Raw genomic sequence first — 52421 nt, 5'->3', positions numbered from 1 at the left:
TGCGAGGCCGAGATAGTTGTTGGCGCAGAAATTCAGCACCTTGTCGCCGCCAACCTCGATCTCGGCCGATTGAGTCGAGGTGATCACCCGCTCGGATTTGTAGAGCCCCGCCGCTTTCAGCCCTTGAAGCTCGCTGTCGATATGGGAGAGGAATGCCGCGCTCATGATCAGGCCCTGTTGAGATCGATGAGGACTGTCGCCCCGCGCTGGCGAAAAATCCATCGCAAAAGCGACGCCTCGATGGCGCGATGGCCAGTGGCCAGAATGCAGCCCCAGAATGCAGCCGATGTCGGATGTTCAAATGCAGACATGCCGCGAAAGAACGCGATAACCATTTCGGGAGCCTTCCAGCGCTGGCGCTGTTACCGGTCTCTTGATTTCCAATCCTGTTAACATTTTCAGGCCAATGGTTTTCGCACCCAGGAATCTGTCGGCGAGAGGGCCGCCCCAGAAAATGTCGCAGCAGTCGGTGCAAACCGTTTCGAGCAGGCTTATCTTGCTGATCAAGGCCGGCTATTGGCTGGCGCTGCTGATCATTGCCACCATGGTGATGGCCTCCTTCATCCTTCTCCAGCAGATGATGGCTGCGCAGCGCCACAACGATTCGCTGCTCGACATCGTCAGCACGCAAAAGGCGTTGTCGCAGCGCATCGTCTTCCTTGCCAGCGCAGCGGGTGCTGCTTCGCGCGACCAACAACCGGCTCTAATCACTGCATTCAAACAAGCGACGGCGGAGTTCGAGACGAACTACGATCTTTTGCTCGAGCGGGTCGCCGCCGATCCGGCGTCACCGGCACGATTCGATCCAAAATCGGTCCAGAACGTGCTTTTCGCCAAGCCGTTTCACCTTGATTATTTCTCAGTCGGGCTAATCGCCAACGGCGAACGCCTGGTATCGGCGTTTGAATCCCAACTCGGCATGGCCAATGACGGTGGCTACAAGGGTGGCAGCGAACGCGTCAAACTCGACGCTTCCGTCGCCAACGCGACCCTGTCGGGTTACGCCGCACTTGGCCAGCGCATCAGCGCCGATGCCGATGCGCGGTCGGGCACGCTTCTCAATCTTCATCGCACGCTGTTCTACGCCACAATCGGCGTCATCGTGCTGGTGGCGCTTTTCATCTTCAGGCCGATGTCGAATGCCATTCTGCGCAAGACGCATGAGCTCATGGATGCACGCAATTCCATGGCCTTCATCGCCGTCCATGACGGCCTCACCGGACTCTACAACCGCACCTTCCTGACCGACCATTTCGACACGCTGATCAAGAGCGCGCAGCGCCGGCGCGAACGGCTTGCGGCGGTCCAGCTCGACCTCGACCGGTTCAAGCAGATCAACGACACGCTTGGCCACGCAGCCGGCGACTATGTGCTCGTGGTGACGGCGCAGCGCATGCGCGATGCCTGCCGGGCGTCGGATCTCTGCGTGCGCCTGGGCGGCGATGAGTTCGTGATGATCCTCAACGGCGCCGGCGCCACCGAGGACATCAACATGACCGCCAAGCGCATCCTGACGCAGATCAACGAGCCGATCATCTTCCAGGGCGCGACCATCCTGCCGGACGCCAGCGCCGGTATCGCCGTCTACCCTGTCGATGCCGACAACGCGCAGGATCTGCTCGTCCATGCCGATCTCGCGCTCTATTCCGCCAAGAAGCAGGGCGGCGGCAGTTTCTCGTTCTTCTCCGAGGAGTTGCGGCGCGAGCTCGATTACCGCAAGCAGCTCGAGCATGACATCAGGATCGCCATCGCGGGGAAGAAGTTCCAGGTCTATTTCCAGCCGCAGGTTTCGTTGTCGAGCGGCACGATCGGCGGCATCGAGGCGCTGGTGCGCTGGAGACATGCCGAGCGCGGCATGATCGCACCCGGCGAGTTCATTCCCGTCGCCGAGAAATGCGGCCTCATGCCCGAGATCGGCCGCATCGTCATCGCCAAGGCGATCAACGAAGCGGCCGGGTGGAACCGTGACGGCATTGCCTTCGGCCGGCTCGCCGTCAACGTGTCCGGCTCCGAGCTGCGTGAGCCCGATTTCGATGCCTTCCTCTTCGACACGCTGGAAAAGGCCGGCCTGCCGCCGGAAAAACTGTCGCTGGAAATCGTCGAATCCGTCATTCTCGACGACGAGAAGACTGGTATCGCGGCAAAGCTGCGGCACATTCGCGCGGCCGGCGTCCACCTCGAACTCGACGATTTCGGCACGGGCTATGCCTCGCTCAGCCATGTCAACCCGAACGAGATCGACCGGCTGAAGATCGACCGCCGGTTTGTCCAGAACATCAACGAGAACGGCGATAACACCAAGATCGTGCGCGCCATCACCGAACTCGCCCGCGGCCTCGGCATCTCGATCGTCGCCGAGGGCGCCGAAACAGAGGCCGAGCTCGATTCGCTGATGGCGATCGGCTGCGATCAGGTGCAGGGCTATTCCATCGCCTTCCCGATGCCGCAGGAAAAGGCGCGCGAATGGCTGATCGCGCGGGCGCCCAGGAAGGCCAGGCTGACGGTGCTGCAGGGAAGCCTGGCGTAAGGCGCCAACCTTGACAAGCCTGCCCGGAAATGGCGGCCTGTCGCGATCGGACATGGATATTCCGGATGCTGACGCCGTTTCGCCTTGCCGTGCTGGTCGTGTTGTTTCTGGCTTTTCCCGCGGCCGCCGCGGATCGCACCATCTATCTCACCTTTGACGACGGCCCGTTGACCGGCACCAGCAACATCCTCGATGTGCTCGAGGCCGAGCAGGTTCCGGCCACCATGTTCATGGTCGGCATGCATGCGCAGGCAAGCGCGTCCAACAGGGCGCTGGTGCAGCGCGCCAGGAACATGCCGCTGGTGACGATCGGCAACCACAGCTACAGCCACGCCTACAACCACTACCAGCATTTCTATTCGGACACCGAAGGCGTCGTCGCCGACATGCTGCGGGCAAACGCGGTGCTGGGGCTGAAACCGGAGGTGCATGCGCGGCTGCCGGGGCGCGATGTATTCCGACTGCCCTCGATGTCAAAGGACGACAACTCGCTCGGACTGGCCGAGGAGGGCCGCGAGGATCCCGACTACGAGTTCGTCGCCGCGTCCGGCTTCTATCTCTACGGCTGGGATCATGAATGGGTTCACGAAAACAGCGGCAAGCCGGTGCAGAGCGTCGATCATCTGGTCAGCGAGATCGACCACCTGTTCGGCTACGGCCATTTCGTCAAGCCCGGCAAGCTGATCCTGCTGATGCATGACGAGATGTTCCAGGACGTCTTCAACGGCAAGGCGAACCTGACGGCGCTGATCACCGCCCTGAAGCTGCGCCGCTACACTTTCGGCGCGATCGCCGGCTATGACGGCTGAGCTGTTTATGATTTGACGTTTCGAGCCGGTTTGCGGGAACGTGGTGGGACATCGTTCTTGTCACCGGGAAAAGCCGTCAGCAATCGCCCGAAGCTGGGCGCATCAACATTCGCCCGCAGCACGGCTAGCACTTCGGCGAACTCGGCCAGCCTTTCGTCCGGCAATCCGGCCCGCAACCGCTTGTCGAAGGCGAGTGCAGCGGTGCGCAATTTCTCGAACATCGCTTCTCCCGCATCGGTCAGCGCGACCTGATGCACCCGGCGGTTCTCCGGATTACGGCGCCGCGTCAGCAACCCTTGCGACTCCATCGCGTTGAGATGATGGGTGAGCGTCGCGCCCTGGATGCCGATCATGCCAGCGAGTTCGCGCTGGTTGGCGAGTTCACGCGACTTGACCGAGAGCAGGGTCAGCCAAACGGGCAACGTGCCGCCGGCCTCGACCAGAGCAGCGTCGAAAGCCTGCGCGACCAGCTTGGCGCTGCGGGCGAGATTCATGCCGACTGGCGGGCGGTCAAAGGGCGTCATGATTCGACACTAAAGCAACAATCGGATCGGTGGAACTTGACTCCATACATTGACATCTAATCATTTGATATCTAACTTTATCGACGGCGGGCACAGGAGGAAAAGCGATCATGCAATATGTCTACATCGTCGTCCTCGGCCTTCACGTCATGGCGGGCGTGTTCTGGGCCGGCACCACCATCGCGGTTGGCCGCGATCCGGAGATAAGAGCGGAGCGGTTCTTCCGGCCCCAAATGGGCGCGGCCGGCCTGGTTTTCCTCACCGGCATACTGCTCTGGTATTTTTTCCATCAAGGCGTTTTCGGCTCGATGGAGAAAGTGCTGGCGCTGGGCATCGTGACGGCCCTGATTGCCGCCGGCGTGCAGGGCGCACTGGTGGGCTCCGCCAGCAGGCAGCTGGCTGGCGCTAACCAGGCGACGGAAAGCCAGTTGCGCGCGAAGATGACAAGAGGCGAGCGCATAGCCGGCGGGCTGCTGGTCATTACCGTGCTCTGCATGGCTACCGCCAGGATGTTTTGAGCGGCCTTCCGCAATCACCGTTTACAGGATCGCACGATGCTGGCCGTAGGCCGGCGGCGTGCGCGGCGCGCACCGGACTTAAATGGCAGGTGGCTCTCCTACGAAGGTTTCGGCTGCGCGCCACCAATCATCCCGGCCGCTCGTCAGATCCGCAAGCCGAAGCGGATGCCGTCATAGATGGCGGCGTGGATGTTGCGCGAGGCGACCGCGTCGCCGATGCGGAACAGCACGAAAGGCCCTTGCGCATTGCGCTGTGGAAAGATGTCGCCGCCACCGACCAACCGTTCGTAGTCGACCGCGCCACCATTCTTCGACAGTGGCTTCAGCGCCAGATACAGGTCATCAAGCGGCGCCGTGCCGTGCTCGACCACCACCTGATCGACCCGCCGCTCGCCACGCCAGCCATCGGCGAAGTCGGAAGCCAACTCGGCGATCAGTTGGTTGCCTTCGCGCCGCACCGAGCGCAGCCGCGTGTTGATGGTGATGGTGACGCCCTTTTCCTGGAAGGCGCGCATATAGGGTACATGGTTCATGCCGCCCATTTCAGGCGCAAAGAAGCGCTCCGGTGAAACCAGCTCCAGCTTCGAACCGGCGGTCGCGATCAGCTCTGCAGCACCCATGCCCTGGTGGCCGCCATTGTCGTCATAGAGCAGCACGTTCTCGGCCGGCTTGGCGCTGCCGGCCATGATGTCCCAGCTCGAAGTGACGAGATTGTCGCCGGCCGCCAGCGGCGGGTTCTGCGGCAGGCCGCCGGTAGCGACCACCACCACGTCGGGCGACAGCGCCAGAACGTCGTCCTTCTCGGCCCAGGTGTCGTAGCGGATCTCGACGCCAAGCCGGTCGAGCTCGGCCAAGCGCCAGTCGATGATGCCGATCAATTCCTTGCGGCGCGGATTCTGCGTTGCCAGCCGAATTTGGCCGCCGGCCTGGCCCGACGCCTCCAGCACCGTCACCTCGTGCCCGCGCTCGGCCGCGACGCGCGCCGCCTCAAGCCCGCCGGCGCCGGCGCCGACGATCACCACCTTGCGCTTCGGGCCTGCGGTTTTGACGATGATATGCGGGATCTCGGCCTCGCGGCCGGTCGCCGCATTGTGGATGCACAGTGCCTCGCCTCCTTCATAGATGCGGTCGAGGCAATAGGTGGCGCCGACGCAAGGGCGGATCTCGTGCTCGCGGCCTTCCATCACTTTTCTCACGATATGCGGGTCGGCGATATGGGCGCGGGTCATGCCGACCATGTCGAGCTTGCCGGTGGCAATGGCGTGGCGCGCCGTGGCGACATCGGAAATGCGCGCCGCATGGAAGGTCGGGAATTTTGTCGCCGCCCTCACCTCGCCGGCAAAGTCGAGATGCGGCGAGGAGCGCATGCCGGTCACCGGAATGACCTTGGTCAGCGCCGCGTCGGTCTCGATCGAGCCGCGGATGATGTTGAGGAAATCGACCTTGCCGGAACCGGCCAGGCGTCTCGCGATCTCGACGCCCTCCTCCTTGGACAGGCCCTTTTCGAAATCCTCGTCGGCGACCATGCGGATGCCGACGACGAATTTCTCGCCGACCGCCGCGCGCACCGCATCGAGCACCATGTTGGTGAAGCGCAAGCGGTTATCGAGCGAACCGCCGAATTCATCGTCGCGCTGGTTGGTGGCCGGTGACCAGAAGCCGTCCATCAGATGGCCGTAGGACTCAAACTCGATGCCGTCGAGACCGGCGACCTGGCAACGCTGGGCGGCGGCCGCATAATCGGCAACGATGCGCTCGATATCCCAGTCCTCGATGGTCTTGGGAAAAGCGCGGTGCGCCGGCTCGCGAACGGGTGAAGCAGACAGCACCGGCAGCCAGTCGGCCTTGTTCCAGCCGGTGCGGCGGCCGAGATGGGTGATCTGGATCATCACCTTGCAGTCATGCTCGTGGCAGGCGTCGGCCAGTTCGCCAAGCCACGGCACGATCCGATCGTCATAGACATGCAGATTGCCGAAGGCGGCCGGGCTGTCGCGTGAGACGATGGCCGAACCGGCGGTCATGGTCAGCGCCATGCCGCCCTTGGCCTTCTCGGCATGGTAGAGCCGGTAACGCTCCTTCGGCATGCCGTCCTCGGAATAGGCCGGCTCATGGCTGGTCGACATGACCCGGTTCTTCAGCGTCAGGTGCTTGAGCTGGTAGGGCTGGAGGAGCGGATCGTTACTGGCCATCGTCTTCCTGCTGTTTCAAATTGTGCTGGAGCAGCGTGCACTGCCCCAGCTTCTATTTAAGCATCGTATTTATCCGAAAACCGCTGCGCACTTTTCGGTCCGATGCTAATGAGCGGCAAAATCCTAGGAACCCGCTCATGATCGATACCAAAACCCTCACCCAACTCGGCGCCCACGTCGAGACGCCACGGAGCCCCGAACAGGCGGTTCTGGAAACCGTGCCGTTTGCGCGCGGCGACGGCCCGCCGGCCATCGTGCGCTTCACCTGCCCGGAATTCACCTCGCTCTGTCCGGTCACCGGCCAGCCGGATTTTGCCCATATCGTCATCGACTACGCACCCGATGCGCTGCTGGTGGAATCGAAGTCGCTCAAGCTGTTTATGACCTCGTTCCGCAATCATGGCGCCTTCCATGAAGAGTGCACCGTCATGATCGGCCGCTGCATTGTGGCCGCGACCAAGCCCCTGTGGTTGCGCATCGGCGGCTACTGGTATCCACGCGGCGGCATCCCCATCGACGTGTTCTGGCAGACCGGGGCGCCGCCTGAAGGCGCCTGGCTGCCCGACACCGGCGTGGCGCCCTATCGCGGACGGGGTTGAGCCGGGTCGGTCGCGCAAGCCCATGGCGTCAGTTCAGGGGCAGCCGGCGGTAGCGGCCGGGATTGTTCGGATCGCTGAAATGGTGCATCGGCCCGTGTTCGGCGAAGTGCGCTGACCAGCGTTTCATTGCCGCCGGGTCGAGTTCGACGCCGAGACCACTGCCTTCCGGCACGCGCACCGTGTTGTCTTTCTGCCGAAACGGACCGTCCTTGACGACGTCGCCGATCTGCCAGGCAAACAGCGATTGCGATGCCTCGGTGATCCATGGGGTGGCGGCCACGACATGCAGATAGGCCGCCGTCATGATGCCGAGATCGTTGGAGTAGCACCAGAAACCCTTGCCCATCGCCTCGCAGGCGGCGATGAACTTCAGGGTTTTCGACAGGCCGCCAAGGGCAGCGAAATTGCAGACGAAATAGTCCGGCGCGCCAAGCGCCACGGCGCGCCGGAGATCCGGCACATGGGTCGAGAACGGAATGCGCGAGTGCTGGCGAAGTGCGGCCATCTCCTCGAAGGTGGCGACTGGGTCCTCATAGTTGCGGATGTTGAACGGCTCGATCTCGCGCAGCACCCAGCGCGCCGTGGTCAGCGACCACTGCATGTTGGAATCGAGCTTGATCTGTGCCTTGTCGCCGAGCGCTTCGCGCAGCATGCGCACGGTCCTGATCTCGAGCTCGGGGTCGCCCATGATCAGCTTGCCCTCGAAGATCGTCGAGCCATGCTCCTCGCGCATCCTGAGGCAATAGTCGATGATCGCTTCGGGCGTCATCTCGCCACCCGCCCCGCCCTGCGCGGCGGCGCGAAAGGAGAAATATTCCGAAAACGGAATGTCCTTGCGCACCGCGCCGCCAAGGACCTTGTAGAGCGGCATGCCGAACACCTTGCCCCTGATGTCCCACAGCGCCAGCTCAACCGCGCCGAAGGCGACGGAAGCAGCGTTCTCGCCGGTGTTGGCGGTGATCTGCCAGGGCGGCACGCAGCGCGCCTCGCAGTCGGCGATATCGAGCGGATCCGCGCCGATCAGCGCCGGCGCGATCTCGGCCTTGATCACCTCGCCAAAGTGCCACCACGGCGCCTCGCCCAACCCGATGACGCCTTCGTCGGTCTCGACCTCGATGATCGACTTCGAGGCGCCGCCATAGAGACCGGCGGTCCACCAGAACGGCGCGTCGAGCGGAACATTGACGTGGGTGACGCGGATATTGGTGATCTTCATCGGTTCCCTATTCGCACTGATACTGGCTGAGCGCCCATTCGCCGGTCACCGACAGAAGGTCGGTGACGTTCCAGCCGCCGCCGACTTTCCTAAGTTTCCATTCCAGCCGGTGCGGATTGCCTTCGACGACGAAGGCGACGACCACCTTGGCCTCGTCGCCATTGACCGCTTCGGTGGTCTTCAGGCTCTTGTCGATCGCGAGCTTGTCATAGTCGGCATTGTCGAGCGCCATGTTTGGATCGAGGCATTCGCCCTGCCCAGATTTTCGCAGCGCATCGCTCTTGTCGAGAACGGTCTTGGCCGGGTCGATGAAATTCTTGCGCTCGGCCGGGTCGAGCTCCAGCCCGAGATGCTCGTAGAACGGTTTTACCACGGCCGTCGGCGACCCAGGCAGCACGGGCGCCGCTGGTTCCGGTGCCGGCGCCGATGTCGCCGGTGGCGGCGATGTGTCGGCCGGCGCATTGCCGGCATCGCCGGAAGGCGCGTTCGGCGGCGGCGCGCCGAACAGACCTTGCGCCAAGGCGCCGCCGTTCAGCCCGGCAGCCAGCATCGAGACCAACGAGAATGCCAGGACAAGGCGACGAAGCACTGCATTACTCCGCCGTCGAACCGGGCATGCATTCCAGCGCGCTGAGCGTCCAGCCGCTGGATTTGGAAGCGATGTCGGTGACCTTCCATTTGCCATCGATCTTCTTCAGCGACCAGACCATTTCGCGTTTTGAATCATCGCCTTCCGGGAAGAGGTTGAAGGTCACTGTGACGTTGGCGCTGTCGCCATCCACCGCTTCCGACAGCTTGAGCGTCTTGGCGACCGTCTTCTCGTCATAGTCCTGCGCATCGAGACCGGGAGCGAAGTCGATGCAAGGCACCTCGTCCGGCTTGTTCTTCTGCGCCTGGTCGTTGAGGTCGAACAGCTTGGTCACCGGCTCGGTGAAACGGTCGCGGTACTTCGCGTCGGCCTCGAACTTGACCTCGGGCACATAGAAAAACTTCACCGCGTTGGCTGCCGGCCCGGCCAAGGCGGTCGCGGGTACTGCGATCGAGAGGGCGGCGGCAAGCACAGTCAGTCTCATCCAACAATCTCCAGGCTTTCGTGGTGGAAACCGTTCAATACCACGAATCCTGCATCTCGGCTTTTTTGCGGTCCATGAAATCCCTCAGCGCCTCGTCTACCGGCAGAGGTTCTTACCCGGTCAGGCATCCAGCCAGACATTCTGGAGATCCATCTCGAAGGTCTGGTGGACTGCGTAGTTCTTCACCTTCTTGTTCATGTGGCTGTAGAGCTTCTGCCAGAACGGCTGGATGATGACGCCCGAATCCTGCAGGATCTGCTCGACGTCCTTCATGACTTCGCGCCGCTTCTCCACGTCGATGAGCGAGAGAGCCTGCTTGAGCTTGGCGTCGAAATCGGGATTCGAATACGCCGTTTCGTTCCAGGCTTCGCCGGTGCGATAACCGAGCGCCAACACCTGAACGCCGAGCGGGCGCATGTACCAGATGGTCATGGAATAGGGATACTTCGTCCAGTCGTTCCAGAAGGTCGAACCCGGCAGCACGGTGCGCTTTACCTTGATGCCTGCATCGCGCAGCTGGCCGGCAATCGCGTCGCCGGTGTTCTTTTGCCAATCATCTTCGACGGTGATCAGTTCGTGCTCGAAGTCGGCCTGTCCGGCCTCGGCCATCAGCTTCTTGGCACCAGCGGCGTCGCGTGTCTTCTTGGGCAGTGCGTAGTATTCCGGATGGATGGGGCTGACATGGTGGTTTTCACCAGGGGTCCCTCGCCCGGCATAACCAAGTTCGAGCACGGCATTGTTGTCGACCGCCATCTGGAGCGCATTGCGCACTCGTTGGTCGTCATAGGGTTTGTGTGTGATGTTGGTGCGAGCAACGAGCGTCGTTGCTGTTGCGACCTCGGATTTTTCCAGCCCCATCTTGTCGAGGATGTCGATGAAGTCGGCGGGGCTCTCGAAGTTGAGGTCGATCTCGCCGGAGTCGAAGGCATTCACAGAGGCGTTGAAGTCGGTGCCGTAGTCGATGAATTCGACGCTGTCGAGCGGCGCTTCGCCGCCCCACCATTTGCCGTTCTCGCGACGCTTGACGACCGCTTTCTGGCCGACATCGTAAGAAACCAGTTCGAAGGGTCCGGTGCCGATCGGCTTTTTGATCGGATCCGCACCATCGGCATCGAAATTGCGGTGGACGACCAGTGCTGGATAGTCGGTGAAGTTGGGGATCAGCGAAATGTCAGGCTCGTTCAGCTTCAGCTTGACGGTGCCGTCGTCGACCTTGGTGATCGCGCCATCCCTGGCCTTGCCGGTTTTCTCGTCGATCAGGGCACCGACGCGTGCGGCCATGGAATTGCCGGCGGCAGCTTTCTCGCACCAACGCGTCAGATTGTAGACCACGTCGTCGGCGTTGAAAGCATCGCCATTGTTCCAGGTGATGCCCTTGCGGACATGCAGGACGTATTCGGTGGCGTCGTCATTGACGTCCCAACTCTCGAGCAGGACCGGCTCGAAGGTGAATTGGTGGGTGTAGCGGACAAGCGGCTCCAGCCAGCTACGGGTGATGTTCGCCATCTCCACCCAGTCGTAGGTGCGCGGATCCTTCTGCGCCTTCACCGACATCGAGACGCGCAGCGTTCCGCCCTTCTTCGGCTCCTCGGCCAAAGCCTGTTCCGGCACGGCAAGACCGATCATGCCGTAGGCAAGGCCAGTCGATGCGCCGAAGGCGCTTGCCAGCGCCAGAAACTCACGCCGGTCCATATTACCCGCACGCGTCTCTTTTGCCATCGCCTCAATGGCGGCCGGCACACGATCGCCATTGCTTCTGAAGAATGTCATTTTTTCCTCCCTTAAAGTTCCGTCAGGTCTTCGCCTGTCCCATCAACTAACGCTGTCTGGCAGCTTCTCCTCGCGCAGCGCGATCAAATCCTTGAGACCGTCGGCGATGCCCTCATCGAGCTTTGGCTCCTCATAATCGGCAAGCATGTTGCGCGCTTTCTCGCGGCCGCGCGTGTCGTGGTCCTTTGCCCCTTCCGCCTTCCACTGTTCGAACGAATTGAAGTCCATGATGCTCGGTATGAAGAAGGCGGACTCGAAATGGTCGAGCGTGTGCTGGGTACCGAGGAAATGGCCCTGCGGCCCGACCTCGCGGACCGCCGCCATGGCCTCCTTGAAATCGTCGAATGGCAGCCCGCCGGCATATTTGTACCAGCCAACGAGCTGCTCGCAGTCGGTGGCGAACTTTGAATAGCCGCAGGTCAGGCCGGCTTCGAGCCAGCCGGCGGCGTGCCAGATGTAGTTGGCGCCGGCAAGGATGGCGGCATGCATCAGCATGTTCGCCTCGTAGCCGGCCTGGGCGTCGTTCAGCTTCGAGCCGACATGGAAGCCGGACGTGCGCCACGGCAGCCGGTATTTCCGCGCGAGTGCCCCCATCAGATACATCATCTGGGCCGCTTCCGGCGTGCCGCCCATCGGAGCGCCGGTCTTCATGTCGACCGTCACCATGAACTGTCCGTAGATCTGTGGCGAACCCGGACGCAGGAGCTGCGTGAACGCGACGCCCGCCAGCGCTTCCGCATTGACCTGCGCGACCGCACCGACGGCGGAGGCCGAAGTCGAGGCGCCGCACAGCGCGAAGGGTGCGAGGATCAGCGGCTGGTTGTGGCGCGCATAGACCTTCATCGCGTCCAGCATGGTGGCATCCCAGACCAGCGGCGAATTGCAGTTGGTGATCGCCACCAGCACCGGGTTGTCGCGGACATAGTCCTCGCCGAACACGATGCCTGCCATCGCCATCGTGTCTTCGGCTCGTTCCCTGGAGGTCACGATGCCCATGAACGGCTTGTCTGAGTGCTTCAGCGCCGAATGGATGATGTGAAGATGACGCTTCGGCACCGCAATTTCCATCGGCTCGCAGATGATCGAGCTCGACGAATGCAGCGCCGGCGCCATGTAGGCGAGCTTGTGAAAATTGTTGAGGTCGGCGAGCGTGCCATAGCGTCTGTTGTTGTCGAGGTCGCGCACATAAGGCGCGCCATACATCGGCACGAAGACGGAATTGTTTCCGCCGACGCGCACCGAACGCTCGGGGTTGCGCGCATTGAGCGTGAATTCCGGCGGCACCTTCGAGACGAGTTCCATTAGAAGAGCGCGGTCGATGCGGACGCGTGTCTCGGAGATATCGGCCCCCGCCGCCGTCCACATCGCGATCGCCTCGTCGTCGCGGAACTCGCATCCCACTTCTTCAAGGATGGAGAGCGACTCCTGGTGGATCAGCTCCACCGCCTCGTCCGGAACCATCTGATAGACGGGAATCTGGCGGACCAGAGTCGGAAACGACGCTATCGGTGCGCCCCGTAGCGCCTTGCGCCCGAGGCGGCCGCCGCTGCGGCGGTTGGTGTGTTCGGTCACTTCAACGGCCGGTGCGTTCATGGCAACTCCATCCTCCCAGAGCAGTCAACTTAGCGAGACGAAATATGACTGTGACGCTGGAAAATCCTGATCTCTTGTATAAGCTCTGCTTATGCGAAGCCTGCGCCACCTCCTGCCCTCGGCCGGCAGCCTGATCGTCTTCGAAGCCGCCGGGCGGCTGTCGAGCTTTACCGCCGCCGGTCGCGAGCTCGGGATGACGCAGGCCGCCGTCTCCTATGCGGTGAGAGGGCTGGAGGAAAAGCTCGGCGCCAAACTGTTCCAGCGGCGCCACCGCCAGGTCAGTCTGACCGAGGCCGGCGAGCGCTTCCACGCCGACGTCTCGCTCGGCCTCTCGCACATCCGCAAATCAGCCGAGGACCTGCGCCAGCAGGCGAGCGGCGGCCATGTGACGCTTGCCGCCTCGACTGCCTTCGGCTCGTTCTGGATGATGCCGCGCCTGCAGCAATTCCGCGACGAATTGCCGGGCGTCGACCTGCGCATCCAGACCGCGGACCGTGATCTCGACATTATCGCAGAGGGCATTCCGCTCGGCGTGCGCGGCGGCGATCCCAGGGAATGGCCGGACTATCATTGCCTGCCGCTGGCCGACGAGGAGATCTTTCCCGTCGCAGGCGCCAGCTATGTCGCGAAGTTCGGCCTGCCGCAGACCGTCGAGGAATTGGCGTCGCACCGCCTCATCCATCTCGAGGAGCCGTTTCGCGAGGCGGCGAGTTGGGAGGAGTGGTTCCACTCCGCCGGGGCCAGCCTGAAGGAGGCCGATGCCGGGCGCGGCTTACGCATCAACGACTACGCGCTGGTGATCCAGGCGGTCATGGAGGGGCAAGGCATCGCGCTCGGCTGGCGGCACCTTGCCGAGCGGCTCTTGGCATCGGGCCTGCTGGTGAGCGCCACCAGCCATGTGATGAGAACCGGCACGCGTTTCCACATCATCTGGCCGAAGAACCGCGAACTCAGCGACAACGCCCGCAAGGTAAGGGATTGGCTGGCGGCGCAGGCGTGAGGCGGTTGGATGTAGCACGGCAAGCGAAGATCGCAGCGATCCTTCCCACCCCCCTCTGGCCTGCCGGCCATCTCCCCCGCAAGGGGGGAGATCGGATGTCGCCTCGGCCTTTGCCAATCTCCAACGTCTAAAGGTTGGCGAAGCGCCGAAGCTGCCAATCTCCCTCCTTGCGGGGGAGATGGCCGGCAGGCCAGAGGGGGGTGCTGTCCCTCCGTCATATCCATTATTCCGCCGTATCGAAAACTTCCGCACCGCCCACGAATCCGCCTATAGTGTTCCCATGCCCATCCGCCAGCTTTCCGAAACGATGATCAACCAGATCGCCGCCGGCGAAGTCATCGAGCGTCCGGCAAGCGTGGTCAAGGAACTGGTCGAGAACGCGCTCGATGCGGGTGCTGCCCGGGTCGAGATCGTCACCGCAGGCGGCGGGCTGAACCTGATCCGCGTCACCGACGACGGCTCCGGCATTCCGGAAAAGGAGCTGGCGCTGGCGATCGCGCGCCATTGTACGTCGAAGCTTGCCGAGGACATTCACGACATCCGCTCGCTCGGCTTTCGCGGCGAGGCCTTGCCGTCGATCGGTTCGGTGGCGCGGCTGTCGATCCGCTCGCGTACCGCATCGGGCGACAGCGCCGCCGAGATCGGCATCGAGGGCGGCCGCGTGTCCGCCGTCAAGCCGGCGGCGGCCAATCGCGGCACCACGGTCGAGGTGCGCGACCTGTTCTTCGCCACGCCGGCGCGGCTCAAATTCATGAAGGGCGAGCGCGCCGAAAGCTCGGCGACCAGCGACGTGATCAAGCGCATTGCGATTGCCTTCCCCGCCGTGCGCTTCACGCTGGCCGGCTCCGACCGCTCTACGCTGGAGCTGCCGGCGACCGGCGATAAGCCCGAGGGCCGGCTCAGCCGTGTCGCGCAGGTGATGGGCGCCGACTTTCCGGAGAATGCCATTGCCATCGATGCGATGCGCGACGGCGTGCATCTTTCCGGCCATGTCTCGATCCCGTCCTTCAGCCGCGCCAACGCGCTGCAGCAATATGCCTATGTCAACGGCCGACCGGTGCGCGACAAGCTGATCGCCGGCGCCATTCGCGGCGCTTTTGCCGATGTCCTGCCGCGCGACCGCCATGCGGTGACCGTGTTGTTCCTGACCCTCGATCCGGCCATCGTCGACGTCAACGTCCACCCGGCCAAGGCCGATGTCCGCTTCCGCGATCCCGGACTGGTGCGCGGGCTGGTTGTCGGCGCCATTCGTCAAGCGCTTGGCGATTCCGGCATCCGCGCCGCCACCACGGGGGCTGCCGGCATGATGGGGGCGTTCCGGCCGGGCGCGGCCTCCCATGCGCATCCTGGACCGGCCAACGGCCATCGCAGCTACGAGGCTGCTTCCCGTGCCTCCGGCTTCACCGGTTTCGATCGCTCGCCGCAACGGCCACTCGATATGGGGTTTGACGGCACCGGAAATGGCGGGCTCCGCGAGAACGATCAGGCGGCCTTCGATGCCGGGCCGTTACAGAACGCCGACACGCGGGCCGGGCTCGATGAAGCAGCGGAGACGCTGCTTGGCACGGCGCTGGGTGCTGCCCGCGCGCAGGTGCATGAGAACTACATCGTCGCGCAGACCAGGGATTCGCTGGTCATCGTCGACCAGCATGCCGCGCATGAGCGGCTGGTCTATGAGGCCTTGAAGAACGCGCTCCATTCGCGCGCCGTGCCGTCACAGATGCTGCTTTTGCCGGAGATCGTCGACTTGCCCGAAGAGGATGCCGAGCGGCTCGCCATGCATTCCGAAACGCTTTCCCGTTTCGGCCTCGGCATCGAGCGCTTCGGCCCGGGTGCCGTCGCCGTGCGCGAGACGCCGTCAATGCTCGGCGAAACCAATGTCCAGCAGCTGGTGCGCGACCTTGCCGACGAGATCGCCGACAACGACACCGTCGAGACCCTGAAAGGCCGGCTGGACAGGATCGCCGCAACGATGGCCTGCCACGGCTCGGTGCGTTCCGGGCGCCTGCTCAAGGCCGAGGAGATGAACGCGTTGCTGCGCCAGATGGAGGCGACGCCGGGGTCCGGCACATGCAACCATGGCCGCCCGACCTATATCGAGCTCAAGCTTGCCGATATCGAGCGGCTGTTTGGCCGGCGGTAAGGCTGCGGCTTACGAGGTCCGCTGGCGCAGACCCCCACCCGGACCTTCGGTCCGACCTCCCCACAAGGGGGAGGTAGGGAGCCTGGCCGCGGACGCCTCGCGAGAAGCTTACCCTCCCCCTTGTGGGGAGGGTCGCTGCGAAGCAGCGGGGTGGGGGTACGAAAAGGGCCGCTTTTCAGCGGCCCTTTTCGATTCAAGTGAACATTTCAACCCTCTGATTCATCTCTTCAAATTCACCACGATGACGCCGCCCAGCGCCAAGGCGCCGCCGATGATGCCAAGCAATGTGGGCACTTCGCCCAGCCAGAAGAAGCCGATCAGCGTCGCCACCGGCGAGACCAGATAGAGGAAGTTCGAGGCGCGGGCGGCAGGCAGGCGCGACAGGGCGGTGGCCCAGGCGGCGTAGGCGATCAGGCTCGGCACGATGCCGAGAAAGACGACGGCGCCGAGGCCCGCGGTGTCGGCGACCGCTGCCTGCGAGAGTGCGTTCGGCAGGAAGGGCGCCAGGCAGAGCGCGCCGAGCACCATGTTGGAGGCGGCGATGGTCAGCGGGTGATGGCGGGCAAAAAGCGGCTTCTGGACGATGGTGTTGACGGCCGAGCACAGCGCCGAACCCAGCACGAGGAGAGCGCCGGTGTTGAAGTGCAGGCCCTGCCCCTCGCCCATGGCAATGATGCCGATGCCGGCGAAGGAGATGGCCGTGCCGGCCCAGGCCATGGTTGAGAAGCGTTCGCCGAGCAGCGCCATGGCCATGATGGCGGTGAAGATCGGGCTGACATTGATGATGAAGCCGGCCGCACCCGCGGAGACGGTCAGCTCGCCGAAATTGAGCATTGCCGTGTAGAGCGCGACAAAGATGGCGCCACCGAAAGCAAAGCGCCACAATTCGTCGACCCTTGGCAAAGCCGGGCGCTTGACGGCAAGGAAGATCGCGGCCGGCACGGCGGCGATGGCAAAGCGCAGCGCGCCGAGTTCCAGCGGACCGAAGGCGGCGAGACCGGCGCGGATGGCCGGGAAAGCGGAGGCCCAGCCGACCACCGTAAGCGCCACCGCGATGGCCGCCGTGCTGTCCATGCGCTGTGTCTGATTCAACGTGCCCATATAAGCGCTCATCTCACTGTCCTCGTGATTCAATGCTCTGAAATGCAGAGAACGCTACTGAGCGCCGGTTGACAAACGACCAAATCGAGAGCCAGCTGTGAGTGTGGATCACAGCTCAGAACCGATGCTGCCGCTCGAGACCTTGCGCGCCTTCGACGCCGCGGCGCGCACCGGGAGTTTTTCGGCGGCCGCCGAAAAGCTCAACCTCACCCATGGCGCCGTCAGCCGGCAGATCGCCAAGCTCGAGGACTGGCTCGGGCTGAAGGTGTTCGACCGTGGCGCGCGCGGGGTCTCACTCACCATCGAGGGAACCCGCCTGCATCTGCGCACCACCGAAGCCTTCGCGCTGATCGCAAGCAATTCGGACCGTTGGATCGAGCCGCGCGGCACCGCGGTGGTGCGGCTGGCCTCGATCCCCTCGGTCAGCGGCCTGTGGCTGATGCCGCGCATGGCCGCGCTTGAGAACAACCCCGGCAAGCTGCGCATCGTGCTCGGCGTCGACAACCGCCAGGCCGATCTTGCCGACGAGGGCATCGATCTTTCGATCCGCTGCGGACGCGGCCGCATTCCGGGCCGCGTCTCGGTGCAGCTCTTCGAGGAACATGTTTTCCCCGTCGCCTCGCCGGAGCTCGCAAGCGAGATCGGCCGCGGCGACCCGGCCCGGCTGCTCAAATTTCCGCTGATCAACGATTCCGACGCTTCGGCCTGGCGCGCCTGGTTTGCCGCGCAGGACATGGACTACCGCCCGCGCCCGCAGGATCGCCGCTTCGAGGACTATAATCTGGTGCTCGATGCGGCAGCCCACGGGCTTGGCATCGCGCTGGCACGGCCGCCGATGACAGTGGATCAGTTGAAGTCGGGCCGCATTGTCGCAGTCGACGAACGCAGCGTGCTGAGCCCAATATCCTACTGGCTCGACCGGCCGCTGGGGCGGCCCCGCGCCGCCGCCGCCGAGCTAGCGCGACGCATTGCAAGCCAGGCTGGGCTTTCTGCTGAAAAGATCGAGGATTTTATCGTAGCCGAAGGATAAGACATCCATTTGCCGGCTTGCCCGACCTGGCGCTCCCGCGAAACGGACGTGACCAAAGCTGATCTCACCTCGCTCCAAGCTTGACCTTGCCGGGATTTATGGCGATGACATCGTCATGAATTTCGGCACCAGCCCATGATGAACCGTTTCGAAGGCCCCGGCGGCAAGGAAGCGCGTATCCGCTACCTCGACGGCGATTTCCAGGTGACCAGTCCTGGCGTCTTCGTGCGTTGTGCGGTGACCGGCGAGAGCATTCCGCTGGACGAGCTCAAATATTGGAGCGTCGCCAGGCAGGAACCCTATGTGAGCGCTGCCGCTTCGCTGCGCCGCGAAATCGAGGCGCATCCGGAATTGCGCATCCGGCGGTAGTCGCGGCGCAAGTGAGAGCAGTAGCGATCCTTCCCACCCCCCTCTGTCCTGCCGGACATCTCCCCCCGCAAGGGGGGAGATTGGCCGCCACCACTGCTTTCGCCAACCAGCGACGGTGCGGAGTAAGCGGAGGCGCTGAAACCGTCGATCTCCCCCCTTGCGGGGGAGATGGCCGGCAGGCCAGAGGGGGGTGCTGTCCCTCCAACATCTCCACAAAGGGTTCGATTGCCGCAGCGCTCGAAGGCCCCTAGACTACCCCTTCAGCTTGCGCTGCCGCCAGGCATCCAACGTCTCGTCGATGATGCGCTCGGGCACATGCTCGGGTTCGAACACGGTGTCGATCTCCAGCACGTCGAGCTGCCCGAGGAAATCGGCTGACGCGGCGTCGTGGCGCAGCCGGGCGGCGTCCTTGGCGGTGGTGATGAGTCCGAGCCCCTCGCGGCGCGCCGTCGCCGCCAGTTCGGCCAGTTCGTCCCCGCCATAAAAATGATGATCCGGAAACGGCCGGGCCAGCGCCACCTCGCCGCCGGCTTCACGGACCGTATCGAAGAACTTGTCGGGATGACCGATGCCGGCAAAGGCCAGAAACCGCTTGCCGGCCAGCCCCGCCTTGCGGCTTGGCCTCGTATACGCCTCGAAGATCGGCCGGCCGGCGCGCGCCGCCTGGCGCACGACCGTATCGGCCCCGGTGCCCTCGCCCATCTTGAGGAGCGCGCTGGTGAAGACCAGCTGGTCGACGATGTTTGCCCGCAGCGGCCCGCCCGGAATGACGTGGCCATTGCCGACGCCATGGCGCGCGTCGACGACGACCAGCGCATAGTCGATATGGATGCGAGCGCTCTGGAACCCGTCATCCATGATCAGGAAGTCGCAGCCATGCTTTTCCAGCAAAAGCCTGGCGCCGGCAGCGCGGTTCGGCGTCACCGCGACCGGCGCGTGCTCGGCCAGAAGCAGCGGCTCGTCGCCGACATGCCTGGCGGCATCGTGATGCGGATCGACGACATGCGGCTGCGCAAAGGAGCCGCCATGGCCGCGCGACAGGAAACCCGGATTGAGCCGCATGCGCCTGGCCTGTCTTGCCAGCGCGATCGCCACCGGCGTCTTGCCGGTGCCGCCGACGGTGAAGTTGCCGACGCACAGCACCGGCGCCTCGACCTTTTCACGCGCGGCGTGCCGCATGCGGCGGCCCGCGACGAGCGCATAGATCGCCGACAGCGGCGACAGCGCCAGCACCCGCCAGTCCGGTTCCTCCCACCAGAAGGGCGGTGCTTCCGAGGTCATGTGGATAGTTCCACGACCTACCTCCCGTCGGCGCCCTTCAGGCGCGACTTGACGACCAGCGGCTGGATGTAGGGTTCGAGCGATCTCAGCGTGTGCGCCAGCGCGCCGCGCATCTCGTCGACGGTCGCCGCACCCGCCGCCATCATCTCGTGGCGCGCCGCCTCGTTGGTCAAAAGGAAGTTGACGGCGCCGGCCAGCATGTCGCGATCGCGCACCAGCTTGGCGCCGCCGCTGTCGAGCAGGCGCTGATAGGCCTCGCGAAAATTCTGGACATTGCGGCCGGCCAGCACGGCCGTCTCGAGCATGGCCGGCTCCAACGGGTTCTGGCCGCCCTCGGAGGTAAGCGAACGGCCGACGAAGGCGATTTCCGTCAACCTGAGATAGAGACCCATCTCGCCAATCGTGTCGCCAAGCAGAATATCGGTGTCGGCGGTGATCTTGTCACCCTTGGAGCGGCGGACGAGCTTCAGGCCCATGCCGGAAATCTGCGCGGCAAGGGCCTCGGCGCGATCGGGATGACGCGGAACGATGATCGTCAAAAGACCGCGGTGACGCCTGTGCAGCATCGCGTGGACCTCGGCGGCCACCACCTCCTCGCCGTCATGGGTCGATATCGCGGCCCAGGTCGGGCGGGCGCCTATCTGGCGCTTCAGCGCGTACAGCGTCTTTTCATCGGCCGGCGGCGGCGTGGTGTCGACCTTGAGATTGCCGGATACCGTGACCGGCCGGGCGCCAAGCGAAAGAAAGCGCTCGCCATCGACATCCGACTGGGCGACGACATGGGCGAGGTTCTCGAACAGCGCCTCGGCGATGTTGGCGCGCTTCTTCCAGGATTTGAACGAACGGTCCGACAGCCTGCCATTGACCAGCACCTGCGGCACACGGCGCGCGCCGAGTTCAAGGATGGTCATCGGCCAGATCTCCGATTCGGCGATGATCGCCAGGTCCGGCCGCCAATGATCCAGGAAGCGGCTGACCGCCGGCTTGAGGTCGAGCGGCACATATTGATGGATGATACGGTCGCCGAGCCGCTCATCGGCAACCTGTGCCGAGGTGACCGTGCCAGTCGTCAGCACGATGTTGACGCCGTAGTCGAGAATACTCTTGACCAGCGGTATGACGGCGAGGGTCTCGCCGACACTAGCCGCATGGATCCAGATTACCGGCCCGTCGGGGCGCTCGCGTCCGGCGATGCCGTAGCGCTCGCGCCGTCGAACGCGGTCTTCCTTGCCCATGGAGGTACGCCAGGCGACGTAAGGCCCGATCAGCGGATAGGCGGCGGCCCCTGCAAAACGATACGCCGTCAGGAAGGCGCGCGCCCAGCGCTCGCTCATTTCGGACCGTCCACGAGACGGTAGGCCTCGGCGGTCGCGGCATTGAGCGAAGTCGTGACCTCCTGGCGCTTGCGTTCCATTTCGGCCTCGTCGGCATCGGCCGGAACGAACACAGGCGCGCCGACGATGATCGAGGAGCGGCCGAAGGGCAGGTTGATCGTGGTCTTGTCCCAGCTTTTCTCCAGCACCTTGCGGCGGCTGGTGGCGATGGCGGCGGGCAGGATCGGCCGGCCCGAAAGCCGCGCCAGGAGAACAATGCCGAGCCCCGCGTCGCGCGGCGTGCCGTGGGGGATGTCAGCAATCATGGCGACGTTCTTGCCGGCGGTGAGCGACTTTTTCAGGGCAATGAGCGCCTTGGCGCCGCCCTTGTCGAGATGCTTCGAGCTTTCGCGCCCGCCGGAGCCGCGCACCGCCTCGATGCCGAATTTCTCGATCATCAGCGCGTTGAGCTCGGCATCTGCGCTGCGCGACACCATGGCGACCAGCGGCCGTCCCTTGGGATAGTAGGCCGGGGTCAGGAGGTGCTGGCCGTGCCACAGCGCGATGATGCCGGGTTCGAACTCAGCATAGGAGCCGCCCGAAAACTGCGACGAGCCTTCGACCACACGATTGGTCAGCCGGACCAGGCGCACGAACTGGGCGAGCAGGCCGACAATGACGTTCTTGACGAATCGCGACTGCGCCAGCGGTTCTCGGATCTTGCGCCAGAACGTCTTTGACGCGCTGGTGCCGCCCCTGCCGCCGACGGCGGATCCGGTGGCCGGGCCTTTCACCGCCTCATGCTCCATCGATTTCAACCGGCGGCCTTGTTGTCGGGGTCGAGCAACCGGTGCAGGTGAACGACGAAGTAACGCATATGGGCATTGTCCACGCTGGCTTGCGCCTTGGCTTTCCAGGCCGTCTGCGCGGATTGATAGTCCGGGTAGATGCCGACGATGTCGAGCGCGTCGAGATCGCGGAATTCGGTCCCGCCCAGCTTCTTCAGTTCGCCGCCGAACACCAGGTGCAAAAGCTGCTTCTTTCCGTCTTCCGCGGTCATGTCGGTCCTTCACATATCGTGAGTTTGTGACAGGTCTAGACCAAAGCCGCCGACTTTGGAACCATTGATGTCCGCTCAACCGTCAAGCCCGGCAATCACGCCGGCCAGCACGGCAAGGAGTTCGCCGCTGCCGGCGGCCAGCGCGCCATGGCGGATCACCTCGCCGGCATAGCGCGGCGCGCGACCGTTCTGGTCGAGCAAGGCGCCGCCGGCCTCGCGCAGGATGAGATCGGCAGCGGCAATATCCCAGTCATGCGCGCTGGGTTTGACGAAGGTCGCGTCGAGTGTGCCGTTGGCGACCATCGCCAGCCGGTAGGCGAGCGAAGGAATGTAGGGCACGCGGTTCAGCCGGCCTTGCCATTCCGGCGGCATCAGGTCGATCATCGGCTTCGGTCCGCCGATTTCCACGGTGTCTGCCGGCTGACGCACGCGGATCGGGTCGCCATTGCGGAAAGCGCCTGTGCCGGGCAACGCCCAATACGTTTCTTCCCTGGCCGGGCATTCGAGCACGCCGGCCAGCGTGCGGCCGTCCTCGACGACGGCGACGCTGACGCACCAGGAGCGAAGGCCTTCGAGGAAGCCGCGCGTGCCGTCGATCGGGTCGACGACGAAGGTGCGGCGCGCGGCAAGCCTTGCCGGATCATCGGCCGTTTCCTCCGACAGCCAGCCATAGTCCGGCCGTGCCGCCAAAAGGGTCTCGCGCAGATAGGCGTCGGCGGCATGGTCGGCCTCGCTCACCGGCGAGGTGCCGCCCTTCATCCACACTTGCGGATTCTTGCCGAAATAGCGCATGGCGATGACGCCCGCCTCGCGGGCGGCGTCGCGCAGCAGCGGCAGATCCTCGCTGGCCCCGGCTGCTGTGACCGGATCAAGCTCCGGCAAGGGTCATTCCTTCGATCAGCAGCGTCGGCGCCGCGGTGCCGAAATTGCGGTCGAGATCGCTGGCGGGAACCATGGTGAGGAACATGGTCTTCAGGTTCGAGGCGATGGTCACTTCCGCGACGGGATAGGCGAGCTCGCCATTCTCGATCCAGAAGCCGGACGCGCCGCGGCTGTATTCGCCGGTCACCATGTCGACGCCCTGGCCGAACACTTCGGTGACGTAGAAGCCGCTCTTGAGCGACTTGATCAGGTCTTCCGGCGTTCTTTCGCCCGGCTCGATGGCGAGATTGGTCGAGGACGGCGAGACGGAGGAGCCGCCGCGCGAGCCGCGCCCATTGGTGATAAGGCCAAGTTCGCGCGCGGCCGAGGTCGACAGGAACCAGTGGTTCAGGACGCCCTTCTCGACCATGAACAGCTTTTCGCCCTCGATGCCCTCGCCGTCGAACGGACGCGACGCCTGGCCACGGCGCCGCAGCGGCTCGTCGGTGACGGTGATCGCGGCCGCAGCCACCTGCTTGCCCATCATGTCGCGCAGGAACGAGGTCTTGCGCGCCACGGACGCGCCATTGATGGCGCCGGCGAGATGGCCGGCAATGCCGCGCGCGACGCGCGGGTCGAACACCACGTCGACCGGCCCGGTCGCCGCCTTGCGCGCGCCGATGCGACGCGCGGCGCGTTCGCCGGCCTTGCGGCCGATATCCGCCGGTGCGTCGAGGTCGGAAAAATGCTGGCGCGAGGAGAATTCATAGTCGCGCTCCATGCCGGTGCTCTCGCCGGCGATGACGCTGGTCGAGCGCGAAAAGCGCGACGCCACATACTGGCCGACGAAGCCGTGCGAGGTGGCAAGCACCAGCCCACCCAGGCCCGCGCTGGCGCCGCTGCCGGCCGAATTGGTGACGCCCTTGACGGCCAGCGCCGCGGCTTCCGCGGCGAGCGCTGCTTCCTTCAACTGGTCGGCGGAGACTTCCGTGGCGTCGAACAGATCGAGGTCGCGCGGCTTTTTGACGAGAAGCGCCGGATCGGCGAGGCCCTGATAGGGATCTTCCGGCGAGACCTTCGCCATCGCCACGGCGCGCTCGGCGAGCACCTTCGGGTCCGACGCCGCCGTCGCCGAGACGCTCGCCACCCGCTTGCCGACGAAGACGCGCAGCGAGACATCCTCGCTCTCGGACGCCTCGGTGGCCTCGACCTTGCCAAGCCGCACCGACACGCCTGTCGAACGGCCGCGCACGGCCACCGCGTCGGCGGCATCGGCGCCGGCGCGCTTGGCCGCCTCGACCAGGGCGGCGACGCGGTCGGTCAATTTCGCTGCGTCGAGCGTATTGGTCATAGTAATGATCCTGCTTTTTCAGCCGGGGCGGCCATTGCAGCACCATCTATTGTTCCAATGCCGCTTCTGCAATGGGCGAAGTGGCATGTGCGCCACTCCGACCACCGACTGGTGGCCGGCTCTGCCCTTGGACAGTGAGCGCAGGGCACAGCCCAATGCAAGCCCGTCAACATGAGCAGATGCATTGCGTTCTGCGACCGCACGCTGGATAGTTTCGGCAATGTTGCAGGCCCTAGCGACCCACTGGCCCCAGATCCTCGCGATCATTTCAGGGGTGATGGCGACAGTCGGCATCGTCCATGCCGTCATGACGAAGGAAGACGTGCGCGCCGCCACCGGGTGGGTGGGCGTGATGCTGCTTTCGCCATTCCTTGGCGCAATCATCTATGCCATCGCCGGCATCAATCGAATCCGACGCGCAACGATCAGCGCCATGCGGCCCTTTCCCAGCGAGGCGGCTTCGGCAAAGCACGACCGCGACATCGCCACGGAGGCATTGATCACAGCACAATACGGCCAGCGGTTTACTGGACTAAAGACATTGGGCGACAGGGTGGCGCGGCGCCCTTTCACTTATGGAAACACGATCTCGGTCCTGAAGACGGGCGATGAGGCCTATACGGCTATGTGCCGGGCGATCGACGGCGCCGCGCGCAGTGTCCTTCTCGAAACCTACATCTTCGACAATGACGCCGTCGGGCGGCTTTTCGTCGAATCGCTCACCAGCGCTGTCCGCCGCGGCGTGACCGTGCGCGTGCTGATCGACGCCGTAGGCGTGCGCTACTCGGTGCCCAGCATCCTTAAGCAGCTCAAGGAGGCGAGCGTCACTGTCGATCTTTTCAACGGCAATATCGTCATGGGCCTGAGACTTCCCTATGCCAATTTGAGAACCCACAGGAAAATCCTGGTCATCGATGGCATGGTTGCGTTCACGGGAGGCATGAACATCCGCAAGGGCTTTTCAGCCGAATTCGCGGGCTCCGACAGCTCCAGGGACACGCATTTCCAGGTCACCGGGCCGGTGGTCGCCGACCTTTTCTCGGTTGCGGCCGAGGACTGGCGTTTCGCCGGCAACGAGACACTGAAAGGCGACACCTGGCAGATAGAAGACCTCTCGCCGCCGCCCGGCCAGCCGATGCTGGTGCGCGCCGTGGCAACGGGGCCGGATGCCGGCAACGAAACGAATCACAAATTGCTGATCGGGGCATTTTCCGTTGCCCGCAAATCGATCCGCATCATGTCGCCCTATTTCCTGCCGGACCGGGAACTGATCAGCGCGCTGACGACAGCCGGCCGGCGCGGTGTCGAAATCGATATTGTCGTGCCAGCCGTGAACAACCTTTTCCTCGTCGACCGCGCGATGACGGCCCAGCTCGACCAGGTGCTGAAGCACTATTGCCGCGTGTGGCGCCACCAGGGCTCGTTCGACCATTCAAAGTTGATGTCGATCGATGGCGTGTGGGCCTATGTCGGATCGTCCAATCTCGATGCCCGGTCGCTCAGGCTGAATTTCGAGATCGATATGGAGGTTCTCGACACGGGCTTTGCCTCGGAGGTCGAGGAGAGGATCGGTTCGGCTCTCGCCTCCGCCGTGCCCGTAACGCTCGAAGCCCTGCGAGCACGACCCTTCATCGTTCGCCTGTTCGACCGTGTGCTGTGGTTGGGATCGCCCTATCTCTAGAAGCAAGGAAACAATAGCAGACACATGCAAAAAAACGGACGCAGCCTTCAGGAGACCGTGCTCGTATCGATCCGCGGCAGAAAGGCGCGAAAGGCAAAATCCGAGCAGCGCAAGCGGATTGACGACACCGAAATGGTGGTCGCCTCCTATAACGTCCACAAATGCATCGGCGTCGACCGGAAATTCGATCCCGAACGCACCGCTCGCGTCATCCGGGAAATCAGCCCGGATGTCATCGCGCTGCAGGAAGCCGACAACCGATTCGGTGATCGTGCGGGGCTGCTCGACCTTGCCCGCCTCGAAATGGAAACGGGGCTGGTGCCGGTGCCGATTACCGGAAACGGCAAGGGACATGGCTGGCGCGGCAATTTGCTTTTGTTCAAGCGCGGTACCGTGCGCGACGTGCACCAGATCAAGCTGCCGGGGCTCGAGCCACGCGGGGCGATCGTTGCCGAGATCGATCTCGACCAGAAACCGACGCTGCGCGTCATCGCGGCCCATCTCGGCCTGCTGCGCCACTCGCGCTCCGAGCAGGCCCGTGCCGTGCTCGATATCATGAGCAGCGCCGACGAAAGGCCGACGCTGCTGCTCGGCGATCTGAACGAATGGCGGCTCGGAAACCGCTCCGCGCTGAACACGCTGCACACGACTTTTGGCCCGTTGCCGCCGGCGGTTCCCACCTTTCCATCGAGCCTTCCGCTGCTGGCGCTCGACCGGATCATGGCCAATCGGCACGGCATGATCTCGACCGTGGAAGCTCATGACACGCCGCTGTCGCGGGTTGCCTCCGATCATCTGCCGCTTACGGCTTTCGTGCACCTGTAGCAGCCAGCCACCTGTGGGTGGGCACTCGAATTCAAAAGCTCACAGCTAGAGCGGTTCATCGTTTCACAGAAACGCCGAACCACTCTATCTCTTTGTTTTGACGCAATTCCGGACGGAAAACCGTTTCACACTTTTCCTGGAATTGCTCTAGGAGCTCGGAAGGCCTGCTCTCGACAGCATTTCGAGCAACCGGGAGTGGCGATGGTCCTTCACATAGCGTGGCAAAAAGCCAGGGCAGACATTGCTCAGAAGGCTTGAGGCGGGGCGCCGATGACGGCCAATCTCCCCCCTCGAGGGGGGAGATTAGCAGCTCACCCCACCCTCTTCCCGCGCCTGCCCTTCACAGCCACCCCCGCCCTCGCCTCCATCACCAGCTCGATCTCCCGCTTCAGCTCGTCCTTGATATCGACCGTTTCGTTCATCAGGGCGTCGATCTTCATGAAGTCGAGCACGCGGTATTTCGACACCGCCGGGCGCACCAGAATGTCGGGGCGGCACTGTTTCAGCTTGTTGGCGATGATCGACTGCATCATCAACTGCGTGGCGCCGAACATCAGGTCGACGGAGGTCGGGTGCTTGCGCTCGGCCTCGGTGGGCGCGCCGACGACGTCGACGGCGATGATGATGTCGGCGTCCTTTTCAATCAGATCGAAAGGCACGGGGTTGTAGATGCCGCCGTCGATCAGCAGGCGGCCGTCGCGCATCACCGGGCGGAACACGGCGGGAATGGCCGCCGAGGCGGCAAGTGCGGAATGCAACTCGCCGTCGCTGATCACTTTCAGCCTGTGGCCGTAGTAGTCGGTCGCCGTCACCTTCAGCGGGATCTTCAATTCGGCGAAGCTTTCGGGGATGGCGTCGGGCAGGAATGCCCTGAGGATGCGCTCGACATTGAACTGGCTGACGCGCAGGCCGCCCTGCAGCGCCTCGGCGAAGGTGCCAGGCCTGGCGCGCCACATGCGGGTGGCCACCTCGACCCGGCGCGAGAGGACCGAGCGCGTATAGTCCTGCATGTCCTTGCCGGTCATGCCCGCGGCCATGCCGGCGCCCATGATGGCGCCGATCGAGGAGCCCGATATCGCCACCGGCCTGATGCCGAGCTCGTCCAGCGCCTCGATGACATGGATATGCGCCAGCCCGCGCGCGCCGCCGCCGCCAAAGGCGATGCCGAAGGTGGGGCTCATCCCTTGCCCCCCAGGGCCGGGCCGACGACCATGATGGAAGGCTCGGGCGACAGCAGCTTTTTCGCCACCGCCTTGACCTGGTCCAGCGTCACGCCGTCGATCAGGGCGGCGCGGCGCTGGATATAGTCGATGCCGAGCTTGTCCAGCTGCAGTTCGAGCAGCGTCGCGGCGATGGAGCTCGAGGAATCCAGATTGCTGATGGCATAGGCGCCGACCATGTATTTCTTGGTCGCCTCGAGTTCGGCTTCGGTCGGGCCCTGCTCGGCCATCTCCTTGATCACCTTGCGCACCAGCGCCAGCGTCTCGGCCGCGCGGTCGGAACGCGTCGCGGTAGTGACGACCAGGGCATTGGCATGCCGGTGGTCGACCAGGCCGGAGCTGACGCTGTAGGCCAGGCCGCGCTTTTCGCGCACTTCTTCGTAGAGGCGCGAGGTGAAGGCCGAGCCGCCGAGGATCTCATTCATCAGCGCGGCGGCGAAGAAATCCGGCGCCTCGCGGTTGACGCCGGGATAAGCGAGCTGCAGCGAGGTCTGCGGCAGGTCGTAATCGACCTCGACAAGCTCCCCGAGCTTTGGATCGACATCGGCGACGGGGGCGAGCGCTTGGCTTTGCGGCAGGTCGCCGAAGACGGCGTCGAGCTTCTGCTTCAGCGTCTCGGCGTCGATGGCGCCGACCACCGCGACATGCAGGCCGCCGCGGGCGAAATTCGCCTTGTGGAAGACGGCGAGATCGGCCGGCATGATGGTGGCGATGCTCTGCCTGGTGCCCTCGTCCGGCCTGGAATAGGGATGCGTGCCGTAGATCGCCCGCAGCCATTTGGTCTGGGCGATGGTGTTGGGGTCGCGCTCGTTGGCGATGATGCCGGACAGGACCTGGGAACGGATGCGGTCGATCGGCGCCTGGTCGAAGCGCGGGTGGTTGATCGCCATGCCGAGCAGGTCGAACGCCCCGTCCCGCTGCTCGGCCAGCATGCGCATCGAACCATAGGTGCCGTCGCGCCGCGCATCGAAGCTCATCTCGGCGCCGACCTCGTCCAGCTTTGCCTGGAAGGCCTCGCTGTCGAGATCGCCGGCGCCCTCGTCGAACAGGCCGGTCATCAGATTGGCCAGCCCCTCCTTGCCCTCGGGGTCCTGCGTCGAGCCGCCATCGAAAGCAAAGCGGATGGCGATGATCGGCACGGAGTAATCCTCCACCAGCCAGGCGGTGATGCCCTTGGGCGAGGTCACCTGCTGGATGTTCATGGCCGCGCGGGCGGTGAGTGGCGGGAGAATGAGGAAGAGGAGGGCGAGGAGGAGGGTGGCGAGAGCAACGCGCCACTTGCCAAGGTCGGCGCTCCCCCTCACCCAGCCTCCGCTTCGCTCGGCTGACCTCTCCCCGTGGGGGAGAGGAGCCTGCCAGCGCCGGCGCAAGCCTCTTCTCCACGGGGAGAAGGTGGCCGCGAAGCGGTCGGATGAGGGGGTCTCGCGAACGGGCATGGGGCTGAGATTCGTCATCATCAATTCCCCGCCTGTGTCTGCGGCAGCAGATAGCCTGTCGTCGAATGGTCGAGCTTGAGATACTTCGCGGCGACGGCCTTGACCTCGTCGGCGGTGACCTTGCGGATCCTGTCCGGCCATTCCTGGACATCCCTGACATTGCCGCCGGTGGCCAATGTCGCGCCATACATGTTGGCCATGTCGTCCTGTTTGTCGCGGGCGAAGATCATCGACCTGATATAGCGGTCCTTGGCCTTCTCCAGCTCGTCCTCGGTGACGCCGCCGCTGGCGATGCGGGCGATTTCGGCGTGGACCGCGGCCTCGACATCGGCCAGCCTGGCGTCGCCGCGCGGCGCGCCATAAACGGTGAAATTGGTGGCGTCGAGCATGGCGCCCTGGAAATAGGCGCCAGTGGCGGCGGCAATGCCTTGGCTGACGACGAGCTGCTGGTAGAGCCGGCTGCGATTGCCGCCGCCGAGGATCTCGGCCAGCAAATCGAGGGCTTCCGCCTCGCCGGGCTTTGCCGTGTGATAGGACGGCACCACCCATTGCGTGGTAAAGGCCGGCACGGAAACGCGCGCGTCGGTCAGCGTCACCGTGCGTCTGGTGTTCTGCTCGGGCTCGATCGGGCGGATGCGCGGCGGCAGGTCCGGGCCGCGCGCGACCTTGCCATAGGTTTTTTCGGCCAGCGCCTTGACCGTTTCCGGCGTGACGTCGCCGGCAACGATCAGCACGGCGTTGTTGGGCGTGTAATATTTGTCGTAGAAAGCCTTGGCGTCGGTGCGGTTCAGCTGCTCCATCTCCTGCATCCAGCCGATCACCGGAATGCGGTAAGGCTGGTTCTGCCAGAGCGTGGCGTCGACCTCCTCTTCCAGCACCGCTTGCGGGTTGCTGTCGATGCGCGAGCGGCGCTCCTCCAGGATGACGTCGCGCTCGGTGTTGATGACATCGTCGGTGAGGATGAGGTTGCGCATGCGGTCGGCCTCGAAGCTCATCATCTCACCGAGCGCGGACGGCGCCACCGTCTCGTGGAAGGCGGTGTAGTCATAGGAGGTGAAGGCGTTGTTGGAGCCGCCGATGGCCGAGACGGCGCGGTCGAACTCGCCGGCGGCATGGTTGGTCGTCGCCTTGAACATCAGATGTTCGAAGAAATGCGCAATGCCGGATTTGCCCGGCGGCTCGTCGGCGCTGCCGATCTTGTACCACACCATATGGGTGACGATCGGGGCGCGGTGATCGGGGATGACCACCACCTCCATGCCATTGTCGAGCAGGAAATTCGTCACCGTGCCATCGTCGGCGGCGAGCGCTGGGGTCGTCGCCAGGGCCAGCGTGGTGGTCAGCAGCGTTCCGCGCAGCCATTCAGAAGGTTTCATCGATGGCTCCGGTTGTCATGGGCGACGATAGGCAGGGTTGAAGGCTGAGGCAAAGTGAATTGTTCGTCATTTTGAAGGCGCCCAGTTCCTCGCCCCCGCTCCATGGCGCATCCGGCAGGACAGAGGCGGGCGCGAAGGAACTCGACCGAACGACCTCAATCGCAATATCTCCGCCCGCTCACCCAACCTCGATAAACCGAACGACGGTCTCGCCATAATCCCGCTCATCCACCACCGAGAATCCCGGCCCAACCTCAAACGGCGCCGCTGCTGCCTCCTCGACCACGCAGAGCGCGCCCGGCAAAAGCCAGCCGCCGGCCTTGGCCGAGCGCAGGGCACGTTCGCCGAGGCCTTTGCCATAGGGCGGATCGGCAAAGACCAGGCCAAAAGCCGAAAGCGTGCCGGCCTCGCCCAAGGCGCTGGCGTCGCGTCGAAAAATCTTGGTGCGGCCGGTGAGCCCGAAAGCCTCGACATTGGTGCGGATCAGGCCGCGTCCCTCGGCCGATTCCTCGATGAAGACGCCATAGGATGCGCCGCGCGACAGCGCTTCGAGGCCGAGCGCGCCGGTGCCGGCGAAGAGGTCGAGCACGCGCGCCCCTTCAAGGCTTTGCGGAAAGCGGTGCGCCAGCACGTTGAACACCGCCTCGCGGGTGCGGTCGGTGGTCGGGCGGATGGAATTGCTGCGCGGCGTCGCCAGCGGACGCCCGCGAAACTCACCGCCGACGATTCTCATCTCGTTCTGGGACCCTTGGGGCCGCCGCCCCGTCGCTCACCGCCCTTGCCGCCGCCATCGGGACGTTCGCCACGCGGCTTGCCGAATGGCTTGGCGCCAGTTGGCTTGCCATAGGCTGGCTTGAACGAAGCCTTGCGTGCCTTGGTCTCGGCCGCCTTGACGGCATCGGCCTCCGCCCTGCCCTTGCCGATCGGCCGCGCGCCCGCCGCCATCCAGACATTGGCCTTGCGCTGGCCAGGCGGCTCGATCGGCCGCTGCTCGCGCTCGGATTTCTTGCCGCCGCCCGGCTTGCCGCCAAAGCGAGGCTTGTCGCCAAAACCGCCACGGGGTTTGTCGCCGAAGCCGCCGCGCTCGGGTCTGGGGCCGCGCTCGCCGAAGCTCTTTTCTGGCCGCGCGCTTCTTTCGGGACTTGTCGAGAGCTTGCCCAACGCCTCGTCGCGGCTGCCTTCCCTGCGCTTGCGGTTCTTGATCAGCCCGCCCTCGCCGATCGGCCGGCGCTCGCCGTCACGCGTGAATTTCGGCCGCTCGACCTCTTCCTGGCGCGGCTCGGTGCGCCGCACCGGCTTGTTGGAGAACGGCTTGGTGATCTCGGCGTCGAAATTGGCGCCGGATTCCTCGACCAGGCGCTCGCCGAGCTGGTCGCGTAGCACCCGGCCCTTGATCTCCAGCACATGGCCCTCCGGCAGCTCGTCGAGCTGGAACGGCCCGTAGGAAATGCGGATCAGCCGTGTGACATCGAGGCCGAGGGAACCCAGGATGTTCTTGACCTCGCGGTTCTTGCCTTCGCGCAGACCAATGGTCAGCCAAGCATTCGAACCCTGCTCGCGGTCCAGGCTTGCCTCGATCGCGCCATAGAAGACGCCGTCGACGGCGATGCCTTCACGCAAGCCGGCGAGCGCGCTTTCCTCGACCTTGCCGTGGACGCGCACGCGGTAGCGCCTGAGCCAGCCGGTGGCCGGCAGTTCGAGCACGCGCGACAGGCCGCCATCATTGGTGAGCAGCAGCAACCCTTCGGTGTTGATGTCGAGCCGGCCGATGGTCATCAGCCGCGGCAAATCGGCCGGCAGCACGTCGAACACGGTTTTGCGCCCCTCTGGGTCGCGGTTGGTGGTCACCACGCCGGCCGGCTTGTGGAACAGAAACAGCCTTGTGCGCTCGATCGGCGGGATCTCCATGCCGTCGAGATGGATGATATCGCCCGGCATGACGTTGAAGGCCGGCGAGGTGAGAGCCCGGCCGTTGACCTTGACGCGGCCGGCCGCGATCAGCTCCTCGGCGTCACGGCGCGAGGCGAGGCCAGCACGGGCCAGCCGCTTGGCGATGCGTTCGCCGGCCTCTTCCGTTGCCTCGGCAGGACGCGAGCGCGGCTTGAAGGTCGATTGGGGCGGCCGATCTCCACCGAAGTCCCGCTTGGGACGGTCGCTAAAGTCCCGCTTGGGACGATCGCCGAAATCGCGTTTGGGACGCTCGAAGCGTCTTTCACCACCCTCCGCCGCGGCAGCAGGCCGGTCGCCGCGCGGCTTGAAGTCGCGCTTCGGCCGTTCGCCTTCGGCTGCCAGCGGACGATCGCCACGCGGTGCGTAAGGCTTGCGCGCGCCGTCGCGCTTCTCATACGGCTTGACTTCCGGGCGCGGACCTTTGTGGAACGGTCTTTCAGCGCGCGCTTCGCCTGGCTCACGCGGCTTGTACTCGCGCTTGAAATCGCGCTGCGGCCGCTCGCCTTCGGCTGCCATCGGACGATCGCCGCGCGGCGCGTATGGTTTGCGCGGACCTTCGCGCTTCTCGAAGGGCTTGCCTTCGGGACGCGGTCCTTTGCGAAACGGCTTGTCGCCGCTTTTGAAGTCGCGCTTCGGCCGCTTGCCCTCGGCCGCTATTGGCCGGGCGCCGCGGGGCGCATAAGGTTTCTTGGCGCCGAAAGACGGCTTGCCGCCCTTGCCGGCGGCGCCATCGCGGCGCGGCCCCGCCGCTCTCGGACCGCTTTTGCCCGGACCTTTCTGGCGCGGGAATTTCTTGTCGTTGTCGTCCATGTGGCCTTTGCTCGTTTGCGCCGCTACAGCGCCGTGGGTCCTCACGGACGCGCAAATGACGCTGCGGTACTTTGATTTTGCGCACGATCCCCAGCGAAAACCGATTCCGGTTTTCGGGGATCATGCGCTAGATAACAGGATCGCCGTCGAGTAGCGAGGGGATAATCGGAATGGAAACCGCGTGAAGCGGCCGGATTTCATGGCGCTGGCGCTGCGCGAGGCCGAAGCCGCCGCCTCACGCGGCGAAGTGCCGGTTGGCGCGGTCGTCGCCAGTGGCGATACGGTCGTGGCAAAAGCCGGCAACCGCACCCGCGAGCTTGCCGACCCCACGGCGCATGCCGAGATGCTGGCGATCCGCGAAGCCTGCCGCAAGCTCTCCAGCGAGCGGCTCACCGGCCACGATCTCTATGTCACGCTGGAGCCTTGCGCCATGTGCGCCGGCGCCATTTCCTTCGCCAGGCTGCGCCGGCTCTATTTCGGCGCCGCCGACGAAAAAGGCGGCGCGGTGGTCAATGGCGTGCGCTTCTTTGCCTCGCCCACCTGCCATCATGTGCCCGACATCTATCCGGGCCTGGCGGAAAGCGAGGCAGCCTTGCTTCTGAAGGATTTCTTCCGGGAGCGGCGCGAACCGTAAGGGCGACAGAAGCCAGGCGGTGTCGCGGAACCTTTTCGATGCCGGCGGGACAGTACCCCCCTCTGGCCTGCCGGCCAGAGGAGGGTGTGAAGGACCGCTACCGCTTTCGTTCTGCAGCGGTGCGCCCTAAGATCTCACCAGGACGGCAGCCAGTCGAACCAGCCGCTGCCGCTCTTGCTCTTGGCGGCCGACTCCTTCTTGAGGCGGCGTTCCTTCTTGTACTCGTCCTCGCCGAGGTCGTTTTGCGGCGCGGTGTCGGAGGCAACGCGATATTGCACGGGCGGTTCGCTGAGATATTTGCGGGTGTTCGGATCACCCTGGTTGGCTTCGGCCTGGCGGCGCTTGATCTCGTCGGCGCGGCCCTTGTCCGAATCCGCCGGTGACCAGGCCGGCGGGTGGCTGGAGGCCGAGTCCGCCATCGCCTTCTTCACCGAGGCCGGATCCGTCTGCACGTCGTCGACGATCTGCGACTGGTAGGACGGGTCGTCCTGATTGGCGGTGGCATCGGCGCGCAGGCGAGCGCGGCGCTGCTCGGGCGATTCGGGCCAGTCGGCGCTCGCCGTCTCGATGCTTTCCTGCGGCGGCGGCAGGTTTTCCTTCTGCCCCGGTCCCGGCTTCACCAGTTCGGGGCGCGGCTTGTAGTCGATCCGTTCCTTGCTCTGGGGAGAGATAGAAAAGGCGCTGGTCAGATCGCCGGCAAGCTGCGCGCCGGCGCTCTTGTCCGTTCCATATGTCGGCGAGCCCATGCAGCCGGAGAGGGCGAAGCCCGATACGACAAGCGGCGCCAGCAGCGCAACGCGCGCGCGAGTTCTCTCGGTCATGCCAAAAAGTTCCACTCTAGACAGCCTCTCGATCGCCACCGGCCAAAGGTCCGGTCCCCATCGTCCATGCACTTGCGACGGAAATCCGGCGACAATTTGTCGGCCGGAGTTTCGCGTGTTTACCTCAACCACCCGTTAAGGGCAACGCGCGGGGGCCGATCAGCCGCCCGCCGTGGCATTTGTGCACCGATATGGTGCCCGTGCATGTCGTTATCCCAAAACCACTGACACCCTCGGGTCAAGCCCGCTGACACCCTCGGGTCAAGCCCGTGGGCAAGCTTTTGGGCGACATGCATCAGATACGGCCAAGCGCCTTCAACTCGTGCAGCACAGCGGCATCCCGTGCCGAAACATCGGGGAATTCCGCGTCGCTGCCGACATCGGCGGTATAGCGCCAGGAGCGCGCACATTTGACCAGGCCACGATCCTCGGCTTTTTCGACCACGACAGCCATGCCTGGCACATCATCGAGACTAAAGGCATCCGCCGGAGCTTTTTCAAATGAAAATGTCAGTCCGCTGGTAATTGCGATCTCGGCCATGCCAACTTCATCGATCAGTTCATTAATTGAAGGAAAATCAAGGTAGACGACCGGCACCGCCTCCAGCGAGGAGCCGATCACCTTTTGCGCCCGCGCGATCTCCAGAGCGCCGGTAACAACACGGCGTACCTGCTTGATCGCCTTCCACTTTTCGCTCAGATCAGGGTTGTTCCAGTTGGCCGGGATTTGCGGAAACTGGTCGAGATGCAGCGAGACAGCGTCGGGATAACGGTCGAGCCAGGCCTCTTCCATGGTGAAGGGCAGCATCGGCGCCAGCCATTTCACCAGGCAGTCGAACAGATGGCGCACCACCTGCACGGAAGCCTTGCGCTTCACGCTGGACGGCGCGTCGCAGTAAAGCGCGTCCTTGCGGATGTCGAAATAGAAGGCCGACAGTTCGACCACCATGAAGTCGAGCAGCGCGCGGGTGATGCGCTTGAATTCGAACGCGTCGTAGCCCGAACGTACCACCTCGTCGAGTTCGGCCAGACGGTGCAGCATCAGCCGCTCCAGCTCCGGCATCTTGTCCAGTGGCACTTCTTCGCCATCGTCATGGGCGAGCGTGCCAAGCATCCAGCGGATGGTGTTCCTGAGCTTGCGGTAGGCGTCGATGTTGGTCTGCAGCACATTCTTGCCGAGCCGCTGGTCTTCCCAGTAGTCGGTCGTCACCACCCACAGCCGCAGGATGTCGGCGCCCGACTGCTTGATGACGTCCTGCGGCACGACGGTGTTGCCGAGCGACTTCGACATTTTCCGCCCTTCCTCGTCCATGGTGAAGCCATGGGTGACGACGGTGTCGTAAGGCGCCCTGCCCCTGGTGCCGCAGCTTTCGAGCAGCGAGGAGTGGAACCAGCCGCGATGTTGGTCCGAGCCTTCGAGATAGACGTCGGCCGGCCATTTCAGGTCCGGACGGTCCTCGAGCGTGAAGACATGGCTCGAGCCCGAATCGAACCAGACGTCGAGGATGTCCATCACCTGATGCCATTTCGAGGCATCGTGATTGCCGAGGAAACGCTCCTTGGCGCCGGCGGCGAACCAGGCGTCGGCGCCCTCCGTCTCGAAGGCGTCCATGATGCGCTGGTTGACGGCCTCGTCCTTCAGCACATTACCGTCCTCGTCGGCGAAGACGGCGATCGGCACGCCCCAGGCGCGCTGGCGCGACAGCACCCAGTCGGGACGTTCCTCGATCATGGCGCGGATGCGGTTCTGGCCCGCCCCAGGCACGAAACGGGTGTCGTCGATGGCCTTCAGCGCGCGGCTGCGCAGCGTCGTGCCGTCGCCGAGATCCTTGTCCATATAGACGAACCATTGCGGCGTGTTGCGGAAGATGATCGGCTTCTTCGAGCGCCAGGAATGGGGGTAGCTGTGCTTCAGCCGGCCGCGCGCGAACAGCGCGTTGCGCTTGATCAACTCGTCGATGACCGCCTGGTTGGCGTTGCCCTTCTTGCCATTGTCGTCGATGACGCGCGCCGGCCCACCTTCGCGGTCCGGACCGAAGCCCGGCGCGTCCTTGGTGAAGAAGCCGGCATCGTCGACGGGGAACGGGATCGCCGTGTCGATGCCGCGCGCCTGCAGATCCGATGCGGCATCCGTCCAGGCATCGAAATCCTCACGGCCATGGCTTGGCGAAGTGTGGACGAAGCCGGTGCCGGCATCGTCGGTGACATGATCGCCGGCGAGCATCGGCACAGGGAATTCGTAGCCGCCGTTCAACCCTTTGAGGGGATGCGAAAGCGTAAGGCTTCCAAGCTGTTCGGCCGAAACGCTATGAAGACGATTCAAGGTGACCTTTGCCTTGGCGGCGGAATCCTCGGCCAGCGCATCGGCGAAGATCAGCTTTTCGCCGGGCTGCGGACCGAAGGCGTTCTCGGCCGCCGTCACCTCGTAAAGGCCATAGGCAACGCGTGGCGAATAGTTGACGGCGCGGTTGCCGGGGATGGTCCAGGGCGTCGTCGTCCAGATGACGACATGGGCCTCGATCAGGTCGAGCGCGGTCTCGGTCAGCGTTGCCGGCTGCCCGTCTTCGGCGGCGGTAACAGGCCGCGCGAGGCTGACGACGGGAAACTTCGCCCAGATCGTGTCGCTCTCATAGTCCTGGTACTCGACCTCGGCTTCGGCCAGCGCGGTGCGCTCGACCACGCTCCACATCACAGGCTTGGAGCCGCGATAGAGCTGGCCCGACCGGGCGAATTTCAACAGCTCGCCGGCGATGCGCGCCTCGGCATGGAAGGCCATTGTCGTATAGGGATTGTCGAAGTCGCCGACGACGCCCAGCCGCTGGAACTCCGCGCCCTGCACCTTGATCCAGTGCGCGGCGAATTCCCGGCATTCCTTGCGGAACTCGTTGACCGGCACCTCGTCCTTGTTCTTGCCCTTGGCGCGATACTGCTCCTCGATCTTCCATTCGATCGGCAGGCCATGGCAGTCCCAGCCGGGCACGTAATTCGAATCGTAGCCACGCATCTGGAACGAGCGGGTGATGACGTCCTTGAGGATCTTGTTCAGCGCATGGCCGATATGGATGTTGCCGTTGGCGTAGGGCGGGCCGTCATGCAGCACGTATTTGGTGCGGCCGGCCGCACTTTCGCGCAGCTTGCGATAGAGGTCCATGTCCTGCCAGCGCTTGACCAGCAGCGGCTCCTTCTCGGGCAAGCCGGCGCGCATCGGGAAATCCGTCCGCGGCAGATAAAGCGTCTTGGAATAGTCGATCGTTTCAACGGTATCGGTCATTGGGGTGTCGGTCATTGGTCTGCCATGTGCATTGCCCGGCGGCAAAGGAGCTCGGGCGTTGAAGTCTTCGCTTTGACACATATCGTTTTCCCAAAACCGGACCCACTTTTGGGCGATATGCGTTGATGATCTGGAAAAAGCGCGAGAGGGCACGCGCAAGATTCCCGGCGGCTCCGGCGGCTCAGGCCGCCCGGAACACCGGGCCGGTAATTCGTATCGCAATCGCCAAAGCGCGGGTAAAGTGCGTCATAGTCGGGCTTTTAGACGAGGCCGGCCCTGTTGGAAAGCCCGAACTCGTGGCGCGTCTCTTGCAGTATGTGCCAATTGCGCATATATTGATGGGCATACGGCAACCAGCAGACTACAGAAGGATACGCCTGTGTCGGCCACCGCAAAGGCAATTCGCCCCACACCCGACTTTTCCGTCAATACGGACAAGATCGATCACCTGCGGGGTCTCGGCTTCAGCAGCGACGAGCTTTACCGTATCGTCGCGCCGCGGCGCACACTCGCGCGCCGCAAGGAACATGCCGAGCCGCTTTCGCCTGCTGAATCCGACCGCGCCCTGCGCCTGGAGCGTATCGCCGAACATGCGGATCGGGTATTCGGCAGCCATGAGAAGGCCCAGCGTTGGCTGCGCAGCGAGATTATCGCATTGGACGGCGCAAGGCCGATCGATTTGCTCGAGACGGAAACCGGCGCCCATGTCGTTTTCGAGGAGCTTATCCGCATCGACTACGGCATGTTTGCCTGACGATGCGCCTCTGGCGCATCTCCAATTTCGCTGATCTTTCAGGTCGCGGCGGAATGCTTATCGATGGGAGGTGGCACAGGCAAGGGACGCCGATCGTCTATTGCACCGATCACCCCTCAACAGCACTTCTGGAGATTCTGGTGCATGCCACGCGCCAAACCGTTCCGGAGACCTACCAGCTTATCGAAATTGACGTTCCAGAAGGCATCGAAACTATTGAACCGGTTATCGGTGACGGCTGGGACAAGGATGTCGAATCGACCCGGCGGCAGGGCGCGGACTTTCTCTCAGCCAATCGCCATGCGCTTATGAAAATTCCATCGGCCATAATGCCGAAAGCGAGCAACTATCTACTCAACCCAAACCATGACGACGCGCCGCGCATCACCATTGCCGGCGTATACCGTTATCCGTTCGACAGCCGCCTGATCAAATGAAGCGGGCCGTGCGGTTGTACACTCACGTCGAAAAGTCGAAGCGGTAGGTCGTCGACACGCCGATCGTGAACTGGTTACGGTCGCCGCGCTCCTTGACCAGGCTGGAATCGGCCGCCGGACCCATCAGGCGCGAATATTCGCCGAACAGGCTGGCCGTCATCGGCTCGGTCACCTTCCAGGTCACCGCCCCGCCGAGACCCGCCGATTTCACGCCGCCGCCCGGATGGTATTCGCTGAGGCCGGAAGCCACGGCCTCCTCGGCATTGACCCCGTAATAGGCGTCGAAATAGTCCGATGAGGCGAACGAAACACGCGGTCCGCCCGAAATCCTGACCTCCGGCGTTACATCGTAGAAGGCGTCGGCGGTGATGTCGACGACAAAGCCGTTATGGGCGCGAATGCCGTGCCGCAATTCGGCGCGGGCGCGCAGCCAGTCCAGCGGATAGAATTCGAAGAAGCCGCCGGCCTCGCCGCCCCAGCGTACCGGGTCGAGACCTTTCAGCTCGTCGGCGTCGCCGCCATCGCGCGAAAAAAGGATCTTGCCGGTCAAACCTGCACGAATGCCGCCATCGTCGATCAACGCCAGCGAGATGTTGTCGTTACGCGAGGTGAAGCGGGCCGCGGGACCAGCTTTGCCAAGCGAGATGATCGGCTGGGCGCCGAGCATATAGCTCTTGCTGCCTTCGAAGTCCGGGGCGACCAGGCCGGTGGCGCCGACCGTCAGATACCAGTCGCCGGAGAGCCAGCCGAAAGCGCCCTCGCCGGCTTCGGCGACACCGGGGGGGCCAAGTATGAAGGCGGCCAGAACCACCGGGATCGCTCGGACAGAACGCATCATTACTCCTTACGTCAAACACGTTGGCCGACACAACCAGCCTTCACAGAAGCCATGGCGCTCGTTCGGTAAAATTTGACTTAATATCCGTATCATCGGCGGCGCTGGCCGGACTGTTGGCAGCCAATTGCATGGCGCGCCAAGATCCCAGATCAAGACGTCTGGAATGCGCCAGCGGCTGTCGCGGCTGCTGTTGAATTTGGCAATAGCCATATTAACCCTAGCTGCTCACCCAAGGGTTATAAATATTCGCGGACAAACATGCCCGTGCTGTGAAGAGCGCGGCGACCGGCACTCAATCCCGCATTCCAAACCGGCCAAGCGTGAATCATATGCGGCCAAATTTCGAGACGTACTTTGACGTCAGCCACGCCAGCGGCTTCCGCGAGCCGCGTTGCATCCGACAACAGCGTCTCAGCCGAACCGACTTGTATCAGCATTGGGGGAAATCCGCTCAGATCGGCGAACAACGGCGAGATCAGGGGATCGCGCCGATCAAAGCCATGGGAGACATAGGCGGCCGCCAGTTCCTCCAAATATGCCCGGTGAATAATGGGGTCGATCGCGTCCTTGGTCGACAGTGTCGCGCCGGACATCGAAAGGTCCGTCCAGGGCGAAACCAGCCAAAGACATCGCGGTAACCGCTCGCCTGCCGCGCGCAATATACTGGCCAAGCACAAAGTGAGGTTGCCGCCCGCACTGTCTCCGCCAACCACGATGCGATCCGGCGCGACCCTTTGCCGGCTCAGAAAGCGCCATGCCGTGAGCGCGTCTTCATGCTGCGCAGGGAAAGGATGTTCCGGTGCGCGTCGATAGTCGATCGCGAGGGTGCGCATCCCCATTGCTCGACCTGCCTCGGTCACCATTCGACGATGACTTTTGAGCGAGCCCGAGCAGTAGCCGCCTCCGTGGAAAAAGAGCAAAACCTCATCCCTGTCGCACCCGGGCGCCAGGGACCACTCTCCCGCGAGGCCGTCGAAAACCACATCCTCGCATCGGATGTCATCCGCGATCGGCCAGACGGAACCGACCTCGTCGAGCCGCGCCCGGCGTTCGTCCCAGCCCACTGGTCGTGGCTTTGACGTCAGCAATTTGCGGACGGCATTGATCTCCCTCAGATCGAGCTGTTCGTCGACATCGCTCATTTTTGCGTCCCTAGTCTCGCCAAGCGTGGAAAACGGCGGACAGCAGCAGCCTATCCATAAAGCGCCAATGCCGGCTTGCAAATATGGTCTATCAGGATGCGCCTGGCGCTTGCGCGGCATTTGGAGGTCGGTCCTGGATCAAAAGCCGACATGGCCCGACGGCTGCTTTGCGCGAGGGGCTGCCCTCGCGACGGGTACTATTGAACGACCCGAAATGGGCCGGAAGCGAATGTCTGCTTCCTAGATAATAGGGCTAGAAAGCTGAGTTTGTATTCAGCTTAGTGGGGCCGACCGCAGGTCGACGACCGCGAGCGACCTCGGCAGAGCGCCGTGTGTCCCTCTTACAGGCCTGGAGCTATATTATTGCAGTGACCCTGCCCGCCGTATTGAGGCGACAACCGACCTTCGCCTGCCGGACTTCGATGCCACCTTTTCTTGCGTAGTCTATTCGCACCTTGATCGGGGCCATGAGTGCACCTCGACGTTGACGCAAGGCACCCGCGCTTACCGCACGGACACGGACAGCGCCAAGCGGTGTCGCCGCGGAAATGATCGCCGCGCGGCAGGCTTGCACGACCGCGGCTGGCGTACCGGGTATCACTTTCAGTGGTCCCAGGGATCCAAAGGGATACCCCACGGTCGAGTTACCCTGGCCTGTCCTCGAAGGCCTGAGGACGGATGGCAGGGAGATCGATTGCCTGGTGGTCTTGGCGGGGACAATGGCTTTCGCGACCGCGGGCGGACTAGCGGCAACCGATTTGTTGTCGGCGGACGGACCGGCGCCCACACCAATTCCCGCTGAAACGCTTCCACTGGTGTTGCTTGGATTGTTGCTGGCATTGGAGCCCACGCCGCTGCCGGTCGAAACGCTTCCGCTTGTGCTGCCGACATTGCCACTAACGCCTGCGCCGACTGATCCTGCGCCGACCGAAGCGCCAACGTTTGCTCCGCCCACACTGCCGACGCTCGCGCCCGCTCCCACAGATGTGCCTTGCGGGCCGGCGCTCACGCCAGCACCGACCCCGACACCGCCGACGCTTGTGCCAGCTCCCACGGATGTGCCTTGCGAACCGACGCTCGCGCCAGCACCGATCCCTATGCCGCCGACGCTCGAGCCCACGCCCGCAGACACGCCTTGCGAACCAACGCTCACTCCACCACCGATCCCGAGACCGCCGGCCTTACCGCCCAAACCTGCGCCAAGAACCGAGGCAGGCCCTATTGCGATCCCGATCGTCAACGCGGCTGCGACATATTTTTTCATTTTGATACTCCCGTGCGGCATACATTCAACTCCCTCGTCGGCACCGGCGCAGGCCGAGCTAGTTCAGTGGCCGCGTTGGGAGCAATGGTGCAGGAAGTTCGATAGCCAGCACCTCAGGTTGCGGCGACTTTCGGTACTTCACTTTCTGTTTTTTCTGCGAGCGCGGTTTATGGGCTGGTTGGACGCCCGAATCCGACAATGCACTTGCAAGTGCACTCGCGGGGGTACGTGCTTTCAGCGCGCGCTTCGCAGCGGCGGTGCGACGCTTGTCCTTCACGATGTCAATTGCCTCACGCGCGGCATTGAGGCTGCGGGCCAAACCAGTAGCCCTTTCACGCTCCCGGTCCAGCGCCGCACTCAATTCTATCGAGTTCTGCTTCAAGGCATCGCGGTCCCGGCGAACAATGTCGAGGTCACGTTCAGCTGAATCTGCTCGTTCGCGTTCCAGTGCGACTGCTTCTCCAGCTTGCCTTGAAGCGGCCTCGGCCACTTGTCGGTCCTTTACGGCGTTGGCCTGCTCGACCGCGGCCAGATTTGCGCCTTTCTTGAGAGCATCGATAGTTTGACGCGCCGTGGCGAGTTCTTGTTCCAAGAGCTCAACCTTCTGGCGCTCGTCATCAAGCGCTCGCTTCGCAGAAGCCTGAGAGGCTTCCACAGCCGCAGTGCGACGCTTATCCTTCACGATGTCAATTGCCTCACGTGCCTCACGCGCGGCATTGAGGCTGCGGGCCAAACCAGTAGCCCTTTCACGCTCTTGGTCCAGCGCCGCACTCAATTCTATCGAGTTCTGCTTTAAGGCATCGCGTTCCTTGCGAGCAATGTCGAGGTCACGTTCAGCTGAATCTGCTCGTTCGCGTTCCAGTTCGGGTGCTTCTCCAGCTTGCCTTGAAGCGGCCTCGGTCTCTTGTCGGTCCTTTACGGCGTTGGCCTGCTCGACCGCGGCCAGATTTGCGCCGGTCTTAAGAGCATCGATAGTTTGACGAGCCGTGGTGAGTTCTTGTTCCAAGAGCTCAACCTTCTGGCGCTCGTCATCAAGCGCTCGCTTCGCGGAAGCCTGAGAGGCTTGGATGGAGGGTTGCGCTCCAGGCATGTCGCCTTTCGCGCTGTCCCAGAGACTGGCTGCCACCTTGAGATTTTCGATAACACGCTGCGCCGTCTCCAGACTATGCGCGAGCGCTTCCTCTGTTCGCTGCTGCGCTTCTAAGGCCTGTGCTTGCTTACCCAGCTCCGCTCGTGCCGCGGCCAATTCGCGGCGTAAGGCCTCCTCGGTTCCGAGCGCGCCAGGTTGCGCCTTGCCCGGTTCCTTCTCGATATCGGTGTGGTCCGAAACCACGACCGACGAGCTGTCGTTAGCCGCGGCAATCCCTGACGCTTCTGGCGCCAACTGACTTTTTGCCGGAGATGCCAACAGCAGAATGAGGATTAACGGGACGAGGGACAGCAGGGCGTTACACCCCCTGCCACGTATCTCGTGAAATAAAATCAAAGGCCGTCGTTTAATAAAGATGAAGTCACAGCGGAGACATTTTGACCTGGTGCTCTGCACATGAATCATCACTGAAACCCACTGACCGCGCGGCCCTCACCGCTATTGTATTCTCCACTTACTGCACGCCGCGGCGCTGGATGCCGCGCCACCTAGAGGTTATCTCCTATCTCTTACTTTTCGTCATTCGAACGAACGAAACTTTCGTTCATATACTCTGGGGTTGTCTGAAATTCCGGAAAGGCTGCCTGCGCAGGCGGATCGCTTAGGCATGGGTGTGGCGCTCGCAAGCTGCTCGCTTTACGGGCAAGCCTATCGGCGTTACTTTCCAAGCCGGCAAAAGGCCAGATAACCTCGAGGGAGAAGGGCGATGACATTGCAAGGCGACGCCTTGAAAGATGCAATCAGCCAGACGAAAGCGAAATGGGGATGGTTCGTGGCACTCGGCGTGCTGCTTTTGATCTTCGGCGGCATCGCCTTCGGCAATCTGTTCATCGCCACGGTCGCCTCGGTCTATGTCGTCGGCTGGCTGATGCTGATGGCCGGCGTCATCGAGATCATCCATGCTTTCGGCGTCAAGACATGGAGCCGCTTCTTCTACTGGCTGCTCAGCGGGCTTCTCTATGCCGTCGCAGGGTTCTTCGCCTTCTACAATCCGCTGCTGGCCTCGGCGGTTCTGACTTTCCTGCTGGCGGTCGCCCTTGTCGCTTCAGGCGTGCTCAGGGCCTGGGTCGGTTATAAGCACAAGCCGGAAAAAGGCTGGGGCTGGCTGGTCGCGGCCGGCGTCATCAGCGCGCTGGCGGGCCTGGTCATCGCCATGGGCTGGCCGGTCAACAGCCTATGGGTGCTGGGGTTGTTCCTCGCCATCGACCTGATCTTCCAGGGCTGGACCTTCATCGCCGTCGGCCTGGCGTTGAAGAAGTAGGTTCAGAAAGTAATGGCGGCGTCGAGCTCGGAAAGCGGGCTGACGCCGGCGAGCAGTGCCCTCGCCTCGGCCTCGTCGCGCTTCATCTGCGCGACCAGCGCGTCGAGCCCGTCGAACTTCACCTCTGAGCGCAGGTAGCCGAAGAAGGACACCGCGCAGATCTCGCCGTAGAGATCACCGGAAAAGTCGAAGACGAAAGTTTCCAGAAGCGGCGCGCCATTGTCGTCAACGGTCGGACGGCGGCCGAAATTGGCCACGCCGTCGTGCAGCGTGCCGTCGGCGCGGCGAAAGCGAACGGCATAAATCCCTTCCTTCAGGGTCGCTTCCGCTGAAAGCCTCATATTGGCGGTCGGAAAGCCCAGCGTGCGGCCAAGCCGCTGTCCGCCGATCACTTCGCTTTCAACCGTGAAGCGGTAGCCGAGCAGGCCGGCGGCCTCTGCCACCTCGCCCTCGCAGAGCAGCGTGCGGATGCGGCTCGACGACACCACCTCGGCGCCCTCGGCGCGGAAAGCGTCGACCAGGGTGACGCCGAAGCCGTGGCGTTCGCCGGCCGCCATCAAATAGGCCGGGCCACCTTGCCTGTCCTTGCCGAAATGGAAATCGAAACCGGTCACGGCATGACTTATGCCGAGATTCCGGTCCAGCACGTCGGTCACGAAGGCTTCCGCCGACAAGGAAGCGAAGTCGCGCGTGAACGGCTGTTCGACGAGCGCGGCAAAACCCAGAAGCGACAAAAGCCGCGCCTTCATCGGCGGCGGCGTCAGCACGAACAGCGGGATGTCGGGCCGGAACACCTTTCGCGGATGCGGCTCGAAGCTCAGCGCCAGGGCCGGCACGCCACGTCGCCGAGCCTCGGCCAGCGCGCGCTCGAGCACGGCCTGATGGCCGCGGTGAACGCCGTCGAAATTGCCGATCGCCACCACGCCGCCGCGCAAACCGGGGGGCAGCGGCGAGGTTGCGGAAATGCGTTCGAAGGCTTCGGTCATTTCGAGGTTTCCATGGGAACGACCCTACCGCAGGCTCGGAATGACCGCGACCGGCCGGTAACCATGCTTTTCCAGAAAGGCGGCCAGCCTGGCCGGATCCGGTTGCAGCGGATCGCCATAGTCGCGAGCGTGGATGCCGCCCGATACGTAGAGCACATCGAAGCCATTGTCGGCAGCGCCCTTGATATCGGTCATCATGCCATCGCCTATGGCCAGCACTTGCGAGCGCTCGACCGGGCGGCCGAGCAATTCGGCGACTTCCTTCAGCGCGACATCATAGACCGGCGCAAAAGGCTTTCCCGCAATCAGCGTGCGTCCGCCAAGCTGGGCATAGTCGCGGGCAAGTGCCCCCGCGCACCAGATCATCCGCTGGCCGCGCTCGACCATGATATCGGGATTGGCGCAGATGAAGGGCAGGTTCCTGGCGCGCAGCCGCCGCAGGAGATCGGCATAGTCTTCCGGCTTTTCCACCTCGTCGTCGAACAGGCCGGTGCAGACCACGCCGGAGGCCTCGAACTCCTCGACAAGATCGACGTCAAGGCCGTCATAGAGCGTGAAATCGCGGTCCGCGCCGATATGGAAGATCTTTCGCGGCCCCTCCGCAATCAGGTCGCGGGTCACATCGCCGGAGGTGACGACGCGGTCATAGGCGGCCGCCGGAACGCCGATCGTATTCATCTGCGCCACCACGTCAGCGCTTCGGCGCGGTGAGTTGGTGATGAGAACCACGGGTATTTTCGTCGCGCGCGCGGTGGCCAGCGCCTCGGCCGCCGCGGGGAAATGCCATTCACCATTGTGGACCACGCCCCAGACATCGCAAAGGATGGCCGCGTATGCACCCGACAAATCCGCGAGCGAGCCGATGATGTCGGGCGAATGCGCCATACCATTTTCCCAGGTCATGATGTTTGCAGGAGTCGCCGCCGACGGTCCGCCGCAGCCGGGTTTGGATAGCTGAAGCTCTTAACCCTGTCACCAGCTTTCGCCAATGGCGGCTGGCATCGACATAAATGCTCCGTGTATCCAAAGCCCACCATCTCGCCAGTGGTGGATCAGGAAAGGCCATGGACCGGGCCGGAGGAATAGTTAACCGGCTTTGAAAAGACGAGCTCATCTTGGATATATTTTAGCAATCTGAAATTTAGCGATTGATGACAATGTCCAGCGATAACTGGGGCTTGCTGGGGGCAATCAAGGACATGTTGGGCAAATTCTGGCGGGATCGGCGCGGTAACTACACGCTGATGACGGTCATCACCATGGTGCCGCTGATGGGCGGGTTGGCACTCAGCATCGACTACTCGCAACTGCTCCGCCAGAAGCAGGACGCGCTGAACGCCCTGGACGCCGCCGGCATCGCCACCGCTCAGCAGATCGTCGAGGGCGCAAGCGACAACGATGCCAAGGCCTATGCCAAGAATTTCTTCGAGGCCAATCTCAGTTCCGTCGATCCGGCGAATGCGGTGCTTACCGTCACCCTGCCCAACAACAATGCGGGCGGCGGCACGTTGAAGCTCTGCAGCGCCCTGACGTACCATCCCTATTTTCTGCCGGCCGCCGCTATGCTGATCGGCGGGACCGCCAAGGATACAACCTACACCGCGTGCTCGGACATCCGCCTCAAGAACACGCTGGAAGTCGCCCTCGTGATCGATAATTCCGGCTCGATGGACTATCTCGGCTCAGGCACCGGCCAGAAGCGGATAGACCTGTTGAAGGCGGCCGCCAAGCAGCTTGTCGGAACCCTGGCGCTGCAGGCGCAACAGATGAAGCAGATCAGCAAACCGGTGCAGTTCTCTCTCGTGCCATTCGCCGCCTCGGTCAATGTCGGCCCCACCCATGACGAAGACAGATGGATGGATCAGGACGGCATCTCGCCGATCCAGCATGAGGATTTCGACTGGACGGTGATGACCGCGGCCAATGATCCAGACAAATACGCCGAGAAGATCGGCGGCGTCTGGTACAAGCGCGGCACCGGCTGGGGTGACACCGAAAACCAGCCGCTGACCCGCTTCAGCCTGTACGCCGACATGACGGTCGAATCCGGCCGCGAAGAGGTGCCAAACACCAAGCAATATATCTGCGACGAATACAGGAGAAACGGCACTTGCCGGACCGGCCACTGGACCACCCCGGAGTACATTTATACCACCAGCCGCTATGCGAGCTGGCAGGGCTGCGTGGAGGCGAGGCCGTATCCCTACAATGACGACGACACGACGCCGGAAAGCGCAAATCCGGCCACGCTGTTCGTGCCGATGTTCGCGCCTGACGAAGCCGGCACGCTGTGGCGCGATTTCAACCGCGACGGCACCAACGACGTCGACAGCATGTCCTATAATTACGGCAACAACTGGTGGGCCGACTGGCCCTACACCGCCGATCCGACCGCCGCGCAACGGCAGTCGGACATGCGTAAATATTTCCTGGTCAAGCCTTACGGCTCGAAATCGGCCGCCGCGGGCGATGGTCCGAGTTCTTCCTGCACGACCAACCCGATCACGCCGCTGAAGGATGTGAGCCAGCTTGCCGAGAAACAGGAGATCGAGGACGCCATCGACGCCATGGCGCCGAACGGCAACACCAACGTGCCGGAGGGCCTGGCCTGGGGCTGGCGGACGGTGTCGAGCAACGAACCGTTCACCGACGGGCGGCCGAACAACGAACGGGGCAACGACAAGGTGGTCATCGTGCTGACCGACGGCGCCAACACCTACAGCGCCGTCAGCGACGGCAACTATGCCAACAACAGGTCGACCTACGCCGCTTACGGTTATACCGGCCTGACATATCCGGGGGCGGGAAGCGTGACCCGGCTGTTCATGAACACAAGCGACGATGTCGACAAGACCACCTATACCAGCGGCAACTACACCGCCGCGCTGGACGAGCAGATGCAGACCCTTTGCGCCAATGCGAAGAACTCGAACATTCTCGTCATGACCGTGGCGCTCGACCTGTCGGCCACCGACGACAAGAATGCGCTCGACGCGCTGAAAAAATGTTCCTCGGACTCGCGCTTCCGCAAGGATGCGACCGACCCGACCAAGCCAGCCAAGCTGTTCTGGAACGCGACCGGGGCCACGCTGTCGGACAATTTCAAGGAAATCGCCAACGAACTGTCGAACCTGCGCATCGTCGGTTGAGGGGTGGGCCGTCGCCCAGAAATGACCGGCTGGCGGGACAGCGCCCCCTCTGGCCTGCCGGCCTACATTGGCCGCCTTATCTGCTGCGCCCGCTCCGGCTCGACCACCCTGCGATAGAGATGCCAGGTCGCGTGGCCGAGGATCGGCATGACGACTGCGAGCCCGGCAAACAGCGGGATCGAGCCCAAGACCAGAAGCACGGCGACGATCAGGCCCCACAGCGCCATCTGCAGCGGGTTTGCCATCACCGCGCGCGCCGAGGTCTCGATGGCCGAGACGACCCCGACGTCGCGGTCGAGCAACAGCGGAAAAGCGATGACAGTCGTTGCCAGCACGACCACCGCAAAGACGAAGCCGGCCGCATTGCCGAGCAGGATCAGCGTCCAGCCCTTGCTGGTCGTCAGAACCTCGCGGATGAAGGCGCCGATCGAGGCCGGCGGCTGGTCGCCGAACAGGCCGGTATAGATCGCCTGGGCCGTGTACAGCCACAGCAGGAACAAAGCGAGCAGCGTGATGCCGATCACCGCGATCGCCGGCAGCGCCGGCGAGCGGCGCACATCCAGCGCATGCCGCCAGTCGGTGTTCATGCCGAGCTCGCGCCGGCGGCTGATCTCGTAGAGGCCGATGGCGGCAAACGGGCCGACGAGGGCAAAGCCCGACATCAAGGGATAGATAAGTTGGATGGCGTTGGAACCGGACGACCATTGCGTCAGGATCAGGCCAACGATCGGATAGATCAGGCACAGGAACACGTAATGCGAGGGCTTGGCCCAGAAATCGTCGGCGCCGAGCCGCAGCGCATCCCAGAGATCCGCGCTGGTGATGCGGCGCACCGTGGGCTGCACGTGCATTCCACGTGCGTCCGCCATGACATGAAAGCCGGCCATAACCTTCCTCCCGTGTGTCGGGGCGGTCACCGCCTGGATGGCCGCCCATAGCTGCCACTTCTCGTACAAGCACTATGGTAGTCGATTTAGGGGCGGTTGTCGCCAAGTCGATGGCATCCTGGCTGGCATCAAGCGATTTCACCATCCTGCCCGGCAAAAGCCATGATCGCCGTTATGTCAGGCAAGCATGATCGAAATCGCCAATTGTTCTCCCGCACAATCCGGCTCCGGCCAGATGCACCCGGTTCTGAACCGGCGCACGCTGCTCAGGGGCGTCGGCCTTGCCGCGCTGGCCGGGCTCGCCGCCTGCGGCACCGTATCACTTCCGACCGGCGAAGGCGCCGGTGTCTCCGCCTCTGCCACCGGCACGCTGGCCGGCATCCGCGCTAGCGCCGGGCTCGGGCCACTCGCGCCGGATCAGCAACTCGAACAGGCGGCGCTGCAGCAGGCCAGCTATATGGCCGGGCGCGGCCGCATGAATCACACCGTCGGCTGGGGCAAGGACTTTGCCTCGCGCGTCAAGGACAACGGCATTGCCGGGGCGGCAGCCGAAAACATCGCCGAAGGCCGTTTCGACCAGCAGAAACTGTTCGACATCTGGATGCGTTCGGCAGGCCACCGCCGCAATATGCTCGATCCGCGCTTCACCCGCTTCGGCCTCGCCTATGTCCGCGACGGACGCGACAGCGAGATCCGCTACTGGTGCCTCGTGCTGGGGAAATAGACCTGTCCCCCTGCCCGCTCATCAATCCATATGCGCGGCAGGCGCGCCACCGGCGGCCGGACCAGCCTTTGGCTTGCGCAGCAGGAAGACAAACGGGACGGCAAGCAGCGTCATCATCATCAGCAGCTTGAAGTCGTTGATGTAAGAGATCATCATCGCTTGGATATTGACCATTCTGTCCATCTGGGAAAGTGCTGTTGGATCGCCGCCTGCCGCCGCTGGCGAGACCGCCCACAGGTTCGGGTTGAACGGGTTGATGAAGGCCGAGAGCTCGCTGTGGTTGACCTGCGTGTTGCGCACCAGAAGAACCGTCACGACCGAGACGCCGATCGACGAGCCAAGATTGCGCACCAGGCTGAATAGCGCCGTGGCATCGGTGCGGTAGCGCGCGTCGAGCGTGGCGAAGGCCACGGTCGACAGCGGCACGAACACCATGCCCATTCCCAGGCCCTGGATGACGCCGGAGGAGAGGATCAGCCAGTTGTCCATCTGCGGCGTGAAGCTGGCCATGGTGTAGAGAGACTGCGCGGTGAGCAGGAAGCCGATGACGACGAGGATTCTGGCGTCGACCTTGTTCATGATGCGGCCGACCAGGAGCATCGCAACCATGGTGCCGATGCCGCGGGGACCTATGACGACACCGATGGTCATGGTCGGATAGCCGAAGATGGTCGCCAGCATTGGCGGCAGCAGCGACATGCTCGCAAGGATGAGCACGCCCATGACGAAGATGAACGCCAGCCCGGCGACGAAATTGCGGTCGAGGAAGATCTTGGGGTCGATGAAGGGATGTTCCGCCGTCACCGTGTGAATGATGAACACCCAGAAGCCGGTCAGCGAAAGACCGAGTTCGATCCAGATCTCGACCGAGGAAAACCAGTCGACCTCGCCGCCGCGATCCAGCATCAGCTGCAGCGCGCCGACGCCGAGCGATATCATGGCGAAGCCGAAGAAATCGAAGCTGCGTATGCGCCTTGCAACGGCCGGCAAATAGGCGGCCATGCCAAGGAAGGCGAGGATGCCGACCGGCAGGTTGATGAAGAACACCCAGCGCCAGTTGAAATTCTCGGTCAGCCAGCCACCGAGCGTCGGGCCCAGGATCGGGCCCAGCATGATGCCGGCGCCCCAGATGGCCATGGCCTGGCCGTGGCGTTCCTTCGGGTTGATATCGAGCAGGAAGGTTTGCGACAGCGGCACGATCGCGGCGCCGAACACGCCTTGCATCAACCGGAAGAACACCATGGTCTCCAGGCTCCAGGCGATGCCGCACAGCATCGAGAAGATGGTGAAGCCGACCACCGACGTCAGGAACAGTTCCTTGCGGCCGAAGCGGTCGGCCAGCCAGCCGGTCACCGGCGTCATGATGGCGGCGGCAACGATGTAGGAAGTCAGCACCCAGTTGATGTTGTCCGGAGAGGCGCCAAGATCGCCGGTCATGGTCGGCAGCGCGACGTTGGCGATCGTGGTGTCGAGCGCCT

At 63.7% G+C, this 52421-nt stretch carries 44 protein-coding genes and 1 pseudogene (1 of these 45 only partly in view); 16 read left to right on the top strand and 29 right to left on the bottom strand.

Annotated elements, in window-relative coordinates; genetic code table 11:
- A pseudogene (locus tag MESS4_RS34545) lies at positions 1 to 165 on the bottom strand (glycine C-acetyltransferase); the annotation flags it as partial.
- 289 nt (positions 166 to 454) lie between these two features.
- On the opposite strand from MESS4_RS34545, the gene MESS4_RS15230 reads away from it, so the two are divergent.
- Together MESS4_RS15230 and MESS4_RS15225 are read left to right on the top strand one after the other, a co-directional pair.
- Positions 455 to 2527 (top strand): EAL domain-containing protein, encoded by a 2073-nt coding sequence (locus MESS4_RS15230; protein ID WP_006332269.1) that lies wholly within the window; start codon positions 455 to 457, stop codon positions 2525 to 2527.
- A 65-nt stretch (positions 2528 to 2592) separates the two neighbouring features.
- On the top strand, positions 2593 to 3336 hold the full coding sequence (locus MESS4_RS15225) for a polysaccharide deacetylase family protein (RefSeq protein WP_006332267.1): 744 nt from the start codon (positions 2593 to 2595) through the stop codon (positions 3334 to 3336).
- Between the two features lie 5 nt (positions 3337 to 3341).
- On the opposite strand, the gene MESS4_RS15220 is transcribed toward MESS4_RS15225, so the two are convergent.
- Positions 3342 to 3860 carry a MarR family winged helix-turn-helix transcriptional regulator gene (locus MESS4_RS15220; RefSeq protein WP_006332265.1) on the bottom strand — a complete coding sequence of 173 codons (519 nt, stop codon included), beginning with the start codon at positions 3858 to 3860 and terminating at the stop codon, positions 3342 to 3344.
- A gap of 110 nt (positions 3861 to 3970) precedes the next feature.
- On the opposite strand from MESS4_RS15220, the gene MESS4_RS15215 reads away from it, so the two are divergent.
- Positions 3971 to 4378: a hypothetical protein gene (locus tag MESS4_RS15215; protein ID WP_006332256.1), complete on the top strand. Its 408-nt coding sequence runs from the start codon at positions 3971 to 3973 to the stop codon at positions 4376 to 4378.
- A 143-nt stretch (positions 4379 to 4521) separates the two neighbouring features.
- Here MESS4_RS15215 and MESS4_RS15210 read toward each other — a convergent pair whose 3' ends face one another.
- Positions 4522 to 6567 (bottom strand): NADH:flavin oxidoreductase, encoded by a 2046-nt coding sequence (locus tag MESS4_RS15210; protein ID WP_006332255.1) that lies wholly within the window; start codon positions 6565 to 6567, stop codon positions 4522 to 4524.
- A 137-nt stretch (positions 6568 to 6704) separates the two neighbouring features.
- Here MESS4_RS15210 and queF point away from each other — a divergent pair, with 137 nt between their 5' ends.
- Positions 6705 to 7166, top strand: coding sequence for a preQ(1) synthase (gene queF, locus MESS4_RS15205; RefSeq protein WP_006332254.1), 462 nt, complete (start codon positions 6705 to 6707; stop codon positions 7164 to 7166).
- Positions 7167 to 7194: 28 nt separating this feature from the next.
- Here the strand turns inward: queF and MESS4_RS15200 are convergent, their stop codons facing one another.
- The 5 genes from MESS4_RS15200 to MESS4_RS15180 all read right to left on the bottom strand — a co-directional run bounded on the left by MESS4_RS15200 (position 7195) and on the right by MESS4_RS15180 (position 12818).
- Positions 7195 to 8382: a mandelate racemase/muconate lactonizing enzyme family protein gene (locus tag MESS4_RS15200; RefSeq protein WP_006332253.1), complete on the bottom strand. Its 1188-nt coding sequence runs from the start codon at positions 8380 to 8382 to the stop codon at positions 7195 to 7197.
- A gap of 7 nt (positions 8383 to 8389) precedes the next feature.
- Entirely contained in the window at positions 8390 to 8971 is a 582-nt protein-coding gene (locus MESS4_RS15195; RefSeq protein WP_006332252.1) for a hypothetical protein, read from the bottom strand.
- Between the two features lie 4 nt (positions 8972 to 8975).
- A complete protein-coding gene (locus MESS4_RS15190) occupies positions 8976 to 9455 on the bottom strand; it encodes a DUF3828 domain-containing protein (RefSeq protein ID WP_006332251.1) in 480 nt (159 codons plus the stop codon).
- Positions 9456 to 9575: 120 nt separating this feature from the next.
- A complete protein-coding gene (locus MESS4_RS15185; protein ID WP_006332250.1) occupies positions 9576 to 11225 on the bottom strand; it encodes an ABC transporter substrate-binding protein in 1650 nt (549 codons plus the stop codon).
- A 42-nt stretch (positions 11226 to 11267) separates the two neighbouring features.
- A complete protein-coding gene (locus tag MESS4_RS15180) occupies positions 11268 to 12818 on the bottom strand; it encodes a trimethylamine methyltransferase family protein (protein ID WP_006332249.1) in 1551 nt (516 codons plus the stop codon).
- 91 nt (positions 12819 to 12909) lie between these two features.
- On the opposite strand from MESS4_RS15180, the gene MESS4_RS15175 reads away from it, so the two are divergent.
- Together MESS4_RS15175 and mutL are read left to right on the top strand one after the other, a co-directional pair.
- Entirely contained in the window at positions 12910 to 13818 is a 909-nt protein-coding gene (locus MESS4_RS15175; RefSeq protein WP_006332248.1) for a LysR substrate-binding domain-containing protein, read from the top strand.
- Positions 13819 to 14098: 280 nt separating this feature from the next.
- Positions 14099 to 15961: a DNA mismatch repair endonuclease MutL gene (mutL, locus tag MESS4_RS15170; RefSeq protein ID WP_006332247.1), complete on the top strand. Its 1863-nt coding sequence runs from the start codon at positions 14099 to 14101 to the stop codon at positions 15959 to 15961.
- Between the two features lie 219 nt (positions 15962 to 16180).
- Here the strand turns inward: mutL and MESS4_RS15165 are convergent, their stop codons facing one another.
- Positions 16181 to 17074 (bottom strand): DMT family transporter, encoded by an 894-nt coding sequence (locus tag MESS4_RS15165; protein ID WP_006332246.1) that lies wholly within the window; start codon positions 17072 to 17074, stop codon positions 16181 to 16183.
- A 112-nt stretch (positions 17075 to 17186) separates the two neighbouring features.
- On the opposite strand from MESS4_RS15165, the gene MESS4_RS15160 reads away from it, so the two are divergent.
- Positions 17187 to 18092, top strand: a complete 906-nt coding sequence (locus tag MESS4_RS15160; protein WP_006332245.1) for a LysR substrate-binding domain-containing protein — start codon at positions 17187 to 17189, stop codon at positions 18090 to 18092.
- A gap of 135 nt (positions 18093 to 18227) precedes the next feature.
- Positions 18228 to 18461 (top strand): DUF2093 domain-containing protein, encoded by a 234-nt coding sequence (locus MESS4_RS15155; protein WP_006332244.1) that lies wholly within the window; start codon positions 18228 to 18230, stop codon positions 18459 to 18461.
- A gap of 252 nt (positions 18462 to 18713) precedes the next feature.
- Here the strand turns inward: MESS4_RS15155 and lpxK are convergent, their stop codons facing one another.
- From lpxK to MESS4_RS15125, 6 genes are all read right to left on the bottom strand, one after another.
- Positions 18714 to 19742, bottom strand: coding sequence for a tetraacyldisaccharide 4'-kinase (gene lpxK / locus MESS4_RS15150; protein ID WP_006332243.1), 1029 nt, complete (start codon positions 19740 to 19742; stop codon positions 18714 to 18716).
- A gap of 17 nt (positions 19743 to 19759) precedes the next feature.
- On the bottom strand, positions 19760 to 21076 hold the full coding sequence (gene waaA / locus MESS4_RS15145; protein WP_006332238.1) for a lipid IV(A) 3-deoxy-D-manno-octulosonic acid transferase: 1317 nt from the start codon (positions 21074 to 21076) through the stop codon (positions 19760 to 19762).
- On the bottom strand, positions 21073 to 21864 hold the full coding sequence (locus tag MESS4_RS15140) for a lysophospholipid acyltransferase family protein (RefSeq protein WP_006332236.1): 792 nt from the start codon (positions 21862 to 21864) through the stop codon (positions 21073 to 21075). The genes waaA and MESS4_RS15140 overlap by 4 nt, the downstream gene beginning before the upstream one ends.
- A 5-nt stretch (positions 21865 to 21869) precedes the next feature.
- On the bottom strand, positions 21870 to 22115 hold the full coding sequence (locus tag MESS4_RS15135; RefSeq protein WP_006332234.1) for a DUF4170 domain-containing protein: 246 nt from the start codon (positions 22113 to 22115) through the stop codon (positions 21870 to 21872).
- A 75-nt stretch (positions 22116 to 22190) separates the two neighbouring features.
- The gene (locus tag MESS4_RS15130) at positions 22191 to 22997 is read right to left on the bottom strand and encodes a 3'(2'),5'-bisphosphate nucleotidase CysQ (RefSeq protein WP_006332233.1); all 807 of its coding nucleotides are present in this window, start codon (positions 22995 to 22997) and stop codon (positions 22191 to 22193) included.
- Entirely contained in the window at positions 22984 to 24327 is a 1344-nt protein-coding gene (locus tag MESS4_RS15125) for a TldD/PmbA family protein (RefSeq protein WP_006332232.1), read from the bottom strand. The genes MESS4_RS15130 and MESS4_RS15125 overlap by 14 nt, the downstream gene beginning before the upstream one ends.
- Before the next feature lie 220 nt (positions 24328 to 24547).
- On the opposite strand from MESS4_RS15125, the gene MESS4_RS15120 reads away from it, so the two are divergent.
- Positions 24548 to 26008, top strand: a complete 1461-nt coding sequence (locus tag MESS4_RS15120; protein ID WP_006332231.1) for a phospholipase D-like domain-containing protein — start codon at positions 24548 to 24550, stop codon at positions 26006 to 26008.
- Positions 26009 to 26032: 24 nt separating this feature from the next.
- Positions 26033 to 26833 carry an endonuclease/exonuclease/phosphatase family protein gene (locus tag MESS4_RS15115; RefSeq protein ID WP_006332230.1) on the top strand — a complete coding sequence of 267 codons (801 nt, stop codon included), beginning with the start codon at positions 26033 to 26035 and terminating at the stop codon, positions 26831 to 26833.
- 311 nt (positions 26834 to 27144) lie between these two features.
- Here the strand turns inward: MESS4_RS15115 and MESS4_RS15110 are convergent, their stop codons facing one another.
- The 5 genes from MESS4_RS15110 to MESS4_RS15090 all read right to left on the bottom strand — a co-directional run bounded on the left by MESS4_RS15110 (position 27145) and on the right by MESS4_RS15090 (position 33625).
- Entirely contained in the window at positions 27145 to 28014 is an 870-nt protein-coding gene (locus MESS4_RS15110; protein WP_006332229.1) for a patatin-like phospholipase family protein, read from the bottom strand.
- Complete coding sequence (locus MESS4_RS15105) at positions 28011 to 29357, bottom strand: pitrilysin family protein (protein ID WP_036241329.1); 1347 nt, start codon at positions 29355 to 29357, stop codon at positions 28011 to 28013. Before MESS4_RS15105 ends, MESS4_RS15110 begins: the two co-directional genes overlap by 4 nt.
- A 152-nt stretch (positions 29358 to 29509) precedes the next feature.
- Complete coding sequence (locus MESS4_RS15100; RefSeq protein WP_006332225.1) at positions 29510 to 30865, bottom strand: pitrilysin family protein; 1356 nt, start codon at positions 30863 to 30865, stop codon at positions 29510 to 29512.
- A gap of 178 nt (positions 30866 to 31043) precedes the next feature.
- Complete coding sequence (gene rsmD, locus MESS4_RS15095; RefSeq protein WP_006332223.1) at positions 31044 to 31598, bottom strand: 16S rRNA (guanine(966)-N(2))-methyltransferase RsmD; 555 nt, start codon at positions 31596 to 31598, stop codon at positions 31044 to 31046.
- Positions 31595 to 33625 carry a pseudouridine synthase gene (locus MESS4_RS15090; protein ID WP_006332221.1) on the bottom strand — a complete coding sequence of 677 codons (2031 nt, stop codon included), beginning with the start codon at positions 33623 to 33625 and terminating at the stop codon, positions 31595 to 31597. Before MESS4_RS15090 ends, rsmD begins: the two co-directional genes overlap by 4 nt.
- A 181-nt stretch (positions 33626 to 33806) precedes the next feature.
- Here MESS4_RS15090 and MESS4_RS15085 point away from each other — a divergent pair, with 181 nt between their 5' ends.
- Positions 33807 to 34259: a nucleoside deaminase gene (locus MESS4_RS15085; RefSeq protein ID WP_006332219.1), complete on the top strand. Its 453-nt coding sequence runs from the start codon at positions 33807 to 33809 to the stop codon at positions 34257 to 34259.
- A gap of 134 nt (positions 34260 to 34393) precedes the next feature.
- On the opposite strand, the gene MESS4_RS15080 is transcribed toward MESS4_RS15085, so the two are convergent.
- Both MESS4_RS15080 and ileS read right to left on the bottom strand, forming a co-directional pair.
- On the bottom strand, positions 34394 to 35080 hold the full coding sequence (locus MESS4_RS15080; RefSeq protein WP_006332218.1) for a hypothetical protein: 687 nt from the start codon (positions 35078 to 35080) through the stop codon (positions 34394 to 34396).
- Positions 35081 to 35375: 295 nt separating this feature from the next.
- Positions 35376 to 38351 (bottom strand): isoleucine--tRNA ligase, encoded by a 2976-nt coding sequence (gene ileS / locus MESS4_RS15075; protein WP_006332216.1) that lies wholly within the window; start codon positions 38349 to 38351, stop codon positions 35376 to 35378.
- Between the two features lie 379 nt (positions 38352 to 38730).
- Between ileS and MESS4_RS15070 the strand changes: the two genes are divergently transcribed.
- Both MESS4_RS15070 and MESS4_RS15065 read left to right on the top strand, forming a co-directional pair.
- A complete protein-coding gene (locus MESS4_RS15070; protein WP_006332214.1) occupies positions 38731 to 39105 on the top strand; it encodes an antitoxin Xre/MbcA/ParS toxin-binding domain-containing protein in 375 nt (124 codons plus the stop codon).
- 2 nt (positions 39106 to 39107) lie between these two features.
- Entirely contained in the window at positions 39108 to 39542 is a 435-nt protein-coding gene (locus MESS4_RS15065) for an RES family NAD+ phosphorylase (protein WP_006332213.1), read from the top strand.
- Between the two features lie 22 nt (positions 39543 to 39564).
- Here the strand turns inward: MESS4_RS15065 and MESS4_RS15060 are convergent, their stop codons facing one another.
- The 3 genes from MESS4_RS15060 to MESS4_RS15050 all read right to left on the bottom strand — a co-directional run bounded on the left by MESS4_RS15060 (position 39565) and on the right by MESS4_RS15050 (position 44341).
- The gene (locus MESS4_RS15060; RefSeq protein WP_006332212.1) at positions 39565 to 40377 is read right to left on the bottom strand and encodes a MipA/OmpV family protein; all 813 of its coding nucleotides are present in this window, start codon (positions 40375 to 40377) and stop codon (positions 39565 to 39567) included.
- Between the two features lie 239 nt (positions 40378 to 40616).
- Positions 40617 to 41522, bottom strand: a complete 906-nt coding sequence (locus tag MESS4_RS15055) for an alpha/beta hydrolase (RefSeq protein ID WP_006332211.1) — start codon at positions 41520 to 41522, stop codon at positions 40617 to 40619.
- A gap of 1322 nt (positions 41523 to 42844) precedes the next feature.
- Positions 42845 to 44341: a hypothetical protein gene (locus tag MESS4_RS15050; protein ID WP_157385594.1), complete on the bottom strand. Its 1497-nt coding sequence runs from the start codon at positions 44339 to 44341 to the stop codon at positions 42845 to 42847.
- Positions 44342 to 44642: 301 nt separating this feature from the next.
- Here MESS4_RS15050 and MESS4_RS15045 point away from each other — a divergent pair, with 301 nt between their 5' ends.
- Entirely contained in the window at positions 44643 to 45197 is a 555-nt protein-coding gene (locus MESS4_RS15045) for an HdeD family acid-resistance protein (RefSeq protein WP_006332205.1), read from the top strand.
- A gap of 2 nt (positions 45198 to 45199) precedes the next feature.
- On the opposite strand, the gene MESS4_RS15040 is transcribed toward MESS4_RS15045, so the two are convergent.
- Both MESS4_RS15040 and MESS4_RS15035 read right to left on the bottom strand, forming a co-directional pair.
- Positions 45200 to 46183: a bifunctional riboflavin kinase/FAD synthetase gene (locus tag MESS4_RS15040; RefSeq protein ID WP_006332204.1), complete on the bottom strand. Its 984-nt coding sequence runs from the start codon at positions 46181 to 46183 to the stop codon at positions 45200 to 45202.
- Positions 46184 to 46207: 24 nt separating this feature from the next.
- Positions 46208 to 47068: a TIGR01459 family HAD-type hydrolase gene (locus MESS4_RS15035; protein WP_006332202.1), complete on the bottom strand. Its 861-nt coding sequence runs from the start codon at positions 47066 to 47068 to the stop codon at positions 46208 to 46210.
- A 314-nt stretch (positions 47069 to 47382) separates the two neighbouring features.
- Between MESS4_RS15035 and MESS4_RS15030 the strand changes: the two genes are divergently transcribed.
- A complete protein-coding gene (locus MESS4_RS15030; protein WP_051070890.1) occupies positions 47383 to 49332 on the top strand; it encodes a TadE/TadG family type IV pilus assembly protein in 1950 nt (649 codons plus the stop codon).
- A 62-nt stretch (positions 49333 to 49394) separates the two neighbouring features.
- On the opposite strand, the gene MESS4_RS15025 is transcribed toward MESS4_RS15030, so the two are convergent.
- Positions 49395 to 50219 carry a DUF2189 domain-containing protein gene (locus tag MESS4_RS15025; protein ID WP_006332198.1) on the bottom strand — a complete coding sequence of 275 codons (825 nt, stop codon included), beginning with the start codon at positions 50217 to 50219 and terminating at the stop codon, positions 49395 to 49397.
- A 235-nt stretch (positions 50220 to 50454) separates the two neighbouring features.
- On the opposite strand from MESS4_RS15025, the gene MESS4_RS15020 reads away from it, so the two are divergent.
- Positions 50455 to 50943, top strand: a complete 489-nt coding sequence (locus tag MESS4_RS15020) for a CAP domain-containing protein (protein WP_006332196.1) — start codon at positions 50455 to 50457, stop codon at positions 50941 to 50943.
- A 21-nt stretch (positions 50944 to 50964) separates the two neighbouring features.
- Here the strand turns inward: MESS4_RS15020 and MESS4_RS15015 are convergent, their stop codons facing one another.
- On the bottom strand, positions 50965 to 52421 hold the 3' portion of the coding sequence (locus MESS4_RS15015) for a DHA2 family efflux MFS transporter permease subunit (RefSeq protein ID WP_006332188.1). The gene runs 79 nt beyond the window's last position; only the last 1457 of its 1536 coding nucleotides appear in the window; its start codon lies off the right edge, out of view — the gene reads right to left on this strand; the stop codon is at positions 50965 to 50967.

Source organism: Mesorhizobium sp. STM 4661 (genome assembly GCF_000359125.1).
In the GTDB taxonomy this organism is placed as follows: Bacteria; Pseudomonadota; Alphaproteobacteria; order Rhizobiales; family Rhizobiaceae; genus Mesorhizobium.
Note: the sequence above shows the minus strand (reverse complement) of the source record. Positions and strands in the feature narration are given on the sequence as shown.

Excerpts from the sequence above, each read along its gene's own strand:
- MESS4_RS15230 (WP_006332269.1), top strand. The coding sequence starts at position 455 with ATGTCGCAGCAGTCGGTGCAAACCGTTTCGAGCAGGCTTATCTTGCTG.
- MESS4_RS15225 (WP_006332267.1), top strand. The coding sequence starts at position 2,593 with ATGCTGACGCCGTTTCGCCTTGCCGTGCTGGTCGTGTTGTTTCTGGCT.
- MESS4_RS15220 (WP_006332265.1), bottom strand. The coding sequence starts at position 3,860 with ATGACGCCCTTTGACCGCCCGCCAGTCGGCATGAATCTCGCCCGCAGC.
- MESS4_RS15215 (WP_006332256.1), top strand. The coding sequence starts at position 3,971 with ATGCAATATGTCTACATCGTCGTCCTCGGCCTTCACGTCATGGCGGGC.
- MESS4_RS15210 (WP_006332255.1), bottom strand. The coding sequence starts at position 6,567 with ATGGCCAGTAACGATCCGCTCCTCCAGCCCTACCAGCTCAAGCACCTG.
- queF (WP_006332254.1), top strand. The coding sequence starts at position 6,705 with ATGATCGATACCAAAACCCTCACCCAACTCGGCGCCCACGTCGAGACG.
- MESS4_RS15200 (WP_006332253.1), bottom strand. The coding sequence starts at position 8,382 with ATGAAGATCACCAATATCCGCGTCACCCACGTCAATGTTCCGCTCGAC.
- MESS4_RS15190 (WP_006332251.1), bottom strand. The coding sequence starts at position 9,455 with ATGAGACTGACTGTGCTTGCCGCCGCCCTCTCGATCGCAGTACCCGCG.
- MESS4_RS15185 (WP_006332250.1), bottom strand. The coding sequence starts at position 11,225 with ATGACATTCTTCAGAAGCAATGGCGATCGTGTGCCGGCCGCCATTGAG.
- MESS4_RS15180 (WP_006332249.1), bottom strand. The coding sequence starts at position 12,818 with ATGAACGCACCGGCCGTTGAAGTGACCGAACACACCAACCGCCGCAGC.
- MESS4_RS15175 (WP_006332248.1), top strand. The coding sequence starts at position 12,910 with ATGCGAAGCCTGCGCCACCTCCTGCCCTCGGCCGGCAGCCTGATCGTC.
- mutL (WP_006332247.1), top strand. The coding sequence starts at position 14,099 with ATGCCCATCCGCCAGCTTTCCGAAACGATGATCAACCAGATCGCCGCC.
- MESS4_RS15165 (WP_006332246.1), bottom strand. The coding sequence starts at position 17,074 with ATGAGCGCTTATATGGGCACGTTGAATCAGACACAGCGCATGGACAGC.
- MESS4_RS15160 (WP_006332245.1), top strand. The coding sequence starts at position 17,187 with ATGCTGCCGCTCGAGACCTTGCGCGCCTTCGACGCCGCGGCGCGCACC.
- MESS4_RS15155 (WP_006332244.1), top strand. The coding sequence starts at position 18,228 with ATGATGAACCGTTTCGAAGGCCCCGGCGGCAAGGAAGCGCGTATCCGC.
- lpxK (WP_006332243.1), bottom strand. The coding sequence starts at position 19,742 with ATGACCTCGGAAGCACCGCCCTTCTGGTGGGAGGAACCGGACTGGCGG.
- waaA (WP_006332238.1), bottom strand. The coding sequence starts at position 21,076 with ATGAGCGAGCGCTGGGCGCGCGCCTTCCTGACGGCGTATCGTTTTGCA.
- MESS4_RS15140 (WP_006332236.1), bottom strand. The coding sequence starts at position 21,864 with ATGGAGCATGAGGCGGTGAAAGGCCCGGCCACCGGATCCGCCGTCGGC.
- MESS4_RS15135 (WP_006332234.1), bottom strand. The coding sequence starts at position 22,115 with ATGACCGCGGAAGACGGAAAGAAGCAGCTTTTGCACCTGGTGTTCGGC.
- MESS4_RS15125 (WP_006332232.1), bottom strand. The coding sequence starts at position 24,327 with ATGACCAATACGCTCGACGCAGCGAAATTGACCGACCGCGTCGCCGCC.
- MESS4_RS15120 (WP_006332231.1), top strand. The coding sequence starts at position 24,548 with ATGTTGCAGGCCCTAGCGACCCACTGGCCCCAGATCCTCGCGATCATT.
- MESS4_RS15115 (WP_006332230.1), top strand. The coding sequence starts at position 26,033 with ATGCAAAAAAACGGACGCAGCCTTCAGGAGACCGTGCTCGTATCGATC.
- MESS4_RS15110 (WP_006332229.1), bottom strand. The coding sequence starts at position 28,014 with ATGAGCCCCACCTTCGGCATCGCCTTTGGCGGCGGCGGCGCGCGCGGG.
- MESS4_RS15100 (WP_006332225.1), bottom strand. The coding sequence starts at position 30,865 with ATGAAACCTTCTGAATGGCTGCGCGGAACGCTGCTGACCACCACGCTG.
- rsmD (WP_006332223.1), bottom strand. The coding sequence starts at position 31,598 with ATGAGAATCGTCGGCGGTGAGTTTCGCGGGCGTCCGCTGGCGACGCCG.
- MESS4_RS15090 (WP_006332221.1), bottom strand. The coding sequence starts at position 33,625 with ATGGACGACAACGACAAGAAATTCCCGCGCCAGAAAGGTCCGGGCAAA.
- MESS4_RS15080 (WP_006332218.1), bottom strand. The coding sequence starts at position 35,080 with ATGACCGAGAGAACTCGCGCGCGCGTTGCGCTGCTGGCGCCGCTTGTC.
- ileS (WP_006332216.1), bottom strand. The coding sequence starts at position 38,351 with ATGACCGATACCGTTGAAACGATCGACTATTCCAAGACGCTTTATCTG.
- MESS4_RS15065 (WP_006332213.1), top strand. The coding sequence starts at position 39,108 with ATGCGCCTCTGGCGCATCTCCAATTTCGCTGATCTTTCAGGTCGCGGC.
- MESS4_RS15060 (WP_006332212.1), bottom strand. The coding sequence starts at position 40,377 with ATGCGTTCTGTCCGAGCGATCCCGGTGGTTCTGGCCGCCTTCATACTT.
- MESS4_RS15055 (WP_006332211.1), bottom strand. The coding sequence starts at position 41,522 with ATGAGCGATGTCGACGAACAGCTCGATCTGAGGGAGATCAATGCCGTC.
- MESS4_RS15050 (WP_157385594.1), bottom strand. The coding sequence starts at position 44,341 with ATGATTCATGTGCAGAGCACCAGGTCAAAATGTCTCCGCTGTGACTTC.
- MESS4_RS15045 (WP_006332205.1), top strand. The coding sequence starts at position 44,643 with ATGACATTGCAAGGCGACGCCTTGAAAGATGCAATCAGCCAGACGAAA.
- MESS4_RS15040 (WP_006332204.1), bottom strand. The coding sequence starts at position 46,183 with ATGACCGAAGCCTTCGAACGCATTTCCGCAACCTCGCCGCTGCCCCCC.
- MESS4_RS15035 (WP_006332202.1), bottom strand. The coding sequence starts at position 47,068 with ATGGCGCATTCGCCCGACATCATCGGCTCGCTCGCGGATTTGTCGGGT.
- MESS4_RS15030 (WP_051070890.1), top strand. The coding sequence starts at position 47,383 with ATGTTGGGCAAATTCTGGCGGGATCGGCGCGGTAACTACACGCTGATG.
- MESS4_RS15025 (WP_006332198.1), bottom strand. The coding sequence starts at position 50,219 with ATGGCCGGCTTTCATGTCATGGCGGACGCACGTGGAATGCACGTGCAG.
- MESS4_RS15020 (WP_006332196.1), top strand. The coding sequence starts at position 50,455 with ATGCACCCGGTTCTGAACCGGCGCACGCTGCTCAGGGGCGTCGGCCTT.